We start from the raw sequence: 57,671 nt of genomic DNA on the forward strand, positions 1-57,671 counted from the left end.
GCCATTGGTTACATGGATGTGCGCTCGACCTTGGGCGGCATCACCGTGAACCAAACAGGCCGAGAGCTTGAGGGTATTTTGCTGGTTGGTATTTTCTACCTGCTGCTCAGCCTGATCATCTCGACCGGTATGAACTGGTTCAACAACCGCGTTAAGCTGAAGGAGCGCTAAGATGTCTGATACACATGCGCAAACCGTCCGCTACGTGCGTGACACAATGATTGATCCTTCGGCACCGCCTGTTTCTGAAACGGGTGTGGTCAAATGGATGCGTGAAAACCTGTTTTCGGGCTGGTTGAATACTTTGCTGACCTTGCTGGCATTGTATGTGATTTACATGGTTCTGGCTGGCGTTGTGCCATGGCTGTGGAATTCGGTTTGGAATACGGGGTCGCTAAACGAATGCCGTGAAACGCTGATGGTTACCATCGGTGGCGGCACACATGATGGCGCCTGTTTCTCTGTGATTTCTGACCGTTGGACGCAGTTGATGTTCGGTTTCTATCCGCCCGAACTGTACTGGCGCCCGATTCTGGCCTTTGTCCTGATGTTTGTTGCATTGGCACCGATCCTGTTCGCAGACAAAGTGCCGGCAAAGCTGATGATTTTCACGGCGGCTTATCCGTTCTTGGCAACGTGGTTGCTGTGGGGCGGATCGTTCTGGTTGCCGTTGTTGGTGATTGGCGGATTTGTTGTTGCCGTTGTTGCCTATCGCGTATTGGCATCGATCGGCGGAACACTTGCGGTTATCGCGGCTGTTCTGGCTGCTGTGCTGTGGTGGTTCTTTGCCATGCCAGCGATCAACGGCGGTCTGCACAAAATGGTTGCCTCGACCCGTATGGAATCGACACTGGCCGAACAGCAAGAAGTGTTGGTGGTAACGCCGGACTTGATCGCGGCTGCGGAAACAGCACAGGCTGCGCAATCCGATCTGATTGCTGAATTGGTCGCTACCAAAGATGCCTTTGTCGCGACGGCCGACGCCGCCCGCGAAGCAGGCCAAGAACCAGACGATGCAACCATCGCAGGGTTCGAAGCCGTGATGGACGAACTGTATGTCGAACGTGAAATCCATCAGGCCTATAGCCGCGAAATCTTTGCTTTGCAGCAACAGGTATCGACGGCGAATGGTTTGATCGCATCGATCGAAGGTCTGCCGACATGGAACGCTGAACTGCCAGCCGCAATGGCCGCCTTGAAAGAGATGCAGGATAACCTGCCTGCGGAACTCAAGGGGCTGATTTCGCCGAACCAAGCACCAGCAGGCACGCCGTCGGCTGATATTTCGGCACTGCAGGCCGCGCTGGATGCAGAATCATCTTTGGCGGCGCTGAAACGCAACATCGATGGCGCTTACGAACGTATCGGTCTGGTGGGGCTAGAGCCTGTAACCAGCCGTGAATTCGGTGGTTTCATGCTGGCGCTGATCATCGGTATCGCTGGTATCGTGATTTCGCTGCCGTTGGGCATTTTGCTGGCGCTGGGTCGTCAGGCAAATCTGCCGATCGTCAAAGGTTTCTCGGTTGTCTTTATCGAAGTGATCCGCGGCGTGCCGTTGATCGTCTGGCTGTTCACGGCATCTTTGCTGCTGAACTACTTCCTGCCTCCGGGCACCAACTTTGACCTTGTCCTACGCGTTGTGATCATGGTCACGCTGTTCTCTGCCGCATATATCGCTGAGGTGATCCGCGGTGGTCTGGCAGCGTTGCCAAAAGGCCAATACGAGGCCGCTGATGCATTGGGTCTGGATTATTGGAAATCCATGCGCCTTATCATCCTGCCTCAAGCGCTCAAGATTTCGATCCCGGGTATCGTGAACACCTTTATCGGTTTGTTCAAAGATACCACGCTGGTCGGCATCATTGGCCTGTTGGATCCGCTGAACCTGTCGAATTCGATCCGTGCATCGACCGATTGGAACGGCGTTTACTATGAACTCTTCGTCTTTATCGGTCTGCTGTTCTTCGTATCTTGCTACAGCATGGGCCGCTACTCGCTCTGGTTGGAGAAAAAACTCCAACGTGGACACCGCTAAGGAGACTGACATGTCTGAACTTGCAACTGAACGTACAATCGATCGCAGCGCCATGACCGTCTCTGACGAGGTGGCGATTCAGATCACGAATATGAACAAATGGTATGGCCAGTTTCACGTCCTTCGCGATGTGAACCTGACCGTCAACCGTGGCGAACGTATCGTTATCTGTGGCCCATCGGGTTCGGGTAAATCGACCCTGATCCGCTGTATCAACCGCCTAGAGGAACATCAGGCGGGCAGCATCATGGTGGACGGGACCGAACTGTCGTCGGACCTGAAAAACATCGATAAAATCCGGTCCGAGGTTGGCATGTGTTTCCAGCACTTCAACCTGTTCCCGCACCTGACCATTCTGGAAAACTGCACGTTGGCACCGATTTGGGTTCGTAAAGTTCCCAAAAAAGAAGCCGAAGAAACAGCGATGCATTTCCTGGAAAAGGTGAAGATCCCTGATCAGGCCCATAAATACCCGGGCCAGCTATCGGGTGGTCAGCAGCAGCGTGTGGCGATCGCGCGTTCGCTGTGTATGAAACCACGCATCATGCTATTCGACGAACCGACATCGGCTCTGGACCCAGAGATGATCAAAGAGGTTCTGGATACCATGATCGAACTGGCCGAAGAAGGCATGACCATGCTGTGCGTGACGCACGAAATGGGCTTTGCTCAGGCTGTGGCGAACCGCGTGATTTTCATGGACCAAGGCCAGATCATCGAACAGAACGAACCGACCGAGTTCTTTAACAACCCTCAGTCGGAACGCACCAAACTGTTCCTGAGCCAGATTTTGGGTCACTAACCACTGGGTTAGAAATTATATGGGCCGCCTGACGTCGTGTCGGGCGGCCCTTTTTTATTCGGTTGGTTCGCAGATGATAACGGCCGTGTTCCATTCATCACAGCGCTGCATCAGTTCATTGTTCAGCGGCCTGTCCGTGTAAATCGCATCGACCATTTCCAACGTACCGATGCGGGCAGGGGCGGATCGTTGAAATTTGGTATGGTCGGCGACCAGTATCACTTTGCGGGCACGATTGATGATGGTTTGGCTGACGCCAACTTCGTCCACATCGAAATCCATGATGTCACCATCGGCGTCGACGGCGGAACATCCGATCACTGCGATGTCGAATTTAAACTGTCTGATGGTTTCGGTGGTCAGCGTGCCGACCAATCCGCCATCCGTGCGCCGCAGCCGCCCACCGGCCACAATGACCTGACAAGTTTCATTCGCAACCAGCGTCGTGGCCACGTTCATATTGTTGGTCACGACCATTAGGTTGCGATGTGCTTTCAGCTCTGCCGCGACGGCTTCGGTTGTTGTTCCAATGTTCAGGAACAGCGAACAATCTTCGGGGATGTCATGCGCGCATTTGCGGGCGATATCGACTTTGCTGGCTTGGTTCAGGGTACGGCGGTCTTCGTATCCAATGTTGTTGATGCCCGACGGTAAAACCGCACCGCCATGCACACGATCCAGTTTGCCAGAATCGGCCAATTCGGTCAGGTCGCGCCGGATTGTTTGCAGCGTCACCCCAAAATGGGCCGCCAGTCCTTCGACGGTGACTTTGCCTTCGCGGCGGGCAATATCGATAATCTCGGATGCACGAAAAGACTGAGCCATGTTTTCCCCACGTAACGCGCGATTTTGATCGTTATTCGACGATTTTGTTCCTTTTGGCTAGGCTTAGTGGCGTTTGCTGCTGGATTTTTGTAAAATACATGATATTTGCAGTCTAACCGAACATTTATGGTGTTCGTTTTGGTTCGATTTTGAAAAGGCAGCGCTGTGACCAAAGAATTTGATCTATTTATCATCGGCGGGGGCATTAACGGATGCGGTATCGCACGGGATGCTGCTGGCCGTGGTTTGTCTGTCGGTTTGGCCGAAATGAACGATTTGGCTTCGGCGACGTCCAGCGCCTCGACAAAACTATTCCACGGGGGGCTGCGGTATCTAGAGTATTTCGAGGTCAGATTGGTGCGCGAAGCATTGATTGAACGCGAAACGTTGCTGCGGGCGATGCCTCATATTTCGTGGCCCATGCGGTTTGTTCTGCCCTACCACAAAGACATGCGGTTTGAATCGACGACGCCGACGTCAAAACTGTTGAACGTCGTCATGCCGTGGACCAAAGGGCGCCGCCCTGCGTGGCTGATCCGTCTGGGCCTGTTTTTGTACGACAATTTGGGGGGGCGTAAAATCCTGCCTGCGACCAAAACTTTGGATCTGACCGCCGTGCCCGAAGGCGAACCGCTGCAAGCAAAGTTCACAAAGGCCTATGAATATTCGGACTGCTGGATCGAAGATTCCCGTCTTGTCGCTTTAAATGCCCGCGATGCGCAGCAGCGCGGTGCCGACATCATGACCCGCACCAAGGTGATCGGCGCGACCCGCCATGCCGACCATTGGGACATTACCGTTCAGGGCGCCAGCGGCACCGACGTCATCCGTGCGAAAATGTTGGTGAACGCGGCGGGGCCGTGGGTGGGTGACCTGATCCATGGGCCGTTGGATTTGGATAGCCGCGATGATGTGCGTCTGGTGCGCGGCAGTCATATCGTGACCAAACGTTTATACGATCACGACAAATGCTATTTCTTTCAAGGCACCGATGGGCGGATCATTTTCGCGATCCCGTATGAACGTGATTTCACTTTGATCGGGACCACAGACGCCGATCATCCGGATCCGTCCGTGCCGCCGGTCTGCACGGATGAAGAACGCGATTATCTGATCAATTTTGCGAACCAGTATTTCGAACAGAACATCGCGGCCGAAGACGTTGTTTGGACCTATTCTGGTGTTCGTCCATTGCATGATGACGGCGCGGAAAATGCCTCGGCTGCGACCCGTGATTATACGCTAAAGGCTGACGCAACAGACGGTGCCTTTGTGTTGAATATCTTTGGCGGTAAAATCACGACCTACCGCAAACTGGCCGAAAGCGCGATGAAACACATTACGGATCATTTCGGTTCGGATCGCAAAGGTTGGACTGCCGGTGTGCCATTGCCCGGAGGTGACTTTGACGTCAGCTATTTTGATGCTTTGGTATCTAAAGTCGAAATTGAAAATGCCTATTTGACCCATGATCATGCGTATCGTCTGGTGCGCGCATATGGGACGGATGTTTTTGATATCCTTCGTGGCGTAAATTCGTTCGATGATTTGGGCATGGATTTCGGGGCAACACTGACCGAACGAGAGGTCAAATGGCTGATCAATAAAGAGTTTGCCAAAACAGCCGAAGACATCGTTTGGCGGCGCAGCAAATTGGGATTGCGGCTAACGGCGGATCAAATTGCCACGCTGGATGAATGGATGCGCGATCACATCACCGTTTGAATTGGGCCATCGAATAGGCCGATTGCGCTGCGGGGCGGTTGTCCGATCCAACGGGGCAGGCGCGTCGTACGGCGCAGCCATCCGAAAGGCAGCGTTGGCCGTCAGGGCTGTCTAGATAGGTTTGGCAACGATCTACGTTATAGCCCGCGGCATTCAGTGCCCCACAGGGGCACGCCGAAAGGCATGGTTTTGTATCGCACCTTGCGCAGGGTGGTGGCGGTATCGCAACGGTCGGTCGGCTGCGCAGTGCAATGGCGCCGCGAAAGGAAATGAACAATCCTGACGTGCCGTCGACCAGCAAAGTCACAGGCGATGCGATTGCGGCCCCTGACCTAATTGCCCAGCTGTAAAACGGGTGGAACGGCGGGCCGCCAAACGGGAAATAGGCTTTGGCACTGTGATCGCAGGCAATTCGGCCAATCGTCCGTCTAGACCAGCGATCCAGCGGATCCGCATTCCCATCGCGCCATTCAGCAGAGGCTGTGAAGATAGACCAGAAATCAGGCTCTGCTGGGGAAATAAGCGCTATGCTTTGGACCCAGTCAGGCACTGGGTCGGTGTCAGTTGGCGAAACCAGCCCCGAAATTCGGAGCCCATGTTCCGCCAACTGATCAATCAGATCAGGCACCGCGTGGTTTTACGGTTGGTTCGGTGCTGCGGATCATCGATCCTGCGCCGTGTTCGGTAAACAGTTCCAGCAAACAGGCGTTTGCAACGCGGCCATCCAGAATAACAACGCCGCGAACGCCTTCTTCGACGGCTTGTAGCGCGGTTTCGGTTTTCGGAATCATGCCGCCTGCGATGGTGCCATCTGCGATCATGTCGCGGACTTCGGCAGGGGTCATCTGGGTGATGACTTCGCCGTCTTTGTTTTTGACGCCGGTGATGTTCGTTAGCAGCAGCAAACGGTCCGCCTTTAGCGCGCCTGCGATTGCGCCCGCTGCGGTATCGCCATTCACGTTAAAGGTTTCGTTTTCGTTCATGCCCGTCGCGACAGGCGCGATGACAGGGATGATGCCAGCGGCGAACAGATCATGCAGAACCTGTACGTTCATTTCGACAGGTTTACCGACAAAGCCCAGTTCAGGATCGTCCGCGACACAGACCATCAGGTCGTCATCTTTGCCCGACAGACCAACGGCGCGACCGCCTTCGTCCATGATGGCCTGAACGATACGTTTGTTCACCAAACCGGTCAGAACCATTTCGACGACTTCGACGGTTTGTTTGTCGGTTACGCGTTTGCCGCGCACGAATTCGGATTCGATGCCCAGTTTGTCCAACATTTCGTTGATCATCGGGCCGCCGCCGTGGACGACAACAGGGTTTACGCCGACCTGACGCATCAGAACGATGTCGCGGGCGAAATCTGCCATCGCGTCGTCATCGCCCATTGCGTTGCCGCCGAATTTCACGACAACGATCGATCCGGCGTAGCGCTGCAAATAGGGCAGAGCTTCGGACAGGGTCCGGGCGGTTGCGATCCAGTCACGGTTCATTTCTTGTTTCCTCATGTCCGGTCCCGTTCAAAAAATGGGTCAGTCTAAATTTGCGATAATCGCGCGCAGGGTCGAAATCCCGTCACCTTTTTCCGAGCTGGTCATGATAATCTCGGGGAAGGCTGCTGGGTGTTTTTGCAGCACCTTGCGGGTGACTGCCAGCGATTCCTCTAGGTGGGATTTGCGCACTTTGTCAGTTTTGGTCATCACGACCTGAAACGTGACCGCTGCCTTATCCAGCAGGGTCATGATTTCTTCGTCTACCTTTTTGGCGCCGTGGCGGCTGTCGATCAAAACGAAAACGCGGCGCAGGGTCGGGCGACCCGATAGATAGTTTTTCAGCAGCTTTTGCCATTTTTCCACGACCGCGACGGGCGCGTTTGCAAAACCATAGCCCGGCACGTCGACGACATAGTGATCCGCGCCTACGGTGAAATAGTTGATTTCCTGCGTGCGGCCCGGGGTGTTGGATGTTCGCGCGATCCCTTTGCGGCCTGTCAACGCGTTGATCAGGCTGGATTTGCCCACGTTCGATCGACCTGCAAAACAGACCTCTAGGCGGTCGGCAGGGGGCAGGCCGTTCATGGCAACCACGCCTTTTACGAATTCGACCTCGCCTGCGAACATCAGGCGGCCGCGTTCGCGGGACATGTCATCGGGTTCTTCGACAATGTTGAAAGGGATTTCCATTTATAGAACCTCGACTTTGTCACCCACGGCGATGGTTCCGCTTTGGGTTACTTTGCAGAAAACACCCAAGTTGCGGGTGTCGTAATGTTCGCCCAAGGCGCGCAGCATATCAATATCGCGTTCGCCTGTGGCAATGTTGGTGTCCGTCGCGCGGCAGCGTTCGATCGGCATATGGGCCGACAGCGTGGCGTCGCCGATTTTAATAGTTTTGCCGATCATTTCGGTTTCGGCAAAGGGCGCCCATCCGTCGATCCACAGATTTCCGCGGAAACGGGCAGGGGACAAATCACGGCCTGTTTTCGCGCTGAGGTCCGCCAAGGATGCGGTGTTCAGAACCGAAACATATTGTTCGATTTCATCGGTGTACTGTGTTTCGCCAGCGCGCACAATTTCGGTCGGTACGTGGCCCGCGTCGGGCACCAAAGCGGTCAGCCAGTCGATCAATGCCGCGCCTTGGGTGTCAGGGGCAAAGGTGACCGAACCCGCGCGCGGGTGGTGCAGGGTGATGGTATCGCCATCGGTTTCGGCGGTCACGCACATCAATTCGGGATGGGACCGGCCGATAAAGAAATTTGTTTTTTTCGCCCAAGGGGCAACGCCGTTTTCGGGCGCAATTTTGGATGCGCTATGCAGGACAGCCCACATACGATCCAAAGGCATAGCGCGCCCCTGTAACAGGGACGCGCTTGCTAGGGTTTCAACGCCAATCGATTTGATCGGATGGCGATGAATGCTTTTCAGCGTTGCGATCATTTATCGGCCTTGGCCTCTTTGCGTTTGAACGCCGAGGTGATGTTGCCCAGAACGTCCGGTTTATGGCCGTGGCTGCGCATAATCGCGTACTGCTGGATAAAGGTGATCACGTTGTTGGTGATCCAGTACAGGACCAGACCCGACGCGAAGGATCCCAGCATGAACATGAAGACCCATGGCATCCACGCAAAGATCATTTTCTGCGATGGATCGGTGGGTGCTGGGTTCAGTTTCTGCTGCAGCCACATCGAAACACCCAAGAAGATCGGCAAAATGCCAAGCGACAGGATAAAGAAGATGCTGCCAGGTTCAGGTGTTGCGAATGGCAACAGGCCAAACAGGTTCAGGATCGACGATGGATCAGGTGCCGACAGGTCGCGGATCCAACCGATCCACGGTGCGTGGCGCAGTTCCAGCGTGACAAAGATCACTTTGTACAGAGAGAAGAAGATCGGGATCTGCAGCAACATAGGCATACAACCCGATGCTGGGTTTACCTTGTTGTCGCGATACAGCTTCATCATGCCTTGCTGAAGTTTGGCGCGGTCGTCGCCTGCGTCCTCTTTCAGCTGTTCCATTTGCGGCTGCAGTTCTTTCATCTTTGCCATCGAGACGTAGGATTTATACGCCAGTGGCAGAACCAAAGCTTTCAGAACAACGGTCAGTGCGACGATGGACCAACCCATGTTGCCGATGACAGCGTTGATGTTGTGCAGCAGCCAGAAGATTGGTTTGGTCAGGAAAAAGAACCAGCCCCAGTCGATGGCGTTGATGAAACCGGTGACGCCCTGATCGTTTTCGTATTCACGTAGGGTTTCCCATTCCTTTGCGCCAACAAAGAAACGGGTGGAAACGGTCGCGTCAGCACCATCAGCCAGTGTTTGCGACGGCAAGAAAGCGTCCGCCTCATAGACTTCGCCCGGTTGCAGGCGCGACACCGATGTGAACGGCTGGGATTGATCTGGAATGATCGTGGTCAGCCAGTAGTGGTCGGTGTAACCGATCCAACCGGATTCCAACACTTCGATACGGTCGGCGGCGTCGCTGTTGCGGATGTCTTTGTAGGACAATTCCTGTAGCGCGCTGTCGGACATACGAACCAGGCCTTCGTGCAGAACAAAGAAACCTTTGAGGTCGTCAGGTTCGGTAAAGCGACGCAGCACACCGTATGGCGTCATCGTTGCGGTGGTGCCCGATGCGTTGGTGACCGTCTGATCGATGGTCATCATGAATTTGTCGTCTACCGAATAGGTATTGCGGAATGTCAGGCCTGCGCCATTGTCCCAAACCAAAGTGATTGGGCTGTCCGGCGTCAGGGTTTCGCCCGACTCTAGCGACCACATGGTATCAGGACCAGGAACGCCCGCTGTGTCGACACCTGCATTAGGAGACCAACCGAAAGCCGCGTAATAGCCGTCACGGTCGCCGCCGACAGGGTTCAGCAGGTGAACGATTTCATCGCTGCCCATATCAACATTGTAGTTCAGCAGCGAAATGTCGTCGATGCGTCCGCCCAGCAGGCTGATCGAACCTGTCAATTCAGGCGTTTCGACAGGAACGCGCGGTGCATCCTGCACTTGTTCCGTTATCGCAGCTGTGGTTGCAGCTGCAGTGCCTGTTGCTGGCGCCGAAGGGTCGGCCAGTTGTTCGGTTGCTATTTCTTCGGCAACCGCAGGGGATTGTTCCTCTGGTGGGAAGAGGAAGAACCAGACAGTAATCACAACGAAGCTAAGCACCGTCGCCAGAATGAGGTTCTTGTTTTGATTGTCCATTTGAACCGCCGTGTCGCATGGTAAAAGGTCAGGCAGGTTCAACAGGGCATAGGCCCAAAGGTCAAGCGGTTTTCCCTGTTTTATAGGGTCGCAGCACCCCGTTTACCCTACCTTTTGATGGATCTTTGCCCCTCTGACGGATTGTGCCCTGTAATTGTGGATCCAGTTATCAACGTCCCAAGGTGCCATGGGGCGCGCAATTCCAAAGCCTTGCACGTGGCCGCATCCTAAACTGGCCAGCATGCGGCGTTCTTCGATGGTTTCGACGCCTTCTGCCAATGTGTCCAGCCCCAGTCGTTCGGCCATCGTCAGGATGGCGGCCACCATTTTCTGCTGTTCTTCATCGTTATCGATGTTGGTGACAAACGATCGGTCAATTTTGATGCGTTCAACCGTATAGCGGCGGATAGACGTGATCGACGCATGGCCCGTACCAAAATCGTCTAGATCCAATCGGCAGCCCAGACCGGCCAGACCAGCAAGGTTGCGGATAACCACATCATCAGCGTTATCAGCGACGACCGTTTCCAACACTTCGACGGCCAGACGGTCTGGGGATAGGCAGTAATTGATCAGGCTGGTTTCGATGTGGCTGACCAGTGTTGGATCGCGCAGTTCGTCTTTGGAAAAATTAACCCCAACGCGGGACACTTTGAACCCTTGGGCATCCCAGCGGTGTAGGGCGGACAGTGCATCGTCAATCATCTTGTGACCCAAACGATGCATTTGGCCAGCCTGCGCCAAAGCAGGCAAAAATTCCGAAGGCGGAACCAATCCGCGCGATGGGTGGTGCCATCTGGCCAGTGTTTCAAAACCAGTGAGCTGTCCGGTGCGCGTGTTGATTTGCGGTTGGTAAAATGCGGTGATTTCGCCTTTGTCCAATGCGTGGGTCACCATCTGGGCCAGTTTGTTGCAGCTGGCGATGCGGCTGCGCATAGCGGGCGAATAGCTGCGAATCGCAGCGGGGGCATGGCGCTGGGCTTCGATCAGAGCGTTGGTTGTGGCCTGTAGTAGTGTGCTGCCGAATACGCTATCGATCCGGTCAGACAGGGCAAAGCCGATGGACACGGTGAAATACGTATTCACGCCGTCGATTTCTACGGGATCGGTCATCGCATGCTGGATGCGCGACGACAGTTGGATAGCCGCCTCTAGGTCCAGTCGTTTCGATGGGGCCAAGGCGACGGCAAAGGTCGGGCCATCCAGTCGGCTAATCTGATCTTCGGTTCGAAGGACGGTCGTCAGGCGCTGGGAAATCGCGCGATAAATGGTTTCGACGCCAATCCGGTCATGACGTTCTTCGATCAGTTTGAAGCGGTCGATTTCCAACATGATGGCGCCGCATTGGGTGCCACTGGGCAGGTTGGACAGGTGGTTAGACATCACATTTTCAATGGCATCGCGGGTCAGTAGCCCCGTGATCGGGTCTGTTTCGCCCCGCGCCGATGTTTTGTCGGAAAAAGCAACCAGTATCAGCGCGGCAGTAAGCGCTGAAATGATTGCCGCAATCCCGCCAAAGAAAACGGTTGTCATCCCCACGGCCGTAAACAGCACGACATAGTGGCGTAGCCCCAGCGCGGCGAATGGCGATTTTAGTTGTTGCCACAGATGCATGTTCCAATCCTTTGCCCAAACGTAACATGGGCAATCTGGAACACATTGCTGTCTTAGGTGTTAACGCAGCTTTGGAATATCCGAACAATCTGAATCGTTTCGTTCAGAAATTGTAAGGCCTTTGAAATCGAACAGATCGGTATCCAATAGATGCGACGGGCGCGTGTTTGTCAGCGCCTTGAACATCTTTTGGCGACGCCCCGGAGCGTTCTTTTCCCACTGGTCCAAAATCATTTTGACCTGCTGGCGTTGCAGGCCGTCCTGCGATCCGCATAGGTCGCACGGAATGATCGGGTAATTCATTGATTTTGCGAACTTTTCGCAGTCAATTTCGGCCACATGCGCCATCGGGCGATAGACGAACAGATCGCCTTCTTCGTTGACCAGTTTGGGGGGCATCGTGGCCAGTCGCGACCCGTGGAACATGTTCATAAAAAACGTTTCCAGAATGTCGTCACGGTGGTGGCCTAGAACGACTGCCGAACAGCCTTCTTCGCGGGCGATGCGGTACAAATTACCACGGCGCAGGCGTGAACATAGGGCGCAATACGTGCGTCCGGCGGGCACCTTTTCTTTAACGATTGAATAGGTGTCTTGGTATTCGATGCGATGCGGGACGCCCATATCCTTTAGGAATTTGGGCAGAACGGTCGATGGGAACCCTGGTTGGCCTTGATCCAGATTGCAGGCCAGCAGGTCCACAGGCAGCAAACCGCGCCATTTCAGTTCGTATAGAATCGCCAGCATCGTGTAGCTGTCTTTGCCGCCCGACAGACAGACCAACCAGCGGGCGTCGCGTTCGATCATGCCGTATTGTTCGATCGCTTCGCGGACGTTTTGCACAATGCGTTTGCGCAGCTTTTTGAATTCGGTCGTTTTTGGCGCGCCTTGGAACAGGGCGTGGATATCGTCCAGATCATCATCAAGCATGGCTAAACCTTAGTGGCGGTGTTTGCAGTCAGGGACATTGTCGATGCCCGATCCACCCCAAGGGTGACAGCGCATCAGGCGGCGGATGATCAAATAGGTGCCTTTGATCCCGCCATGTTTCTGCAGGGCCTCCATCGCGTAGGCCGAACAGGTGGGTTGATAGCGGCACGCGTGGCCGACCCATGGGCTGAATACCAAACGGTAGAACCGAACGGGCAGGGATATGACCCACGCCAAAGGCGTCATTTGGAATGCACCTTTTTCAGCGCCCAAATCAGGTCTTTTTGCATGCGAGCGAAATCGTAGTCTGCGGTCACGTCTTTGCGGCCGATCAGGACGTAATCCCAACCGTCGCGACCGTGTTGGTTCATAACCAGACGCGCGATTTCACGCAAACGACGTTTGGCACGATTGCGGGCGACCGCATTGCCGACCTTTTTCGAACAGGTATAGCCCACGCGAAATGCGTCGGCGTCACCGCGATTGCGGGCCTGCAGATGGAATCCAGTCGTGCCCTGACGAAGGGCATTCGCTGCGCGCAAAAAATCCGCCCGTTTTTTGACGACAGGCGGGCGAACGAAAACCGCCACAGGCGCTGCCTTGGCGGTCGTCGTGTCACAATGCTGTTGCGGTGTCATATCTGACCCCGCTGCGCCAATTAGGCGCTCAGCTTTTTGCGGCCTTGAGCGCGGCGCGAGTTCAGGATTTTACGTCCTGCTTTGGTCGCCATGCGGGCGCGGAAGCCGTGACGGTTTTTGCGTACACGGTTCGATGGTTGGAACGTACGTTTCATCGCGTTCTCTCCGGTTCAATAGGGCCGAACCCTAGGGATTCGAGGCCGATAACATTCGAAGCCCTGCCAATAAGGCGGCTCTGGCTTTGTGTCAACGTGGTTGAGCCCCAGTTTTTTACAACTTCGACATAATTTTCCGCGCTCTGTTACAAAAACGCGGTGAATGCCGTGGTGCGATCAACCTGACGTGAGGTGTCTATTCTGCGCGACGTAAAAAGTCCAATAAAGCAGAGTAGTTATAAATAAAGGCACCAAATGGCCCTATCTCATCCGTTTTTGCGTCGATTGCCGCTGATTTTTATCGTTTTGGGGGCTGTTGCGGCAGCGTGGATGCTGCGGGGCGTCGTGTCTTTTGAAACATTGAAACAGAATCGGGACGCGTTGATTGCCTATCGCGATGCTGCGCCGATTCTATCGGTCGCTGTTTTCATCGCGATCTATGCAGGCGCGACCGCGTTTTCGATTCCCGGCGCGACGATCATCACGCTGACGGGCGGTTTTCTATTCAACACGTTTCCGGGGGCTCTGTTTAACATCACGGGCGCAACAATCGGGGCTGTCATTTTGTTTCTGGCCGCGCGCTGGGGGCTGGGTGATCGTCTGGCCGCTAAAATGGATGTCAGCCAAGGTCGCGTCAAAAAGATCAAAGAAGGCATCGACGCCAATCAGTGGTCGATGTTGTTTCTGATCAGGCTGGTGCCCGCTGTTCCGTTTTTTGTCGCGAATTTGATCCCTGCCTTTGTTGGCGTGCCTTTGCATCGGTTTGTGGTGTCGACCGCGCTGGGGATCGTGCCGGGCGCGGTTGTCTATACCTCGGTCGGGGCTGGGCTGGGCGCGGTGTTTGATCGGGGCGGGACGCCGGATTTGGGGATTATCTTTGAGCCTGCGGTGTTTTGGCCGTTAATTGGGCTAAGTTGTTTGGCTGTGTTGCCGGTAATAATCAAAATGATCCGTGGAAAGGACATCACGCAGTGACCGAATTGAACGTCGATGTATGTGTAATTGGTGCAGGCTCTGGCGGGTTGTCGGTGGCTGCGGGCGCGGTCCAGATGGGCGCTTCGGTCGTTTTGATCGAAGGCCACAAAATGGGCGGTGATTGTCTGAACTATGGATGTGTGCCGTCAAAGGCGTTGTTGCACGCATCGCGATCCGGCATGCCCTATGCAGATGCGATCGCCCATGTCCGTTCCACGATTGAGACGATTGAACCACACGACAGTCAAGATCGGTTCGAAGGTTTGGGCTGCACTGTTATTCGCGACTGGGCCCATTTCGTGTCACCGAACATCGTTCAGGCTGGCGATACGCGGGTACGTGCGCGACGGTTTGTGATTGCGACGGGGTCTGCGCCCGTGGTGCCGCCGATTGATGGCATTGACAGTGTGACTGCACACACCAACGAAACGATCTTTGATCTGCCTGAAAAGCCAAAGCATCTGATCATCATCGGTGGTGGCCCAATCGGAATGGAAATGGCGCAGGCGCACCGCGGATTGGGATGTGAGGTCACGGTGATAGAGGCTGCTCAGGCGTTGGGCCGCGAAGATGTCGACGCCCGCGCAGTGGTCGTGAAATCGCTGCGTGACCAGTGGATCACGATCCACGAAGGCACAGCCGTAGAGCGGATTAGCAATGAAAATGGCGTGACGGTTTATACGTCGAATGGCGCGATTACCGGCAGCCATCTGTTGGTCGCAGCGGGCCGCAAGGTCAATATTGACCGTTTAAACCTACGCAATGCCAACGTCGCGCATACCGCCAAAGGGATCACTGTCGGCGATGATCTGCGGTCGATGTCGAATAAAAAGGTATATGCGATAGGCGATGTCGCGGGCGGGCTGCAATTCACCCATCTGGCTGGATATCATGCAGGTGTCATTATTCGGTCGATGCTGCTGGCTTTGCCCGCAAAGGCGAAAACGGATCACATCCCCCGCGTGACCTATACGGCCCCTGAATTGGCCCAGATCGGTCCAACCGAAGACGAGGCACGCAAAGAATATGGGGCAAAAGTGGCAGTGGCCCGCGCAGAATATACAGGGTCCGATCGCGCGATTGCCACCGGCCAGACCACTGGGTTCATCAAGGTGATGGTGGTCAAAGGCCGTCCAGTTGGCGTGACAATCGTGGGTCCAGATGCAGGCGAAATGATTGCGATGTGGTCTATGGCGATCGCCAACAATCTGAAACTTTCTGCGATTTCCAACACTGTTTTGCCATATCCCACCATGGCCGAGATTAACAAACGCGCCGCAAGTGCCTATTTTACCCCCAAGCTATTTGAAAATCCGACTGTGAAACGGGTTGTGGGGTTGGTGCAGCGGTTCCTGCCCTGACCTAAAAACCGGAGGGGGCATGTTTAGAACTCTATCAGGGCGTTTCCTGATCCTCACCGTGATTTTTGTCATGCTGGCAGAGGTGTTTATCTTTCTGCCATCGGTGGCGCGTTTCCGTCAGGATTACCTGCTGCTGCGGCTGGAACGTGCGCAAATCGCGTCGTTGGCGCTATTGGCGGACGATATGATTTCGACCGATCTGGAATCAGAGCTGTTGGAAAATGCGGGTGTGTTCAACGTTGTTTTGCGCCGCGACGAAGTCCGCCAATTGGTCCTGTCATCGCCCATCCCTGCCCAGATCGAATCCACTTATGATATGCGCGACCCCGGCGCTGTGGCGCTGATCCGCGATGCGATTATGGTGCTGACCAACACGGCGAACCCGATCATCCGTATTATCGGCAACCCGGTGCAAGATGGCGGCCTATTGATCGAAGTCACAATGGAGCAGGGGCCCCTGCGCGACGCGATGATCGAATACGGTTTGAACATTCTGGTGCTGTCCGCCGTCATTTCGGTGATCACGGCCCTCTTGCTGTTCGTCGCCGTTCGGGCATTTCTGGTGAAACCCATTCGCGGCGTGGTGCGTCACATCACCCTATATGCTGACAGCCCCGAAGACGCGCGCCGCATTATCGAACCATCCGCAGGCATTAACGAACTGCGCGAGGCCGAAGAGGCGCTCAAATCCATGCAGACGCAGTTGACCAGCGCCTTGCGCCAAAAGGACCGTCTGGCGCAGCTAGGCGAAGGCGTGGCGAAGATTAGTCACGATCTGCGCAACATCCTGACGTCCGCGCAGTTGTTCACCGATAGGATCGAGGTCTCCAGCGATCCTGTCGTCCAACGCCTTGCGCCAAAACTGGTGAATTCGATTACCCGCGCGGTGCATCTGTGTGAAAACACCCTGGCCTTTGGACGCGCCGAAGAAGCCCCGCCCAAACTGGAACGGTTTTCCCTGTCCAGCATTGTCAGCGATGTGATCGACAGCGAACGCTTGTCGGCGGGGGATTATGACCTGTCATTTTCCGAAGACGTGCCATCCAGCCTGATGCTGCGCGCCGACAGCGAACAGATCTACCGAGTCATCTCGAATCTTGTCCGTAACGCGCGTCAGGCAATCATGGCGACGGGCAAATCAGGCGAAATCAATATCTGCGCAACCGATGCCGATGAAGCATGGCAGATTCGCGTGTCGGACACAGGCCCCGGTCTGCCAAAACGCGCGCAGGACCATCTTTTCCAAGCATTTCAAGGTGGTGCAACCAAAGGCGGGTCAGGTCTGGGGCTGGTCATCGCCTCTGAATTGGTGCGCGGACATGGCGGTAAGTTGGAATTGCGGTCCACGGATTCAACCGGAACCACCTTTGTCATCACCCTGCCAAAGGCCGAAATCAAACTTTCTGCGAAAGAAATGTAAAAACTTTCACTTTCGCTCTTGCGGCCCCCAAACACGGGGGCTATACGGCGCTCACTCACCGCGGACTGGTAGCTCAGTTGGATAGAGTACTTGACTACGAATCAAGGGGTCGGGGGTTCGAATCCTCCCCAGTCCGCCATTTACACCCTGTAAAATTCAATCAAAGTTGACTTTTCCGTCACGTTATTGACCCAAGTGATTTGGTCGGGATTGAAAACCTCTTCCTAAATATAAAATTCGCAATCTCTTCATTGGACACAGGTTTAATTGAAATCGTGTGTGAATCGCGGTCATTTCGATCCAGCGATTTGTTGCGAGTGGAAGGTTTCTGCCATTCTCGGTCGCCCGGTGCGGCAGGTGCGAAGGTGCAATCATGTGATTGCTCAATGATCGCTCAGCGAAGGGTGTAGCAGATTGGGCGGGAAGCGGGCTTTCGCTGTGTTTGAAAAGCTAATTCCAACGCCAACGAAGTGCGGACATTGAATTTTTTGGACAATTGACCTTTAGTGCGCACGTAGAGGTGTATTTTTGATGCTTTTTGGCTTCCTTTTTCTGGTCACTCAAACCGATCCGAAGGGTGCGCATGCTGAGATGAAGGTCTGAATAAATGCGGTTTCATGCGAATGGCCCTAACATCCCGGATGCGCTTTTACATCGCTGCGACCAAGGCCGTGTAGTATTTCTTTGCGGTGCCGGAGTTTCTTTCCCATCTGGCATGCCAGATTTTGTTGGGCTGACCCGGCATGTAATCAAATCATTCGATCCACCAGCGGGCTCATCTATCGTTACGGCATTCGGCCCTCGAATTAGAGATGACTACAGGCCGCGGGATGAGGATGGCCCCCTGGCTCCGCTTGATCAGGTATTTCATCTGCTGAACCAGGAGTACGGCAAGCAAGATGTAAGCACTCTAGTCGCCGAGCGGTTGGCAGCCGAAGACCTGACTAAAGTCAGCCGTGAGCACAGTCTCATTGCTCGAATTTCGTCAGACCCTGAGGGCCGCCCACAGATTGTTACAACCAACTTCGACCGACTTTTTGATCAATGCGCTGGTGTTTCCGAGGCCAGAATCTTTGAGCCCCCTGCGTTCCCCGATATCGAGCTTGGTATGCCGATCTATGGGGTTACTTATCTGCATGGACGCATACAATCCCCAGAGTATCCACACCACGACTACATACTTAGCAGTGCGGACTTTGGTCGTGCATATCTTGCCGAGGGATGGGCGACCAAATTTGTGAGGGCCCTACTGGACCAATACACGGTCGTATTGGTTGGCTATCAAGCCGAAGACCCACCGGTGAAATACCTACTGCAAGGGTTGAACCATGATGGGCTGCGTGACGCTGCCAACCTATATGCCTTTGACCGAGGCCAACTGGAAGACATTGAGGTCAAGTGGCGAGACCGTGGTGTTACTCCAATCCCCTACGCCGATCACAGTCATCTTTGGGAGACACTGGAAGCTTGGGCCGACCGTGCGGATGACCCACGGGGTTGGCGCAATAATGTGGTCGATATGGCGAGGAAGGGACCAAGGGCTCTATCCCCTTACGAACGCGGGCAGGTCGCGCATTTGGTGCGAAGTACTCCGGGCGCAAGGTTATTTGCCAAGTCTGAAAACCCTCCTCCTGCCGAATGGCTAAACGTCTTTGACGCGTCCTGCCGAGCAGCCAAGAAATCCAAAGACTACGGCGAAGGCGCCGCCACGTTTGACCCCTTGGATGTATATGGCCTTGATGACGATCCCGACAGACCTCCGGAGTCAGGACGTAGGACTGCCCGCGTTCATGATCATCTATTGGAATGGCGACGTGGTGATTCCAATCCTTCTGGGGGCCATAGCTTGGCTGGAAGGCAGCCGGAAGGATGGGAAGCGATCCCATCACGCTTGTCACATCTCTTGGACTGGTCCGCAAAGCACTTGAATGATCCCGTCTTTGCGTGGTGGGCTGTTCGGCAACACCGACTGCATCCACGGCAAGTGAAAGAAATCGAGCGTCGGCTGAGAGGTAACGACGATCTTCATCCCGAAGCGCGAAACACCTGGAACCTGATCCTTGAGTCCCTGGCTGACAAACGTGGGGCCGCCTGGGACGATGGATGGTTTGACCTAAGGGCCAAGATCAAGAAGGAGGGCTGGACCAGCGGCGTGCTTCGGGACGTGGACAAAGCCATGGCACCGATTTTGGCGAGCAAACTCCCCTACGGCTTGAGTGAATCCAAGCCGCCGGAAAACTCTTGGGACGACGTGACATCGGGAGAAGTTGTAAGGTGGGAGATTAAGTTTCCGAAGCGGCATGGTGAAGAATTCGATGTACCGGATAAAGTTCTGCCTGAGGTGTTTGCGATTGCAGAACGGCATCTAAAACTCGCCGCCGATCTCCATCGCGACATTGGGACCAGCTACTTCACCACACCGACCTGCTATCCAGAGCGCGAAGTGGATGGCGATGACCGCGACGATGATGAAGCCGCCTATTTCCGTTGGTTTTCTACCCTGATGAAAAGGATGTCCGAACAGCATCCTGTTTTGATGAAAGCACGCGTGCTGGCGTGGGATCATCAAGACTCGTTCTTCTTTAGGAAGCTGAAGCTCTTTGCTCTGAACGATGGTCGGCTTTTCGATGCCGATACGTCCATGTCCATCGTGCTGGAATTCTCGCGGGGTGATTTCTGGGATGATGATGTTAGACGGGAACTGCTATTCCTGATCGCCGACCGATGGGAACACATGTCAGGCGAACACCAGGTTGCCATCGCCAATAGACTGCTGGCCGGTCCCGAAAAAATGGACCACTGGACGGAAGAGGATTACCCTGGAATTCGTGATGAGTTTGCTGCCCGATATACGCGCTGGATAGAACTACAAGGCTGTGAACTTATCGATTATCAATCTGCCTGGCTGGCCAAGATGATCGGCAAGATCGATAGCTGGTCAGACAGCTGGGCGACTGGGTTGGTGTCCACACATGGGGTTTCTGTGAGGAGTATCAAAACTGACGACAACCCCGGAACTTTAGTCAGCACTCCGGTCAACGAGGTGCTTGATCGTGCAGGTGCGATGGGCTCGAGAAACTATCGTGCCTCGACTGACTTCCGGCCGTTTTATGGCCTTGTCAAAACTCATCCACGGAAGGCCCTTGCGGCCCTGTCAAACGCATCACGACAGGGCAACTTCCCTAAGGAATATTGGCGACCACTGATACAACAATGGCCGAGCGAAGTTTCGCCACGCCTGAGTTTGGTGTTTCTACATCGCGTTGCTCGCCTTCCGCATGCGGCTATGCGGGAACTTAGCCACCCTCTTGGCGATTGGGTTAGAGAGAACTTCGAAGCGATCTATCTGGCAGATAATGAAACGGCTTGGCGCGTGTTCGATGCCATTATCTCCGGACTGGTGTCTGACGGTGGCTCAGCAATCAAAAGTGGTCGGGGTGAGACGCGTATCGGTGGCGAGGTTGTCGATAGCTCACGGCGGACATACGGCCACGCAATCAACGGGCCCATCGGTCGCGCCACTGAAGGACTGATCAATGCGCTGAACGGTCTGAAGCTCGGTGAAAACGCGAGTATCCCCGTAGCCTTCAAGACGCGTATTGAACGTTTGCTGGCCGCACCGGGCGAAGGTAGTGATCATGCTGTGGCGATCTTGGCGCGTCAGTTGCGATGGCTATATCGCATCGACCGTGATTGGGTCCTTGAGCGAATTATGCCATGGTTCGCGTATGACCACCCTGCCTCCGAGCCAGCGTGGAACGCCTTTCTTTCGGCAGCGGCTTTCCCTCAAGTCGAGATCGGGCAACGGTTGAAACCGCTGCTATTGGATATTTTCCCCCGGATTTATGGTTGGAACTGGGATCGTGATCTCGCGAAAATTGCTGCCCAAATGATCGTCGAGCTGGCAGTCTACAGATCCGATGAACCGGACGGCGTTTCGATCAATGAAGCTCGCAACTGCATTCGGGAAATGTCCGACACAACCCGAAAAAATGTGATCTTCGGCTTGGGCCGGATTGGCCAGCGAGACGATGGCGGTTGGGCCAGCCACGTGGTGCCATTCATCGAGAGCACTTGGCCCCGAGAGCGAAGGTTTCGAACGTCCGAGATGGTGTCGTCGTGGGTGCAGATGCTCGACGATACCGGCGATGAGTTCCCCTTGGTGCTTAGCAGTGTTTTGAGGTTTTTGGTTCCAGTCGAAAACGAGAGTCACTGGCTTTACAGATTCACCAGAGAAGTTGGTGGTGAAAAACCACTGACTGTCCAACATCCCTCAGCGGTACTGGACATGCTCGATGCGATAGTTCCCAACGAGCCATCCGCCGCACCCTTCGAGCTTGCCGAAATTCTCGATCTCATAGAGGCAACAGATCCAAGCTTGGCCCGGGATCGCCGGTATTTCAGGCTTATCGACCTCGTTGAGAGGCGTTAGTCACATTGTAAATGGCTGCGGACAATGAAGTGAACTAGGGTGAACTGCCATGTATGGTCCTCTCTGATCCCCCAATACTGAAGTGACCCACTAACTGTGGATACAATTATACCGCGACCCCGTCATCCAATCGGCGTGTACATGCTGCGCCTGCGACCAATGGCTGTTCTGGGGAAGCTGCACAGCAGCGCGAGCCGATCCGGTGAATGTCTCCTTTGGGCCGTGAGCAGTAGTCGGTGCGCGAGCTATCAAGCTAAATGCTGCAAGGCGGAGAATGGCCGCAACGAGCCCAGCTTGACCAATGCTGCAGGGAGCTCGAATGTCCTCTATTATGAGAGCGACATAAAACTTAACAACTATTTGGGTTTTGAGCGGTGCATATGGCAGCGTCAATCAAGGCATATCGAGGCTGAGCCAAAGAGGAGCGTTTCTGGAAGGCTACCGAATGGCAGCCCTGGGGATTTTGCAGACCATCAGATTGAGCGTCCAAACGCGTGACAGCGATCAATCGAAGAAACGCTTGACCGAACACCGTTGTACGGTCATTGGTCTATTTTTATCTCTAAAGTTGTATCGTGAGGGAATACTTGTGCTGAAACGGTTTGTAGTTTGTGGTTTTGTAATTGTGGCAGGTAGTGCGCAAGCAGATGATTGGGATGCAGCTTCCGCTGAATACAATGAGTCTTATCTCCAAGTCGAAACTTGTTTTGGATCCGAGGCTACCGATCAGGAGGCTTGCGTCATAGCGGGTATTCAAGATTGCGAGGAAGGATTGGTAACAGTTCTTGAGAGCAAAGGGCTTCCTATCCCAGCAGGAGCCGGATTGTCACCTCGCGAGTATTGTAACTACATCGGCTTGGAGCGCGCGGACGAACATTTGAATGCAGTCTATCAACGCATACTGGAGCAGGGCCCGTTGTTACCTCACAACCAAGAGGAGATTTCTAAACTACGCGCTGCTCAGCGGCTCTGGCTTCAGTTCGCGAATGAAATGTGTTCGGTAGATAATATTGTTGGCTGGCACGCGGGCGGTTCGGGCTGGGGAGCTGTAACCGCTGAATGCACAACGCGACTTTCAATCCAGCAAGCCCAGAACTTGGAACGCTACTTTACCATCAGCGACTGAGGCTGCCGCCTTATAAACATTTTCGCACCATCGGCGGCAGGTCACTCGCCATTCAGCCCGTTCCATAAACGACCGTTTTTGGCCCAGGTGGATTTCTGGTAGCGGGCTTCGGCGCAGCGGCAGTGAACGGCAAGAAGGTCCCGCCCAGCCGACCTTCACCCACGAAAAATGCTGCGCGATGCACGAATAGCCGGTCTGGTGAAGCTGCGACGCAGCGCTTGACCATCAATCGAAGGTCCGGATTGGGCCGTCCAAATCGTCGGGATCTAGGCCTGCCAAGATGATGCTGCGGTTGCTCCGACGGCGGCAGTGTGCACCGATGCACCGATGCTGCGGGACGCACGAATGGCAGCTATCAAAGGGGAGTTAAAACCTTCAACTACTGATTTGGTTTTGTATGGGGTTCTTGGCACGACCCCAAGGGTCCAATGTTCTAATAGAACTCACCGTTCAAAACATCTGCTAACATCTCATCATGTCTCTCACCGCTCTCCAACGCTCAGTTGGTATCGAACATGCACCATAGCCCTAACTTCATTCCGCTGTGTGTCGTGATACTCAGCCTTAAGAACCAGTTCATGGTCACCCGCCGGAAGGGGATCGAGTAAGACCCAATACCCGTCTGTCGCGCTTGGGTAATATGAGGGTGGATTGCGAGATGCAGGTACTCTCGCAAGCAGGTCGAAACACGACGAAGAACGAATGATGCTACCTTCATCGAGTTGCACAGAAGTTCCATTCAGGGAGACCGTGACCACATAGTTAGGATTTCTTTCAAAAGCGACGCTTTCCAAGGCTTCCGCGCATGTGAAATCGACTGATGGTGGAGAAAAATGTAAGTTACTAATAATCGGAAAGAATAATTGAGAGCCGAGAGGAATTGCGCACGACCGATCAACGACTTCGGGGGTATCTGAGTTAGCAAGGAACCATATCCCCTCCGATTGAAGGAACGCACACATCGCCCCCGTGCTGTCTGATGTTGGCCTTATCAGCCTTGGAAAGGCTGAAGCCCACTGCCACCATTCATTGGCCAAGTTTGCGATCTGACCGTCATTATTTTCCGCGATATAGCGTTGGATTGACACGGGGCTTTCGGCTTTTCCAATCGAGCCGGAAGCTATGCAAACTGCTATCAAACAACAACTCAACCAATTTCGGAAAGTATAACTGCAGCGCATTGTCTTAATGTTCCATTGGTATGTTTTTGGATGGATATCCTTCCATCCGATTGAATACAATCTGCTCGAAGCAACCATTGGCGCAGCCGATATAGACCGTTCAAAACAAGACCGATTTTTGAACGGCTCGCTAAAGCCGACCTTGGCGCACTTTGAACCAAGGTCCGCATCGTCCCGCTCAGCAGACCTTAGGGCTATAGCTATTCTGGGCGGTGCCTTGGAGGTCCAGTTTGGGCTACGAGTACCGGAATTAATTCAGTTTGAATTTCCGGCGGCCTGCAGCGATTTTAATTTTTCTTGCGTCTAAGAGGTCGCCTTTCTGCATGCGGTATCGGGCTTTTAACTCTTCGAAGCGTTCACCGAACGGAAGCTTGCAGATCATATACGGCGTTAAGATCAAGATAATCGCGAGGCTTAGGGCAAAAGCGATATCCGTTGTTCCTTCGGGAGCGCCAAACGGGAGCCCTAAGTGTAAGCTGGCAAGCTTCATCGCGCCATATGCCGCGGCCAGATAATAGGCGTACTCGAGCCCCTCTTGAAGATAAAACCGGAAGTTCCGTTTGTATGTCTTTCGGCTGTACATGTTGATTTCGCGCCTATCGGCGAGCTGGTTCAATAATGAGGCCGTTGCGGGTTTGAAACGAGTGTCGACCCTGTGGCGAAACCTGAAGAGGCTCGGGTTATGGTTCGGGTCGACCGAAAATATCGTTTCTGCGAACCGAGAATTTATCTTCTTCATAAAGTGGCCGCTGGGTGACGCTTTGCCCGTCAGCATATTGTTGATGGTCGCAGTCGGCATGTTCAGGTCTTTTGCCAATGCTCGCTGCGAAATCCGTTTCTGTCTCAAAAGCCAACGCAAGTTTTTGAGCTGTGCTTCGAACGATTTTGATTCGTCTTGCTTTGCTTCGCCGTTTCCCACGTGCATCTCCCAATAACTATTAGGATTAATGAGAGGCGAAGTGCGGACTAATTTGCAAGTTTTTTTATGTGCTTGGAACCATTGTGTTATTCGCGATTTGTTCGGGATTTGGGACACGTTTTTCAGCTATTTCAATGGCTTGTTTGGTGTGTGTTCCGTGGTTTCTGTTGACGTTTTGCGGACCTGTTCCTAATCGATAGAGGTCCGAAAAGCGGCCAATTTGCCCCCATTGATAGGGGGCGTAATCGACTGATGTTTTCAGAGGTCAGGAGTGTGGGTCGGCGATGAACGTCACTTTTCGGTCAGCGAAAATGTTCGTCTTGTGACGAGCAAAAAGGCTGATGCGGCCCCATAGGAGCCGTGTTTGCAGCGACTGTCGTGGAAGGAGGTCCCTGGCGATTTGACCAGAAATTGAACCCGTAAAAATGAAGAGGGGTCCCGAATGCGTTGCACCGCATTCATGTGGGACCCTATGCGAATTGAAGTTTGTCACCTTAATTCGCGCTCTTCCTAACATGCCTTACAGGGCCAATCAAGCGCGCAGAGCAGTCTGCGCGGTGGCCCTGCGTTTGCTCAAATTATGGAGAGGATCAGGCGCCGCCAAATTTGGTGAGCGCTAGGCCAAAACTAATGAAATATTTCGATGATGAAGGGTATCGCCCTACACCGGAGAGCACAGCCAGCCTGCGTCCAGCTGCCCGTTCCCAAGCGAGTGTTCGTGGATTTTTGATCATTCGATGGCCAGGCCCCAAAAGGGTCCAGAAGGTCTATTACCACAGCTTGATGGAGAAAAAGGCTCTGCTGTTGATCCGGTCTAGGGCTGATGTCGTGAAGGTGGAAGACCAGCCCGAGCGCGTTTTGTACATAAATAGCGACGGACGCCAAGCCTACACCATTTTTGATTGGCGTTTCACCTTGCGCAACGGAGAGGTCATCGCTGTTGCCGTAAAGCCGGAACGTGAAGTTCAAAGGCAGCGTTTCCGCGAAACCTTGGCGCTGGTGGGACGGCAAATGTCAAACCGCTTCGCCGATCGGATCGAGCTTTTCACCGAGCAGCACATTCACCCCATTGAGTTGCATAATGCAGAGCTGCTGCATTTTTTTCGAAACCGTTTGGATGCTGCCGCAGATACCCAACTGGCGAAGAGCCTGACGGCGCTATCAGGACCGGTGCAGATACAATCTATTATTGATGCGAGCGGGCTGGGAAGTCGTGGGTTCGGTGCCTGCGTACGGGCCATCTATGCAGGTGGATTAGAGGCGGACCGTAATCAAAGGATCACACCACAAACGCTGGTGCGTGTTGTTGAGGGGGTGTGCTGATGCAGAAAAGCAATCGTCCGATTAAATTCAAGATCAGGTTGTCGACCTGTGATGCCGTGATTTTGTCCGGTCAAACCTTTGCAGTCTTGAGTGTGTCAGATGACATCATCGAGCTTCAGCCGCTTTACCGCGACGGAAATATCATATTCTTAAACCATGGAGAATTGGCTGATCTAATAGATCAACAGGCAGCAACCATTAACCATGGTTACTTTGGGGTCCGTGAAACCCGGCGCCGAGCACATGCAGGGCATTTGTTGTTGTCCAAATTGTCCAAGTCCCACCAAGAGGATGTGAATTGGAAGCGACTGTGGTGTGAGGTTTTTCTGGAGGCGGAGCAGAACAACGAAGTGTCTCGCTCAGATGCTTCATTCAACAGATTTAAAATGGTCCTTTTAAAACGCGTTCTTGAGCGTGCTTCGCCAGATGGACGATCTGCGAAAAGCTTGGTTGAAATCGCGAGTGAGAAGGTGGCGCGTATCCCTTGCCGTGGGTCGGTGATGCATTGGGTGCGGAAATGGGAAACCACCAAGGATCCCATGGTTCTTTTAAAACGGTCGATATTCAACAAACAAAATGGACGGTGTCTATGTGCCGTTCGGGAAAGCTTGGTCGCTGCAAATCTGCCAAAATATTTGTCGCTCAATAAGCATTCGATAAAAATGATCAGTGACGAAATCAATAGCAACATCGCAATGGTGAATGAGAAGCGCCAACTTGCGGGACAACCGCGCTTGCCAGACGTGTCCGAAAGCACGGTGCGGCGGCGCCTTTCCGAGTTTGAAGCTTTTGACGTTATCGCCTCTCGCGAAGGGGTTTCGACCGCCAAGAATAAACTCGGGCCGGTTGGTAAGGGTTTGAGTAATCTTATGCCGATGCAGCGCATTGAGATTGATGAATGGCAAATCGATTTGCTGGCCATCATGCATAAAAACAACGTTGATATCAGTGATCTTGGCCTGCGTGATTTGATGACCGGTCGCTATTACCTGTGTGTTGCGATTGATGTGGCAACGCGATGCATCGTTGGCATGAAACTTTCCCCAAACCAATCACCTGACACCGCGAAGGCTGTCGTTTGGATGGCGATGAAGAACAAAACACCGATGGCGCAGGCCCAAGGATGCGAAACGCCCTGGGAAGCGCATGGACACATTTCTGAGGTCTGGGTCGACAACGGGCCCGCATTTGTCGACAGCGGCTTCAAGGCGGCGCTTTCGGACCTTGGTATCGGATACAATGTGTTGCCCGCCGCTAGGCCGCAACTTCGGCCTGTAGTCGAGCGCATGTTTGGAACGTGCGTAAGGCAGCTGATGCCGAACCTTACAGGGAGAACCTTTTCAAACCCGAAAGAGCGGGGCGATTATCCCTCTGAAAAGTTAGCAGTGCATACGGCAGAGAGCCTTGTCGAGGTTTTTATGCGTTACATCGTGGATATCTATCATAATCAACCACACAGCGGTCTGAACGACGCATCGCCGAATGACAGGTGGGACAAACTCACAGAAGTTTATGGCAAAACCTATCCACGAGATGACGATGTTTTGCGGCATATCTTGGGTGTCCCACTGACCCGTAAATCAAGCCGTGAGGGGATCCTGTTTTGCGGGGTCTATTATCATTCCGAACGCTTGGCTGACCATTTTATGAAACACAACAGTCAGGAACTGGAGATCCGCACCGATCCTGAAAACATGGGGAAGATATCAGTCTGGATCGAGGATGCCTGGTATTCGTTGAGGGCTAAAATCGACGGGCTGAGTGGGGTTTCTTTCGATGCGTGGAAGCGTTTGGTCCGGAAATTACGGCAAGGCAATCGGAACGCAGCCGCACTCAAATTGGGGGTGATTGATCGTGCTCTAACCAGCATTCGTGAAAAGGATGCGGAACAGCGCGGATGGCGCATGGTGGGGCCTGCGTTGGTGACGCCAAACGACCTTAAGAGAGCCGAGGCAGAAGTTTTCTATGGTCTGAATATCACTGACACGCCTGATATGCGGGCGGGACGAGACGTTGGGGATGGCAGTCCGCCTGAACAAGGTCTGATAGGCGAGGTCGTGCGCTACAGCACCGAACCTGAACCACCGGCGCTTAAGGTTCCCAAAACACCTTCGAAAAGGAAGTCGATTATCGAACTGCGGAGGCCTCTAAAAGATGACTGATCAAGAAAACTTAAAGACCGTCATCCAAAATGTGAGGTCAGAGTACGTGCCATGCCAAGCCTATCGAGAAGTGATGACCCTTATCAAGGAACAGCTGGAACAGCGACGAGATGACATTGAATTTGGGGACATCTCGGAACCCGAGGGGATAGCGATCATCGGGGAATCCCGAAGTGGCAAAACGAGGTTAATGCGGCAAGTCATGGAAGATTTGTCAGATGAGATGGCTGTCGATCGAGACAAAGAAGTATGCGAGTTAATTTCGCTTAAATTGGCGTCCCCAGCGACATTGAAATCGGTCGGCAATACGACGCTTCGCGCCCTTGGGTATCCATTGATATCGGACAATTCAGCGGCTCAGGCGTGGGATTTGGTTCGCAAGCATCTAATGCAGCGCCAGACTCTGTTCTTGCACTATGACGAAGCGCAGGATTTTGGAGGTAAAAACGCCAAAAACGAACTGGAGGATGTCACGAATACGTTCAAATCTTTGATGGAAAACGATCAATGGCAAGTGAACCTGATCCTAAGTGGAACGCCTGCCTTGGGGCCAATCCTCAATTCTGACGTTCAACTGTCGAGTCGGTTTAGCCCCGTGACCTTTGGAGCGCTTGTCCCCGAGGCAGAGGAGGGGGAGGTTCTGTTTGTTTTGGAGCACTACGCCAATATCGCGCGATTGCCATTGGCTGATGATGTCAAAACAGAGGATTTTGCGCGCCGATTAATGCATTCATCGGCCTATGCGTTCGGAAGATTGGCACAGACAGTTGTGCGAACCACGGTGGGTCTTTTGCGCCGAAAAGGCTTTGATGGTGTAATTACCCGTGCCGATTTTGCCGATTATTTTCGCAAAAAGTGGGGGGCGATCGACGGCCTAAACCCATTCATCACGGAAGATTTTCACCGGATCAATGTTAACGAATTAAATTTCGGGGACGATGACTGATGGGCGTGTCTCTTGTGCTAGCGCTTCCCTTGATCGAAGGAGAGACCGCCTCTGGATTTGCAGCGCGAAATGCCTATCGGTGTGGTGTGCCAGTTCGCGATTTTTGCTCTGATATGGGCATGAGGTGGCCGATGCTGTGTGCGGGGCACCTGGAGCATCTTCATCGGCTCAGCACGCTGACCAAAGCTGATGAAGGGGCATTGCGGTTTTGGTCGCCCCAAAAGATGAGCCGTAACCGCTATCGGGTGGGGCATGCTGTGGCAACTACGGGGGTCATGCGGCGAACGCGGCTTCGCTTGTGTCCTGTTTGTGCGATCGAAGCTTTTGAGGCGACCGGCCCGTCTGGCGTATATCAGCTGTTAGAATGGTCGATCAGTTGCTTGTATAGTTGTGCCAAACACGCGGCTCCGTTGATCGAACTTCCGCGGGCGCGATATGCGACACAGATTTACGATGTCGTGACCGTTGCGCGCGGAAACCTGGATCGCCTAAGGGCCGCAGCGGATCATGCGCGGGAATACAGGCCGACTGGTTTCGAAACTTACGTTAGGCACCGGATCCGTTCTGATCGTCATACAGGCTGGTTGGCCCCCTTGGACTTGCAGCAATTGCACCGTGCCTGCCTGACGTTAGGCGGCACTCTGAGGGGTGAGAACGCGTATGGCCTATCCGGCCTTGCCGCGCGTGATGCTTGTGAACATGGCTATCACGTTCTGTCTGGTGGCAAATCCACGCTGACCGAGGCCCTAGAAGCAATGCATCACCGCCAGCCCAGCAACCGGCCCTACAGGTCTAGCGACCTTGGTGATTTCTACACATGGATCCGTAGCGTCGAAAATGTCGAAAGCCCGGCGCCTATTGTCGATCATGTTCACCAGTTTGTAGCGCGCAAATATCCCTTGAAAACAGGGCATGTCGTCTTTGGCAGAAAGGTAGCTGAACAGCGCCTGAAAACCTTGGACGATGCACGCGGAGACCTGGGGCGTGGCGTGGTGTTTCTCAAACGCGTTCTGGGCTTTCTCAATGGAGAGGATGAGGCCGGCGCGCTGGCGCGAACCGATATCTCGATAGAGGATGTAGAGCGGCTCGAGCAGTTCTTTGATAGCGTCTGCACCTACAAAGAAGCCGAACGCCTATTGGGTCTGCGGGCGTCCCAGCTCAAGGCGCTCGTAGCTTGCGGCGGCGTGCTGTCTGATATCCAAATCAAATCCGCGAAAACCTACCTCAAGCGGGCGGAGGTGATGGCTTTGCACGCGGCCATTCAATCGCTGCCTAAAGTCCCGAACGGTCACGAGGCGAAACAGATTGTTGACTATTGCCGAGATGCCAAACAAACGATCGTCGGGTTGGTCGCCCAATGGCACAAAGGTGATTTTGAAGGCGCGGTGTATCGAAGCGAAAAGGGTGGCATCAAAGGTCTGTACATTGAGGCGAGCCATCAACCCGAGCGACAGGCAATGCCCTTAATGGGGGATCTGACGCTTCTCGAGGCTGCCCGATATCTTCAAATCAATATCCGCGGCGTTCGGGCGCTTCGGGATGCCAAGCTGGTTGCGGTGGAGCAGCGCGTAAATCCGAAAACAAATCAGAAATGTAGCTATGTGACCGAACCGTCGATCAGGATGCTAGAACAGAAATACGTCACCTTGGGCAAGCTGTCATCACGCTTGCTAACCGCGCCGATCCACCTTGCGCGACGACTCGATCGCGAAGGTGTTTCGCCGGTGTCCATAAAGGGTGCGCAAATTCGGCTGTATGAGATTGGGCAGCTTGAGCGGTCCGGGATTGTCTGACCAAAGGGGCGGCTGTGCGGGAAAAACCCGTCTAGGGGAGGGGGAGACGTTTTCACGTTATTGGTGTTTACATAACACCCATTAGTGGGCGGCGCTCCAAAAATACCAACCAAGGCGTCTACAAATCTAGGGGCACCTCAGGTTTTCCATTCCAGAAAAGAGAGCCAGGCCGATGGCCGGGCTCTCCGTGAGTGCGAAAGTTCAAGCGGGCTATGTATTGGTCGTATTGCGCTTGTATGGCGACCTATAATACTCAAACAAGGCTTGGGTTCCAAACTCAGCAAATTGGCTGCTTTCTTCGACAAGGACGGAGAGGCGCTTGGCTACCTCGGAAGCAAACTCTGGCTGTTCTTCATTCGGAAGATTTTCTCCCAAGAGCCTTAGATCTTTGATCAAATGGGAGATTTTGAAGCCAGGATCGTAATCACCATCTGCAGCCCGCAGAAACAGATTTGCCAGCTGCCAACTACCAGCTGCGCCGCCGGCGCACGCTTCAACTACAGTAGTTGGCGCTATGCCGAAGTTCTTGGCAGCAGACAAAGCTTCACAAACACTAGCGAGATTTACTGCAACCATGAGTTGATTTACGAGCTTGGTTGCTTGGCCAGCCCCCGCACGACCGCAGGCGACTACCCTTGTTGATACGGCCTCTAAGACATCCATAACCTCTTCTAATTCAGCCTCAGATGCTCCCGCCATGATAGTGAGCGCCGCGTTCCTAGCAGCTATATCACCCCCGGTCATGGGGGCATCTATGAACTTTCTGCCTGTAGCGGCCACTCTCTCAGCAATATCAATCGCTGCTACCTCCCCGATAGTTGTAAAGTCGATCAGGGTACTTTCGGCGCTCATGTTCGCGATCGCTCCATTTGGGCCGAACAACAGCGCTCTGACAGAGTTTTCGTCGCCTAAGCAACAACAAACAACGTCGGCGCCGTTTACTGCCTCTTTAACCGTTGACGCCTTTGCGCATCCTGCTTCCAATGCGAGAAGTTCGCCGGGCTTGCCTGGTGATCTATTAAACACAGTTACATGGTGACCAGCTCTTTGGATGTGGGCGGCCATTGGGCCGCCCATAATTCCAAGACCGAGAAATGCTACGCTTTTCATCTTGGTATCCTCTACTCAATAGATCCACGTGCGCAAGGCCAAGCGCGGTGAGTTCTCTGAGGACAGCGAGCTCCGACCATGCAAATAGTGACGTTGGCGGATAAGAATGGTATCCCCGCTCTTGGCTTGGTACGAGATCGGTTCGACTTCATCCAAGTATTTGCGTACCCATTCGATGAACTCAAAGATCGGTTTCCCTTTGGCATCGACTACTTCAGGCTGGACTTGCTCGTCAAAGCGCCAACGGAAGATGATGCGTCCGCTTGAATCTTTTTCGATCATTTGTCCGATGACTTCGTCGATTACACTGGCATCGTGACGTTTGCGCGCGTAGCGGACGTCCGCGTTGAACCCGGCATCAAGCAGCGGCCAAGGGCATGCTGCAAACATGTCGGGAAGGGACCAAAAAAGAGACTTGCCGCCCCCCTCAGGGTCCGAAATAGCGAAATGCAGGACGAAAGACGTCGGGGGACATTTCGTAAAAGTTCCGTCCAGATGCGGGGGGTGAGCATCCTTCGAAAGGGCGATCGATCCCGAGTTAGATGGGTCGAAACGAATTTCGCGGACATCCGGAAAGGCGCCGTGCAGGAACGGATCACCAAGCATAGCGGCGACTTTCATCACGTCATCCTTTTCCATCTGGGTGTGGCGCATGAGGATGTTTTTCTCGGGTTGGGCCTCATATGCGCGGATCAAATCCGGCAAATTGTCGACAAACTCGAAGTGTTTCGACAAATCCTCATCTGATTGGGCCTTCGTCTGGCAGCTCATGCCACATTTAAACGGGCGTGCGGAGTCTACCATCGGCGCTCCGTGGAGACTACCGTTGGAGCAGTGTTCAGTCATTGCATTGTCTTCAACGACGGGTTTTTGGGTTTGACGGGTCATGATGTTTCCTTTTTGGAAGCAGTCATCGAGGGCACTCTTGAGGTCATCTCAAAGAGCTGTTACGACGGTCAAGCTGGACCGCAATTGATGACTGGATTTGCAGTGTCATTGGTTCGTTCTCAGAGAGGCCACCTTTTGCTTAGCTGGCAGGGTGGCCTTGCTGGTTCAGATCATTTAGCGCTCCTTTCTCGGCTTATTATCTGCCGATGAGGTCACCCTTACAAATTGGTAAACTTCTGCAAGAAGTCTTTGCTGAAGAGTTTCGGCCGCTATCCGAAGCGAAACTAGGGGTTTACCGAAGTATTTCACGATGTCTAAATGCGGTTTGAGCGTCGACAAAACGAGTTTTCGAAACGTGACGCTGTTATTTGTTCCCTTTTTCGGGAGGCGGAAACTGTAGAGGCAACAAAGTTAAGAATGCTACCTGTAGAAATTTTAGCGTATATATTTTCGCTCCATAAAGCGCTGTGGAAGAGTGGTGGGCTGACTCATAATAGGCTCATTGAAATTTTAGGACTCAAGTGCAGCCCTGCGCGTATCTCAGAGGCATTGAAAAATCCCGCCCGCGCATCAATTGAGATCTGCGTAGCTTTGGGTGAGCCAGATGTTCAGCGTGAAATCTCTGAACTTCTCCGCGCACCTGGTTTGTTCTGCGTTGCGAACGTGAACGAATTGGACGCTCTTCTCGCGAAGCATTGTGCGGTCTCTGAAGAAAAAGAAACTCCTCAGATCCAAATTTTTCATTCTGATCAGTTATTTGAAGGCTGGGACGAGTTGGCTTTGTCTCAATCGGAGACCAATGTTCTGAATGCCTTAAGAGATGCGATCAACACTGCAGATGAGAGGCTTATTGAGTGGGGGTCAAACCGATTTACCGGCGCAAATTTCATTTCTTCTTTGATCAGGCCTCAAGAACTCCAGCGCGGGTACGATGCGGTTGCGTTTCTCAGCCCTTCGTCTACTGGATCGGACGCGTTCAAACCGGAAATAAAAGCTTTGGGAAAAGTCCTTGGGCTTAGCTTTCATCAAATCATTGATGGAAGAAGCCTCTCACTGCACTTGAGGAAAAAAAACATCTTGCTCGTCGTGAAGCATGCCGAATATTTGCCTCCAGTGCATTACAAGCAAGGCGAACATCCACTGGTCAATCTGGTTCGCGAGTGCGGAACGCGGTCTGAGCAGTCTCCTGTTCCTCAGGTTCTGCTCGTCGGAAAACTCAAGCAAACTGGAACTCAGCTAAACGCCGATCAGTTTGCAGAAAACTGCCCGAATGTCGCATTGTCTCGCGCGGCTGCCTACAAGCTCTTTAAGAGTCAACTTCAACGGTTCTACCAAATGCGAGGTTATCCAAGGACTTATGACGAAGGCGGTTTTCGGCCTAAGAGAGCAAGATGGCTCTTTGAAGGGGAAAAGCCAAGATCCGGCGCATTTAACCCAATGGATATTAGGGTACGTGCGTTTTTTGCTTCTGACCCTCAAAACTACGGCTACTATGATTGCACACAGGGCTTTAAACGCCTGGCAGGAGAGTTTTATGACAAACTTCCAGTAGACGTCGCCGAATACTTGCATGCTGGCCAATTGTATATCGACTCAATCTCAGGAAGAAAAAGACGGTCCCCATTGCAAGTTCTAAGGTGGGTGAGCACGGGCATTTATTGGGTTTCTGATCCTGCTATGAACTTGCTTCGCAAAAATTCTTTGGGCATCAAGCGTACGACGACTGTCACAGACGAGGGGTTTTGGTCGGCAGTATCAACCCTTTCAGATGTTGTCCGGAAAGTCAGATTGGTCGCAGACATTGACGGCGAACAGTTTACTGCGCCGAATTCAGATGAGGGTGGTGACCCAAACCTATTGTTTGTGTCCCCATTTGCCCTAAAGGCCATTGTGCAAGACCATTGGAAGGAAAACGACAGCTACGAACGATCTGCCGCACACTTTAAAGTAGCTGAACGTCTTCATGCCAATCAGCACAACAAAAGTGCATTGCACTATGAGCTGCCGTACGAGCCCCATTGGGGAAGGACCAGACATTATTTTTTGGCGGAAACAATACGGCATTTGGTAAGAGCATCGGAAGGGGTTAGAGCTTCCAAGCCGTCTGTCGACTATGACCCAAAGGAGTTTCCTGCGCGGCCAGTACAAGAAGGGAGAAACGGGACTACAAATCCAATACACACCTTACACTATTGCTACTCAGTATTATACAGTGCGCAGCTCAATAGCAATTCTGGGGCTCATCGTGCGCGAAAGCTGTCCACGCGTCATGGTGCGTACCACATGACAGCAGAGATTTTGCAACACTTCTCCCAATCCAACAGCTTAGATCAACCGAATGAATTCCTGCCGGAAAAGTTCAGGAGATCTTTCTACGACGACGTAGGCTTTGCTCAACTTGATTTAGGAGAAATTGCAGAAGCGAAAACTTCTTTCGAAAAATCACTCAACTGCGCGGTTCAAGAAATTGATCGGGCCGGACAGTTTAAGGCTCTCATGGATCTCGCCCTTGCTTGTACGATCATGGGGAGAGAGCAAGACTTGCAGGACGCGATGTCCTACATTGATCGAGCTCGAATGCACCCAGAAACTCAGCTCAAACCGCTGGGTGAAGCAGAGGCGAATATTCGTAAAAACCAGGATCGGGTTTCAGCACGTGAGGCGCACGTGAATTACCTGCAGGGGAACATCCATCTTGCAAAACAGTTGTACATGAAACTGGAAGCAGGTTCTTTGAAGAAGGACACTGCACATGCATTCATTGCCGTTTTAATGCGCGAAGCCGATCACTTACAGAAAAAACTAGAAAGCGATAACGATCTGCTCGAGATGGACAAGAAGAAGATTGAGCAAGAAATTGCTAGAAATCACGAGCAGTCGATGAAGATTTGCACGCAAAACATTTTCACAAATACTTCAAGCGCACGTCACCATGAAGCGCTTGGCTTTCGTGTCGCACTCAGCCACATTTTGAGAAAGCTGGGGATGATAGATGCATCACAGGCGTCGCTAGAATTGATAAGAACCGATATCCTCAATTTTGGTTGTTCCGAGCGAGTCTATCAGTCTTTTTTACTTGAATCCGGTCGTAATCTGCTTGAACAGAATTTGCGTGAAGTGCGAGCTTATGCTGTTTACCTCCGCCCGTGCTTCCAACGGGCCATTGAGAAGCGATCTTATCGAGTTGCCAAGCAAAGCAAAAAATTCTGTATTGATGCCTTGGACCGTATTGAAACTGCGCTGCGTGCCGAGAAAACGATTAAACTAGAGACTCACGTAGATGGGTCATCCAAAACTAGCGGAAAGTTCAATAACCCCTCGGTTCCTCAGCGGGGACAATACTTCCTTGATCCGCTGGCGTCCTATCAAGATACGGAGGTATCCGAAGAACTGTCAACACGGCTAAGTTCATTGGTCGGTGTTCGGGAAGAACGCGAGTGGTTGAATGGCTTTGAACTAGGCTAACTTAAGTGAGAGGTATTCGCTTTCCCACGGTAGAAGTCTTAGTTATTCTTTAACTTAGAGGCGTTACAGGTATACGTGTCATGGTCCTCGCTTAAGCCACTATATGAGATCCACGTTAGCATTTCCATAATGCGCACCATACATGGCACCGTAAACTTGATGCACTTTCTTCAGCAATCTGCAATCAAGCGGCATGACAAAATCCAACCTGTATCGCCGCCACCGTTTCCCGCCCGATGTTATCGCCCACGCCGTTTGGCTGTATTTCCGCTTTCTCCTCAGTCTGCGCATGGTTGAAGATCTTCTGGCTGAGCGCGGGATCGTTGTGAGCCATCAAACCGTACGCGCCTGGACCGAAAAGTTCGGGCGTCAGTTTGCAGGCAAGATTCGCCGACACTCGGCTGGTCAATTTGATGGAAAGTGGCACCTCGATGAAGTCGTTATCACGATTGTCCGACGTCAGCGCTTATGGGACCAAGTAGGGTCAGTTGCTAAGAGAGTGTTTGTTGCTCATCGTAGCCTCCAACAAGTTGAAGATGAGAAATTCGACTTTGCTATCATGGGTCAGAAATGCCTGACGTTTGGGTCAGAATTGCATGACGGTGCTAACTGAAATGACTCACTTTTCTGGCCCGATTGGGCCAACTCCATGTGACCTTCCACACTCCCTGTAAAATTCAATCAAAGTTGACTTTTCCGTCAGTTATTGACCCAAGTGATTTGGTCGGAATTGAAAACCTCTTCCTAAATATAAAATTCGCAATCTCTTCATTGGACACAGGTTTAATTGAAATCGTGTGTGAATCGCGGTCATTTCGATCCGGCGATTTGTTGCGAGTGGGAGGTCTCTGCCATTCTCGGTCGCCCGGTGCGGCAGGTGCGTAGGTGCAATCATGCGATTGATCGATGATCGCTCAGCGAAGGGTGTAGGAGATTGGGCGGATTCCGGTCATTCGCCGCGGGTGCAAACGCCCCCTTGCCTCGACGTGAAAGCGGACATTCTGCCACCTCCCCGGCCAATGCGCCGCCTCGGCCCGCGTCGACAAACTCTCAGGCAAGTGGAAGTTAGCTGTTGTGGCATATTTTCGTTGTCTCGGGTGCGGAAGAGGAGATAGGAGCAGACAGTTAGAGAGCTGTGTTTTCTCGCAGGTATGTGCCTAAAGCAACAATTCTTAAAAACTGGATCGATGGCGTCACGTCGCATTCGCAATTTTTGAAGGCCTGGCTAAGATGGTAGGCAACAGGGAGATGAAATCGGTGGCCAACGCGAAGCAACTCATTGGGCTCTTGAAGAGTCACGTTGAGGGGAACGAAGAACGCTTCTTCGATCTCGCGCTTCAGCTTGCGTCCGCAGAGGAACAGAAGGGCCATACTCGTCTGGCCGAGCAGCTTCGTCAATGGGTTGAAGCGGGGCAGACGCCAAAGTCGCAGACGCCAACCCCAACATTGATCGCCAAGCCACGGGGCGAGTTAGCATCGATCATTGGGACTGCGTATCCAGAGACTAGGCTGAATGATCTCATCCTTCCAGAAACTGTGTCGTCGGAGCTTGAGCAACTCGTTGTCGAGTTCCGCAAACGCGACATCCTGGAGAAACATGGGCTGACACCCAGGCAACGTGTCCTTCTGGCAGGTCCCCCAGGTACCGGAAAGACGATGAGCGCATCGGCATTGGCTGGTGAGCTAAAGCTTCCCCTTTATTCTGTACTGTTGCACGGCTTGATATCGAAGTTCATGGGGGAGACGGCCTCCAAACTGAACATGATATTCGAGGCAGTAAGGAATCAACGAGGGGTCTATCTGTTCGATGAGATCGATGCACTTGCCGCCTCCAGAGAAGGTGACAATGACGTTGGCGAAGCTCGGCGAACCCTGAATTCGTTTCTCCAATTCATGGAGGAGGATACGGGGCCTTCGTTGATCATCGCAACAACCAACCTGCCACGGATTTTGGATAAGGCGATCCTTCGCCGCTTCGATCTTGTATTGATGTATGATCTACCCACCGCCGAGGCCATGCAAAGAGCAATGTCGCGCCGCTTGACTGGATTTGATTTATCTGAGGTTATCTGGGACGATGTGGTTGAGCAGGCCCGCGGCCTTTCTTCTTCTGATGTAGTGCAGGCCGCAATGGACTCCGCACGTCGGGCAGTGTTGAATTCGAAAAATATGATAACGTCGGCTGATTTATTGCATTCGATTGGGCGCCGACGAGACTTGCAGGCATTAGGTATAAACAGTGGCAGAACGGAATCTTCCTCACATAGTTCTTAACGGGTTTTCGAAGTCTGAAGATTTCAAGGGAAGGCGGGCCGTTAACGATAGGCCGACAGACGTACCAAATAGGCAAGCACATGCCGCCCGACTGATCGCAGCATTGGACACCATAGAGACACTACCCGAAGCAAACGCCACTTATATCGAAGTCGTAGGCCGCCCGGGTGAAGCGTTTCTTCCAGGCAAATTTGATGTAAGCGGCTTAGCACTTCTCAATGTGCGGGATGCGGAGCCAGATAGTCAGGTTCCAGGTCGCGCTATTGTAAAAGCGAGTAAGTCGGCTGGTGGGTTGACCAAGCTACGCGAGAAACTTGATCAATTCGCAACAGAAGACGGCAGACCGAACAATCAAGGGCAAACACGCCCAAGGAATGCTGATCTTGCGAACAGTATCGACACGATAGCCCAAGCAGGGCTTCGGGACCTATGGCGGCATCCAAACAAACCTTTCCCGCATGCGGCCGGCCCGATCCCTTGGGAGGTCTGGTTGGAACCAGCAGAAGTGGACCAATTCGTTGCCAAGGCAGTGCGGGAAGGGCTAACGGTCTACCCTGATCGCTTGGAGTTCCCAGAGGATACCGTCGTTCTCGTTGAAGGTGACATTGATCAGATGGCGAGGACGGCCATTGGCACAGGTTCGGTCCGCTCGGTTTCTCCGCCGGGTGTACCGATCGACTTCGTGGATGCGCTCGAAGCAGAGGAGCAGGTCGATTGGTTGCAAGATGTGGTTGGCCGAACACAGTATGGCCCTCAAGCTCAGCAGGTGGCGTCCTATGTCACACTTTTGGATACGGGCATTACTTTGGCGCACCCGCTAATCCAGCCCGCTTTTGATGCAGCAGATCGCCATTCGGCTGTGCCAGGATGGGATCTCGCAGACCTCCATGGGCATGGATCGAGGATGGCAGGGGCGGCACTCTTTGGCGATCTGCGAGCGCACTTGAGCAGCACCGCGGCAATCTACGTCCCTCATAGACTGGAATCTGCAAAAGTGATCCCAGATGCTGGCCATAACCCCTATCATCTGTTAGGGGACAGGACGCAGAAAGCCATCAACGAGGTAGAAGTGGAGCCTGATAGGTTGCGGACCTTCGCTTTGGCCACGACCACAGACCTCGACACCCCTCACAGCGGCGCACCTACGTCCTGGTCCACTGAACTCGACCAGCTTGCCGCTGGTCGTTCCGGCAAAGTGAAGCAACGGCGACTGATCGTGACTTCGATTGGTAATATTGATGCCCAACATGATGGAAATACAGACTACCTAAGCAAATGCGATGATCTTGATGAGGCGGAGGTTCAGTCTCCGTCTCAAGCATGGAATTCAATCGCGGTGGGTGCGATGACCAAAATGAACGGTGTTGGCGGGCCAACACATGGTGCAACGTTGGCTGAAGTTGGGGACCTCGCTCCGATGTCCCGTACGGCGAGTTGGACCAAGACCTGGCCAATCAAACCTGATGTCGTACTCGAAGGCGGCAACTGGTACGATGACGGGTTTTCAACGACACCAAACCAGCATTCTGATTTGATGCTGATTACGACCAGTCGAAATTACCCTGCACGGTCCTTCACACACATTTCTGACACCAGTGCCGCGACGGCTCTGGCCGCTCGTGAAATCGCAATCCTTCGCGCCTCATACCCCGACCTTTGGCCAGAGACCATCCGCGCTCTCTACGTGGGCTCGGCAAGATGGACTGACCAGATGTGGTCTCATGTTGCGCCAGCGGATCGAAAGAAGAAGGGTGCATACGATGTCATGTTTACCCGATACGGATACGGTCAGCCGAATTTGGAACGTGCAATGAGCAGCGCCAGTAGCGCGATTACACTGATCGTTGAGGACTCGATCAGACCCTATGAGAATAAAGGATCGGGACGGAAGTTGAACGAGATGCGGTTGTTTGAACTACCATGGCCAACGAACGTTCTCCGTAGCCTTGTCGGACAGAACGTGTCCTTGCGCGTCGCCCTCAGCACCTTCATCGAACCTAACCCATCGGAGGTCGCACGTGGCCGAAAGAACAGATATGCATCTCATGGTCTTCGCTTTGCCCTGAAGGGTGCGGATGAAAAGGTCGATGCCTTCACGCAACGTGTCGGCCGCACGGCGGTTGAAGACCAACCAGACGATAACGGCCCCGACAGTGGCGAATGGGATTTCGGCTACAATCGCCGGAGTGTCGGCTCCCTGCACATCGATACACTCACTGTCGCAGCCAGCGATCTTGCCCGTCGCGGTGTACTTGCGGTCTATCCGGTGGGTGGGTGGTGGAAAGAAAATCGCGATGTGGATCCTGAGCGATGCGAGGCGCGTTTCTCATTGGTCGTCGAAATTGATGCTACCGAGGCAGAAGTGGATCTTTATGCGGAAGTCCAACAGAAAGTAGCACCTCAAGCGGAAATTCAGGTCTGAACAAATCTCTAGGTCTTTACCGCTCCGTCTACCATCGCGGCTGTCGTCTGGCCTTCCGGTTTGACGCACAGCGCAGCGTATGACTGCAAAGCGGACTGCTACCGCAGCATCTTGTGGACAGGTCGAAGGTCCGGATTGGGCCGGAAGCGAAAACGCGCCAGCGTTGGCGAAGGGCTTGTCCATGCCACGCTGCCATATGTAGGCTCGGAGCCCACTCTGACCCCAGCACTGCAATTGGGATGAACGGCCACTTCCCGGATCGTCCGGCCACGGCTGCCGGGCCTTATATTTCGGTTCAGGAGACGCCTGCTTTGATAAGAGCGCCCCGGTGTTCCGACACGACCTCGCGCAGGAAGGTCGCGACGGCCTGCACTCGGCGGGAGGACGCCAGATCGGTTTGCGTCACGAGCCAGATTGGCTGGTCGATGCCCAGATCGCAGTCGAGACAAACCAGGTCCCGCGGCCGCGCCAGCAAATGCGGTAACACGGCGAGGCCCAAGCCCGAGGCACAGCCCGCCACTTGGGTTGCAAGTGATGTGGTCACGACCGCAGGCGCCCGACCGCGAAGGGCACGCTCGATCCATTGGGCGGCGGGAAGGTGGCCATATCCCTCGGCCCAAGCGATGAATTCGTCACGCTCGAGGTCGACTTTAGGACCTCCGGCGCGGCCTTCCAAGTACGACTGCGCGACATAGAGGCCGTATCCAAGCGTTCCGATACGCTGCACCGAGACATGCCCGCGGTCGGGCTTGGTCATGCGCAGCGCGATGTCCGCGTCACGGCGGTGCAGGTTCACGGTGGCGATGTCGGTCGCGATTTCCAGCGTCAGCCGTGGATGGGCGCGGCGCAGGCGCGGCAGCGCAGGCAATATCAGCGCGGTCGCGAGGTTCTCGGCCGTGGCAAGGCGAACGGTTCCCGATACTTCTGGTTCTTCCGGCAGGCCTGAGCTGAAGGCCCGTGCTGCGGCTTCCATCTCCTCGGCGCGTTCGACCAAAGCCGCGCCTTCTTCGGTCAGCCGGTACCCCGTATGGTGCCGCAGAAAAAGCGGGCGCCCAAGACAGGCTTCCAGGCGCTCGATCCGCCGTGAAACAGTCGCCAGCCCGATGCAAATTGCCGAGGCCGCGCCGCTGAGCGAGCCCGACCGGGCGACGGCGAGGAACACGGGCACGTCGTCCCAAACGATGTCTTGCCGTTCAGTGTTTTGTCTTTCCATTATCGGAATTCCGCTTCCCATTTCCGGCTATTCACCAACACATTCGGAAATGCCACCTTCTTGTCAATCATACAAGACAGGAGAAAGACATGAAACATCGGACACTCGGCACAGACCTCACGGTTTCGCCGCTCGGCCTTGGCTGCATGGGGATGAGCGAGTTCTACGGACCGCGCGACGACGACAGATCCATGCGCGTCCTTCACGCGGCGGCCGAGCTCGGGGTCGATTTTCTCGACACCGCGGACATGTACGGCCCGCATCACAACGAGGAGCTAATCGGCCGTTTCCTGACCGAGACATCGGCATCCATGAAGGTCGCAACAAAGTTCGGAATCGTCCGCGCGCCGGGCGAATATCGGCGCAGTCTGGACAACGGGCCGGACTATGCCCGGCAGGCGTGCGAGGGCTCGCTACGACGCCTCGGCGTCGAGCGGATCGACCTCTACTACGTTCACCGGGTCGAACAGGATCGACCAATCGAAGAGACCATGGAGGGGCTCGCGCGCTTGGTCGACGAGGGCAAGATCGCGCGGATTGGTCTGTGCGAGGTCAGCGCCGAGACGCTCCGACGCGCGCATGCCGTGCATCCGGTGACAGCGGTTCAGACGGAATACTCCCTTTGGTCCCGCGGACCGGAAACCGAGGTCTTGCCCACGTGCCGCGAACTGGGCATCGGGTTCGTGCCCTATTCTCCGCTCGGTCGTGGCTTCCTGACAGGGCGTTTTCAGGACGGACAATTTGAGGAGGGGGACTTCCGTGCCTCGCTGCCTCGGTTCCAGGACGACGCGGCGCAGGCAAACCGCCGGATCGCCGATCTGGTCGCAGGGATGGCGGAGCGGAAGGGCTGCACACCTGCGCAATTGGCGCTCGCCTGGCTTCTTGCGCAGGGCAAGGACATTGTCCCGATCCCCGGTACGAAGCAGTCGAAATACCTGCGCGATAACGTCGGAGCCGCGGAGATTGCGCTCTCGGAAGCCGATCTGGCAGAAATCAATGCTGGCCTCGCAGAGCGGCCGGTCTCGGGTTCGCGCTACACCGCGGAAGGCATGAAAGGGGTGGACGCATGAGACGCACAACCGATCGTCTGACCCGCGCGCTTTCCCTTCTCGACACTCTTGAGCCTGGAGCGCCGGAAAAGGTGCAAGGCAATCTCGACGCGTTCCACCCAGACACGGCAGAACTCGTCCTTGGATACGCCTTCGCGGACATCGTCGGCCGTGACGGGCTCGACCTCAAGACGCGCGAGATGCTGACGGTCGCGATGCTCGCAGCCATGGGCACCGCGCAGGGGCAGCTCGAGTTCCACATGCGCGCGGCAATGAATGCCGGTGTAAGCCGGGAGGAAATCGCCGAGGTCGTCCTGCAGGTCTCCGTCTATGCCGGCGTACCTGCTTGCATGAACGCAATCACGGCTGCCAAGAAGGCGTTTGAAGACGCTGGGACAGGCTGACCGGAAATCCGCATCGCGGTCATTAGTGGATCATGTAGCGAACGGCAGCTTCGCCGCAGACTATTCTTGAAAAAACTGAGCGCAAAGGCGTTCCAGACTGGCGTGCAGGTCCTCTTAGGCATCGCCGCTATCGCGCTATTGGTCTAGGGACTGCTTAAAGAGGCTGTTCGTGCATACTGCAGCATTGTGTACTGTGGGCTCTCTCCTGCCGTTAGCCGCTTCGCAACATCGTTGGGGTTTGGGCCTGGTCCCACTGACAAGAATGGCTCAGAGCCGCCGTTTGAAGCGTACTTCAATGCTGCAACGCACCGTCGTCGAAGCCGCCATTCGTGCATCGCGCGGCATTTTCGCGGGCGAAGGTCGGCTGGGCGGGACAAACCTGCCAACCGTAGTTTTGGACCCAATGGCTGCTGTACGCGCTATGCTTGTACGGCGTCGAATAGCATGGTTGGGATTACAGGCATTCGCTACGAAGGCGAAATGTCCAAGTCTTTTCGCGGAAGCGGCCATTGAATTTGGGCCGTTGACCTATGGACTGCCCGATTGGTCTTTTATCAATCAGCTCCGCAGTAGCTGCACGAGCTTGGGTGCACATCTGCGATCGTGGTCTCGGCTAGCCGTGCCACGAGACTGGTTTCGATTTCATCTAATACTTCACTCACACGGGCTTGCAGGCCCGTTTCGACAATGCAGTGTGACGGTTCGGCGTCTTTGCTGCCTCCTGAGACGAGGCGCTCGTCGAGCGCCAGATAAATGTCTGCTAGTGTTATGCTGCTTGCGGGTTTCGCCAGTTGCCAGCCCCCTGCGTGGCCCTTTTCTGATGTCAGCAAACCTGCTTCTCGCAACTTGCCAAGCACGCGGCGCACCACGACGGGGTTTGTGCCCGCATGTTCAGCAATGTCTGATGACGTGCGCATGCGGCCCGGTTCACCGGCCATATGGCTGAGGGTGTGGAGCGCTAGGGACAACCGGCTGTTTCGCTTCATTTGCTCGTTCTTTCTTGGGCTGGACCATACGTAACAATTGCTGTTGCATATTTCCAGTAACTTCGTAAGTTGCGTGACTATTCACCCCTATTTTGGAGAATCCCTATGTCAGACAATCGCTTGCCCGTCACGGTTCTTTCCGGCTTTTTGGGCGCGGGCAAAACGACGCTCCTTAACCGTGTGCTGAACAATCGCGAGGGGCGGCGGGTCGCTGTCATCGTCAATGATATGTCAGAGGTGAACATCGACGCAGACCTTGTGCGTGCGGATACCGAGTTGAGCCGGACGGATGAGACCCTTGTTGAAATGTCCAATGGCTGCATCTGCTGCACCTTGCGTGATGACCTTCTGGACGAAGTCCGCCGCCTCGCTGCTGAGGGGCGTTTTGATTATCTGCTGATTGAGAGCACCGGGATTTCTGAACCTCTTCCAGTTGCCGCTACGTTCGATTTCCGTGACGAATTTGGCAACAGCCTGTCTGACGTGTCCCGCTTGGATACAATGGTGACAGTTGTTGATGCGGTGAACCTGCTAAAGGACTTCTCCAGCCATGACTTCCTTGCGGACCGGGGTGAGTCGCTCGGTGAAGAAGATGAACGCACGCTGGTTCATTTGTTGACGGATCAGATGGAATTTGCCGATGTTGTCATCCTGAACAAGGTCGATGATGCAACCCCGGGTCAAGTTGATGCGGCCCGCAAGATCATTCGCAGCTTGAACGCAGATGCTGAGATCATCGAAACGAACCATTCCGAGGTCGCCGCCGAAAAGATCCTCGACACAGGGCTTTTTGATTTCGACAAAGCGCATGAGCATCCGATGTGGGCCAAGGAGCTGTATGGCTTCGCCGATCATGTGCCCGAGACCGAAGAATACGGCGTGACCTCGCATGTGTACCGCGCACGTCAGCCCTTTATCCCCGAGAAAATCCTCGCCGTTCTGAACGGTGACATGCCCGGTGTGATCCGTTCCAAGGGTCACTTCTGGATCGCCACGCGGCCTGAGTGGGTCGCCGAGTTTTCGCTGGCAGGGTCGTTGTCCAGTGTGAAACCGATCGGCACGTGGTGGGCCTCCGTCCCGAAGGAGCGCTGGCCGGATCACGCATCTGCGCAAGCGTACATGCAACAGCATTGGGTGGAACCTTGGGGCGATCGGCGGCAAGAACTGGTGTTCATCGGCGCTGGTATCGACTGGCCTGCGTTGAAAGCAAAGCTGGATGCCTGCCTTGTTCCTGCGGTTTTGGCCGCTGGCCCAGACGCCCTGCCGCTGGATATGCCGGACCCATTCCCCGGCTGGCGCCGCGCACCGGACGCAGCATGAGCGGAAACCTTGGCCAGACAAGCCTGCGCAGCAAACGCCGCAGCGGTGATCCTATGGAGGCATTCGACGGTCTGCCCGCGCCGGCTCGCCAATGGGTGGCTCAGGCTGCGCTGCCGTGGTCACCCGCCTCCGTCCGCAAGATATGGTCCAAATCTCGGGCCAAGGGCCTGTCAGAAGACGAAACGCTTTTGGCGCTCAACCAAGCCGAGATGCGCACCCTTGCGCGGGATCGGAAATCTATTGCTTTCAAACTCAGTTCACTCTCTTGAAGGATAAATTCATGTCATACATCAGTCGCATGGCTTGTGCCGCAGCGCTTGTACTCAGCACAGCCATTCCCGCGACCGCTCAAGAGGGCAGCCTGACGATCTCCATCGGGTTTGGCCCCACCGCCGAGGTGCCAGACCCGCGCGCCAGCTATAACGGCTGGATGTCGAACCAAACCGGCGTGACCGAGACGCTGATGGGCATCGACTATGACATGAACCTTTATCCGCGTCTGGCTGAGGGGATAGAGCAATCCTCGCCAACGACGTGGCGCGTCACATTGCGCGACGGTGTGACGTTCCATGATGGATCGCCTGTGACCGCGCAGACGGTTATCGACGCTATCGCGCCGATTTCCGAGGAAGGGCATCCGGGTCACAATGCTCGGGTCGCCAAACTGCTTGATCTGGCAGGCATGCAGGCGGATGGGGACACCGTTGTGGTGTTCGAGACCAACAGCCCGAACGCAGCCTTCCCCTGGACACTGTCCGAGCCCGCGATTGCCGTTCTAGGCGCACCTTCTGAAGCCTTCCCGATCAATGCGACAGGGCCATTTGTGTTCAAGGAAGCGGTGCCAGAGCAGCTTTATCGCGTTGAGGCGAATGCAGACTATCGCCTTGGCACCCCGGGTCTGGAAGAGGTTCGCGTGGTTGTTGCAAACAACCCTGCCACCGCCGCCCTGGCCTTTGAAGCCGGCGAAGTCGATTTGGTAATCAACTACCCCGAAACCGACTTTGACCGTATCCAGGAAACCGGCGCTCAGGGTTTTTCGGCCCCGACTGCGCGGCTCTATTTCTACACAGTCAACGCCCAAAGCGGGCCGATGGCCGACCCTCTGATCCGTCAGGCCGTGTCCTACGCCATTGACCGCGACGGCATCGTTCAGGCGGCATTGTCCGGCGTCGGCGGAGTTCCTGCGGGCACGGTGTACCCAGAGGGCAAAAGCTGGGCCGCAGATATCCCTGCGACCTATGATCCGACAAAAGCCGAAGAGCTGCTGGCGGAGGCCGGAGCGGTCAAAGTGGGCAATACATGGATGCTGGACGGCGAGCCCTTGGAAATCGACATTGTGACCTATTCCTCGCGCGCGGCATTGCCACCCACGGCCGAGCTGACGCAGGCCTTTCTATCCGCTATCGGCGTGAAGACCAACATCACCGTTGGTGAATGGGGTGCCAGCAACGATGCGATTGCAGCAGGAGAAGCGGACCTGTTCCTGCAGGCATGGGTGACCACGCCGCAGGGCGACCCTGGTGCGGTTCTTGAAACACTGCTGAAGTCCGACGGCGGTTCGAACTCCGGCGGTTACGCAAATGCGCGGATGGACGAATTGCTTACGCAAGGTCGCCTAACGTTCGAGCATGATGCACGCAAAGCAATCTACGACGAGGTCCAACAGATCATCGCTGCAGAGGCGGCGATGATCCCCGTCTTCCATGTCAGCCAGACCAATGTTGGTGTTGCGGGTCTCAGCGGCTATCAGGTTCATCCAGCCGAGACCTACTGGGTCACACATGAGACGAAGTTGGCCGAATGACGTTGAGCGTTACTGGCCTAAGCGCTGTGCGCTCGGGCCGGACCATCCTTCACCCCACATCGCTTGAGATCGATCGGCGAGGTCGCATTGGCCTCGTTGGCAGTTCTGGATCCGGAAAATCGACGCTGGGTCACGCGCTGATCGACGACTTGCGCGGTCAAGGCCATAGCGTCGCACATGTGCCGCAGAGCCCGGAAGAGGCGCTCGACCCGCTGCGGTCCATGGCGTTTCACTGGCGGGAGGCGGAGGTCGCCTTGGGGCTTACCCCCGGCTCTGCAGATCAGGCGGGATTGTTCTACGCGCTCAGCATCAAAGGCGGCGACTTGCGCAAGCGCCCTTGGGGCTGGAGCCGTGGTATGCAGCAGCGGTTTGTCATCGCGATGGCGCTGATCGGGAACCCGGATTTGATTGTCTTGGATGAACCAACCTCCGCGCTGGACCCGGTTGTGGCAGCCGCGACGATGGAGCTTTTGAGTACCTTTCTGGCAGGGAAAGAAACAGCGATGATCCTGATAACCCATGACCTTGGGCTGGCGGCCCGCCGGGTGGATAGACTGATGGTGATGGAGGCGGGGCACCTTGTGGAACAAGGCTCGACCGAAGAAATATTGGAGCGACCACAGACGAAAGCGGCAATATCCCTATCAGCTCATCGCAACTGGATGGCGCTGCCATGTTGACGGCTCGCAACGTCTTTGTTCAACGCGGCAGGTGCGTCATTTTGCACGACATTTCCCTTAGTGTGCAGCCCGGCGAAACCCTTGCCGTGGTTGGCGAAAGCGGCGCGGGCAAGTCTACCTTAATTGCTGCGATCCTTGGACTCTTGAAGCCAACGGAAGGGCAGATTTTGTGGAACGGCGCACCAATGCGCTCCATCCGCCCCGCGCTAGTGATGCAAGAACCGCGTGCGGCTTTTAACCCAGTCCTCAGCCTGCGCCGTTCGATCATGGAGCCCGTGGTCGCGCGGGGAAGCACGCTGGCAGAGGGGCGGTTGGACCGGCTTTGCGCAGGTCTGGAACTGCCACTGGATCTGTTGGATCGCCGCCCGAACGAAGTGTCCATCGGGCAGGCGCAGCGTGCCGGTATCCTACGCGCGTTGATCGCATCGCCACCGCTGATCCTGTTTGATGAACCTCTGTCGGCGTTGGATGCGGTCACGCAAAAGCATACGGCCCGTCTCATCTCTGATCTTCAGAAAGAGGAAGGTTTTGCCGCGTTGATTGTGACCCATGATCTTGGCTATGCGGTCGCACATGGCGATCAGATTGCGGTTCTCAAGGCAGGGCGCGTTGAAGAAATCGCAGATGCCGAAACCTTCGCGATGAACCCGCGATCCGACTACTGCCGTGCTTTGCGAGATGCCGCGATCGCGCTCGGCGGGCTAGAGGCAGCAGCATGATCAAGATCATTGGTGGGTTGTTGCTGCGGGCGGTCGTGGTGCTATCGGGCACGGCCTTGTTGACCTTTGCACTGCTATGGAACGCACCGGGCGATCCGGCGCAAGCTATTGCGATGGCGCGGTTTGATGCTTTGCTGACCGAAGACGTGATTGACCAGGTCCGAGCGGAGGTCGGCCTGAACCAGTCCTTTTGGCCGGCGTTTGGGGCATGGCTTGGCCCGCTGCTGACGCTTGACCTTGGCCATTCCGCCGTTACCGGCCGCCCCGTTGGCCCTGACCTCTGGGCTGCGATCAGCTATACCTTTCCGCTGGCCTTTGCGGCGCTTGGGCTGGGGCTGGCAATCTCTATCACGCTCGCCATTGTCGCTACGAAACGTCCCGGAGGCTGGCTGGACCGCCTCGCTGTTGGCATTGGATCGCTGGGCAATGCGATCCCGTCCTATTGGCTTGGCCTGATCCTGATCCTGATCTTCGCTGTAAAGCTAGCGTGGCTTCCCGCCCTCGGTGCAGCCACGCCTGCCCACGCGATTCTGCCAGCCCTGACCTTGGGTCTCGGAGTCGCAGCATCGCTGACCCGCATCATCCGCTCAGGAATACTGGAAGCACGTGGCCAACCGTTCCTGCCGGCATTCCGACGGCGGGGTGTACCAGATCGTTCGGTGGGACGTGACCACATTGCACCACACGCGGCCATTCCCGTTATCACGGTGTTTGGTCTGGAACTGGCGTTCTTGCTCGAAGGGCTTGTGCTGGTCGAAGTGATCTTCGGCAGACCCGGCCTTGGTACCTTTCTGGTCGAGGCGATCATGGCGCGGGATTTCGCCCGTGTCCAGGCGATGGTCGTGCTGACGGCGCTGGTCTTCGTGACGGTGAATCTGATCATCGACCTGATTTACCGGGTCATCGACCCAAGGATCGGAGAGAGCGATGCGTAGCGTTCTGATCCTTGTCACCGTGTTTGTTTTGCTTGCCGGTCTGGGCCCGATGCTTGCACCCTATGATCCCACGGCCATCAACATCCCCAAGCGGCTCTCGGACCCAAGCGCGGAGTTTCTGCTGGGCACCGATGCACTTGGCCGCGATATCCTGTCCCGCCTTTTGCACGGGGCGCGCTGGTCACTCGGACTGGCCTTTCTGATCTCGGTCATCAGCCTTGTGATTGGCACCACGATAGGGCTTGTCGCGGCCCTTGGCGGGAAACTTGCCGATTGGATCATGATGCGGACAACGGACACGTTCCTAGCCTTTCCTGAACTGGTCGCGGCTATCGTCATCGCCGGGCTGATGGGCGCTGGAACATGGAGCCTGATCTTTGCCCTCAGCGTCACAGGCTGGATGCGCTTCGCTCGCGTGGCGCGGGGCATCGGCCTGTCGGTGCAAAGCCGCGGCTATGTGGTGCAAGCAAAACTGGCCGGAATGCCCGGCTGGGCCATCGCGCGTTGGCACTATCTGCCCTCATTGGTCCCATCGTTGACTGTTGTCTGGACCGGCATGTTTGCCCGCGCCATCCTTGGCATCTCCGCCCTTGGGTTTCTTGGCTTCGGTGTGCAGCCGCCCAATCCGGAGTGGGGATCCATGCTGCTTGATGCACGGGTTCATCTGCGCTCCACCCCGCTGCAAATGATCTGGCCGGGACTGGCCGTTGTCATCTGCGTGCTTGCCATCAACCTAACCGGCGATGCTTTGCGCGATGCACTAGCGCAAGAAGAGACTAGAGAATGACCGCCGTAGACCGCCCCGGTTTCGGGATCAGCTTGCGTCTTCTATCGGGCGTCCTGTTTGCAGGTATGTTCGTTAGCGTGAAGGCCGTCAGCGAAGAAGTCCCGCTGGGCCAGATCGTCTTCTTCCGCTCGCTCTTTGCCATCATCCCGCTGGTGATTTTCCTCTGGGTGCGGGGGGAGTTTCCAGGCGGCATGGCGACGAGAAAGCCGGGGGCGCATTTTCTACGAGCGAGTTTCGGGACGCTTGCCCTGTTTGGCTCTTTCGCCGCTGTCGCGCGGCTCAATTTGGCCGAGGCCATCTTGATCTCGCAGCTTTCACCGATGCTGATGGCGCTTGGCGCCGCTGCAATGTTGTCAGAACGCCTCACGAAATGGCGGGTCTGGGGCCTCATTCTTGGCTTTGCGGGCGTTCTTGTCCTTGTCTGGCCCGAATTGACGGCCCCCGGACAAGAAGGCCTCCGTCTCTCCGGTTACCTCATCGGGCTGGGCGCAGCCGCTCTAGCGGCGCTCGCCCTTATCATGGTCCGTAGCCTCAACAAGACCGAAAGCCCGGGCGCGATTGCGCTCTACTTCGTGCTGGCCTCAATGATCGGCGGTATCGCGACACTGCCATGGGGGTGGATCACGCCAGATGGGCAAACGCTATGGTTTCTGATTCTTTCGGGCCTCTTTGGAGGTTTTGCACATATCGCAATGACCTTGGCATTCCGCTATGCCGAAGCGTCCCGGCTCGCCCCGTTTGAGTATGTGGCCTTGCTGTGGCCCCTCATGGCCGATCTGTTCATTTTCCGCCTGGGCTTATCCGCGAGCCTCATTCTGGCAGCCCCGCTTATCCTGGCGGGCGCAGCGGTTGCAGCAGCGGAGAAGCGGAAGTGATTAGTTGCCGGAATTCACGCTTGTCTAAAACCAAGCGCCTTCCGACGAGATGTTAGTCATATCACTCCAATGTCCAGTTCTGTGTTGCTACCCCGCACCGATCATTCCATTCTGGATGCCAACTGCTTTATGACGATCAATTCACGAAACCAAGTAGGCCCATACTTAGTAAGAAGATCAATGCGCCAGCAAAAATTTGCAGGGCTGGCATAACGTCGTTCAGGCCACCATTAGCTTGCAAAGTCGCCACTGAAGTCAGTCGCCGACCGAATGTGCTCGATATTGCGACGAGACCGGTAAGGCCTGCGGTTCCAAATCCCATGACGACCACGGCTGCGATACCGGCAATCTTTATATCCATCTGCCAAGCGATCACTAAGAGAAAGATCGCGCCGGTGCAGGGTCTGATTGCGATACTTAGGATTAGCGCCACAGCCTCTCGAACGGAGCTTATGGACGCCGCTTCTTCCGGAGTGGGGCCATGACTATGGCAGCCGCAGTCGCCATGCGAATGGTCATGGTTTGCTTTCGCCTTCCTTAAAGACCGGATTCCACGCCAAGCAATCGCGACACCGATGCAAGCGATGGCAAGATAGCTGAACGGCGCCAGCACGTCTTGAGCAAGATCGGTAAGCTGAGACGCGCTCACCTCTAAGAGGAAGAAACCACCATAGACCAAAATGATCGCCCAAATGGCTTGCGCTAGGCTTGATGCCACGGCCAACCCCAAAAGGCGGAGTGTTGAAACGGATGTCCCTAGTCCCACGCCCCCGACAAGGTACTTGCCATGACCGGGGCCCAAAGCATGGACAAATCCATAGGCTCCCGTTGCGCCGAGTAAGGCAACATATGCGCCTGTTTCGCCAGCTTGGAGCGCACGCACGGCTGCGGCCATTTGATTTTGAAACCCGCGTTGCGTTTCAGCGGCCCAAAGGGTGACCCCGCTGAAGTCCAAGACAAAATAGAGGGCAAGGGCGAAGGCCACGGCAAGCCCGACGACAATAGCTAGCCGCATGTTACCTCAATTCTGTCAGCGAAGAGTGCGCCGACCTGAGCGATGTTTGACGTTTCTTCTCGGCTTAGTTTTGCGAGAGTCGCTTGGAGAGCCGAGTCTTGCGGGTCCGGTACAAAGGAGTTGGTTTTCGCGGCACAAGCCTCAGTTCCAACTATTTTAGAAGGCTGCGTGATCGAAAACGAAAAGAAGTAAGTGGATTCATAGAACGCTACTTCGGCGACCCCTTGATTGAGATCAATTGGCGACAACAGGTCTCGGGTAAACGTGAATTGCAGCCGACCGTCGATAAGTTGGGCATCCAAGCCCTTAGGCCACTTAAGCGGGATATGAGAGCCGCCCATGGACAAATGCGCGGATCCGTCGAAATCGTCGGGCCAATCATTTCTTTGGCGGATGAGCTCTTGCCGGTCCGCTTCGTCCAATGTGCCGTTCGCATTCATCGACATGCCATGGGAAGACAAGATGTAGAGCGTTTCAAATTCATCGTAGAGCCATGTGACTTCTAAAGCCGAGAGCATTGTCTCTTCGCTAAACACAAAGTCGACGCCGCCATCTACAAAGACATGCGGATGCGCGCCCGCAGTGGGTGCGAGAGCGGCCAAACAAATCTTCAGCGCTAACGGGAGTGCTTTGAGTTTCAAGCTTCGCATGCTCCTGGGCTTCTCACTTATCCAATGGTTTAGTGGATGCTGTGATCGTAGACAACGCGTTCCGCTTCCGGATCGGAGATCGGGTCAAGGACAAGCAATAGACGTGTTTCGCCAGACCTGGACCTGTCACGGAATTGTTCCGCTTCTTTGACTTGGTATTTTGCCACAAAAGAGAAACGTCATGGCACAACAACTAACCCCAGAATTTCGCGCGTAAGCAGGTCGCAGCGGATTTTGGCGTCGGCTTCTCGACGCTGAGCCGTTGGATCCAGCAGGATCAGCGCAATCCTGAGAAGCCTTCGGCCCAATCTGATCTGGAACGTGAGGTCGCGGCGCTGCGCAAAGAGAACCGCATGCTTCGAGAGGAGAGGGAGGTGTTAAAAAAGGCCACCCAGTTCTTTGCGGAGCGAAGTAAATGAGGTTTGCTTTCATCGCTAAGAACACAGACATGCTGCCTGTCGAACGGCTGTGCCAGAGTTTGAGCGTCGACGCATGACAGAGGAACTCAAGGAACTGGGCCTTGAAGTTGGGCACCGCCGTGTCGGCAGGCTGATGAGTGAAAATGGCATTGAGGTGAAGCGGAACAAGAAGTTCAAGGCAAAGACAGATAGCAATCATGCCTTCAATGTCGCGCCCAATCTATTGAAACGCGACTTTCATGCGGATGCGCCCAATCAGAAATGGGCAGGCGATATCAGCCATGTCTGGACCCGCGAAGGATGGCTCTACCTTGCTGTCATCCTCGATTTGCATTCAAGGCGCGTGATCGGTTGGGCCGTGTCGAACCGAATGAAGCGGGATCTGGCGATCCGGGCCTTGAACATGGCTACTGCCTTGCGGCGACCGCCAAAGGGCTGCATCCATCACACCGACCGTGGCAGCCAATACTGTTCGCACGACGACCAGAAAATCCTGCGCCAGCATGGGCTCCAGGCGTCGCTGAGTGGGACTGGGAACTGCTACGACAACGCAGCGGTCGAAACCTTCTTCAAAACCATCAAGGCTGAGTTGCTGTGGCAACGCTCCTGGCGCACACGCCGCGACGCAGAGATCGCCATCTTTGAATACATCAATAGCTTCTACAATCCGCGTCGAAGGCATTCAGCCATAGGCTGGAAAAGTCCCTTGGCCTTCGAAGCAAAGGCTGCATAAATGAGTAACAGGAGCGGCACCAAAGCGTGACAGGTCCATTTATGCCAATGAACGCTTCTTACTTCTCTTTGCATCAACGCGAACTTTTATGTGAAGCCCAAATTTGTAAACTATTTGCCACGTGTCGGTCAGGTGTGTCGGTATCGAGTTCTAGTGAGCCGAGTTCAGTCGATCCAGATACTCACTCAGCAATGCGGCTCGGCGTGGCCGAAAGCTCGCCGTCCCTGTACTGACGGTAATAATGCGGTCCCCCCGAAACATGCGGAAGTCTTCTCGCAGACAGCACCAAGCAAGAACAGTCAGAGTGCGTTCCGTGTACATTATCGAGAGGGGATAGATCGTGCGCTTGGTGGCCGCATTGGATTGATCCTCGTATGATACTTCCAAAGCGTGCTCTTTCCAGCAAGCTTCTCGGATCACATCCATATCGACCTTGACGGACATACGCACGTTCGGGCGATAGACTTTCGACGCAGCATGAAACAACTGTCTTTCGCGGTCGTCTGGCAATGTGGCCGCAACCTTGGCAAGGACCGAGGTTGCGGCCTCGGCCAGGGTTGGATCTCCCATGTGTTTGACCTCAGCCATGCCAAGAACCAGCGCTTCGATCTCATCCCGATTCAGGGTCTGTGGCGGCAAGGCGTAGTCTTCGACGAGCCGATATCCATAGCCGCGCTCACCGTCGATCTGGGCCCCTGCTGCGCGCAGACTTTCGATGTCGCGATAGAGGGTACGGAGCGAAACCTCAGTTTCTTCTGCCAGAGCGCGTGCAGTGGTGGGCGGGGGCATAACCCGCATGGCGTGAAGAAGGCGAAAGAGGCGATCGGATTTCGGCATGACAATTCTGATGATGGCACAAGGTAACTGTCGGGAACTGACAGTTGTACATCCTTATGAAGATTTTCAGCAACTATTCAAAGGAAAGACCAATGAGCATCGCAACGACAACGCACCTTAACTTTCGTGGCCAGGCCCGCGACGCGCTGACATTTTATCAATCCGTCTTTGGCGGACATATGGCAGCCGTCAGCTATGCTGATGCCCATGCCGTGCAAAACGAGGCTGAAGCCGACCAGATCATGTGGGGTCAGGTCGCAGGCGAAAACGGGTTTCACGTTATGGCTTATGACGTCCCATCTGCAATGGACTGGAATGCTGGCACAATCCCGGTGTTCGTATCCGTGCGCGGCGATGACGAAGCCGAGCTGAACGGGTTTTGGGAAAAGCTTAGCGATGGCGCAACCGTGATGCAGCCTCTAGGTGAGGCGGCTTGGTCCCCACTTTACGGGATGCTCAAAGACAAGTTCGGCGTGACTTGGGTTCTGGACATCGAAGTGCCTTACGAAGGCTGATCGGAAATTATTATAATTAAGGGATATTTAGAATGCTCACACACATCACCGAAATCTCATGGCTGGGTGTCGCAGTTGCGGCCTTCGCGTCCTTCATGCTGGGAGGCCTATGGTTTACCGCGTTGTTCGGCAAAGCCTATTCCGCCGCTCTTGGGCGCGAACATGACCCATCGGCCAAACCTGGTATGATCTTCATTCTTGGCCCGCTGATCTGGAGCGTCGTCACCGCGTTGACGAGTGCAATACTGATGGCAGCGCTAGGTATCGAAACCGTTGGGCAGGCCATTGGTTTTGGCCTCTTCGTTGGAATCGGCTATCTGGCGGCAACGACGGTCGATACTGGCATCAACCCCAACATTCCCAACCATGGTGCGTATGGCGTGATTAGAGGCGCATATCACGTGCTCGCAGCGCTGATTATCTCCATCGTGCTTGTCTTACTCTAGGAGGCCATTGACATGCGCTACAATACGCTTGGCCTCACCGGTTTGATGGTCTCTGAACTTTGTCTTGGCACAATGACCTTTGGTGTCAATGAAGGGCGGGAAGCGGTCGTTCGCCGCTACGCGGCGAATGGACTGTTGCTATGGTCTGCTGGCCGAGGTTGACGGTACCGACACCTCAGTGACGCGCTGATGGAGACGAAGATACAAGTTAGGCCGCGGCGGTTTCGTCGCCCAGACTTGCCGCCTAAGGTTGCCCGAGCCCTGCAGTTCACACATAGAGGCAGCCGCAGTTGCTCTGCTGGCCGCCTCCGTCGTCTTTCATCATCACGCGGCCGCATTTGAGGCAGCGCCGCGTTTTTGGTAAGCAACCAGCAGGACGGCAAGGCCCAGGCCGATGGCGTCTGTCATCCACCCACCCGCGATCATGAACAGCCCTGCGGCCATCACTAGGACCCGGACCGTGGCATTGGCGTGCCCCACCAGCCATCCCTGCACGGCACATGAGAGCAGATAAACACCAATCACTGCCGAAATCGCGATGTGGATGATTTCGATCCAGCTGCCCTGCAGCAGCATCGCCGGAGAATAGAAGAACATGTAGGGCACCACGAAGGCCGCGAGACCGATCTTGAAGCTCTCGACGCTTGTCTTGACAGGGTCTGACCCAGCCAGCGCGGATCCTGCATAAGCCGCCAAAGCTACAGGCGGTGTGATGGCTGACATGACCGCAAAGTAGAAGATGAAAAGGTGCGCGATCAGCGGTTCAACGCCAAGGTTTACCACACCCGGTGCGATGACACTGGCCGCAACAGCGTAAGCGGCTGTCGTTGGCATCCCCATCCCCAATACGATGGAGACTACCATCGCAAAGAATAGCGCTAGAATCTGGCTTTGATCCGCGAGCGTCAACAGGACAGTCGAAAAACGTGACCCAATCCCTGTCAGTGCGATGACCCCTACGATAATGCCGGCAGTTGCACAAACCGCGACCAGTTGCAGTACCATCCGCGCGCCATTGTCCAGCGCGTGGAATAGCTGCTTTGGCCCCA

At 54.8% G+C, this 57,671-nt stretch carries 47 protein-coding genes, 1 tRNA gene and 3 pseudogenes (2 of these 51 cut by a window edge); 31 read left to right on the top strand and 20 right to left on the bottom strand.

Annotated elements, in window-relative coordinates:
• The 3 genes and pseudogenes from ACXAGA_RS06935 to ACXAGA_RS06945 form a co-directional block, all read left to right on the top strand.
• A protein-coding gene (locus tag ACXAGA_RS06935; RefSeq protein WP_475116746.1) for an amino acid ABC transporter permease crosses the window boundary here: on the top strand, window positions 1–171 show its 3' portion. Its footprint begins 1,107 nt before the window's first position; only the last 171 of its 1,278 coding nucleotides appear in the window; its start codon lies beyond the left edge, outside the window; it ends in the stop codon at window positions 169–171.
• 1,201 nt (window positions 172–1,372) lie between these two features.
• A pseudogene (locus ACXAGA_RS06940) lies at window positions 1,373–2,035 on the top strand (amino acid ABC transporter permease); the annotation flags it as partial.
• Window positions 2,036–2,045: 10 nt separating this feature from the next.
• Window positions 2,046–2,837, top strand: coding sequence for an amino acid ABC transporter ATP-binding protein (locus ACXAGA_RS06945; protein WP_475116747.1), 792 nt, complete (start codon window positions 2,046–2,048; stop codon window positions 2,835–2,837).
• A 54-nt stretch (window positions 2,838–2,891) separates the two neighbouring features.
• Here the strand turns inward: ACXAGA_RS06945 and ACXAGA_RS06950 are convergent, their stop codons facing one another.
• Window positions 2,892–3,662, bottom strand: coding sequence for a DeoR/GlpR family DNA-binding transcription regulator (locus tag ACXAGA_RS06950; protein WP_475116748.1), 771 nt, complete (start codon window positions 3,660–3,662; stop codon window positions 2,892–2,894).
• A gap of 165 nt (window positions 3,663–3,827) precedes the next feature.
• Here ACXAGA_RS06950 and glpD point away from each other — a divergent pair, with 165 nt between their 5' ends.
• Window positions 3,828–5,387: a glycerol-3-phosphate dehydrogenase gene (gene glpD, locus ACXAGA_RS06955; protein WP_475116749.1), complete on the top strand. Its 1,560-nt coding sequence runs from the start codon at window positions 3,828–3,830 to the stop codon at window positions 5,385–5,387.
• Here glpD and ACXAGA_RS06960 read toward each other — a convergent pair.
• The 10 genes from ACXAGA_RS06960 to rpmH all read right to left on the bottom strand — a co-directional run bounded on the left by ACXAGA_RS06960 (window position 5,377) and on the right by rpmH (window position 13,438).
• Complete coding sequence (locus ACXAGA_RS06960; protein WP_475116750.1) at window positions 5,377–6,015, bottom strand: ferredoxin; 639 nt, start codon at window positions 6,013–6,015, stop codon at window positions 5,377–5,379. The genes glpD and ACXAGA_RS06960 overlap by 11 nt on opposite strands.
• Window positions 6,008–6,901 (bottom strand): acetylglutamate kinase, encoded by an 894-nt coding sequence (gene argB, locus ACXAGA_RS06965; protein ID WP_475116751.1) that lies wholly within the window; start codon window positions 6,899–6,901, stop codon window positions 6,008–6,010. The genes ACXAGA_RS06960 and argB overlap by 8 nt, the downstream gene beginning before the upstream one ends.
• A 24-nt stretch (window positions 6,902–6,925) precedes the next feature.
• Window positions 6,926–7,576, bottom strand: a complete 651-nt coding sequence (gene yihA / locus ACXAGA_RS06970; protein ID WP_475116752.1) for a ribosome biogenesis GTP-binding protein YihA/YsxC — start codon at window positions 7,574–7,576, stop codon at window positions 6,926–6,928.
• A complete protein-coding gene (locus ACXAGA_RS06975; protein WP_475116753.1) occupies window positions 7,577–8,329 on the bottom strand; it encodes an MOSC domain-containing protein in 753 nt (250 codons plus the stop codon).
• The gene (gene yidC / locus ACXAGA_RS06980; protein WP_475116754.1) at window positions 8,326–10,101 is read right to left on the bottom strand and encodes a membrane protein insertase YidC; all 1,776 of its coding nucleotides are present in this window, start codon (window positions 10,099–10,101) and stop codon (window positions 8,326–8,328) included. Before yidC ends, ACXAGA_RS06975 begins: the two co-directional genes overlap by 4 nt.
• A 102-nt stretch (window positions 10,102–10,203) precedes the next feature.
• A complete protein-coding gene (locus tag ACXAGA_RS06985; protein WP_475116755.1) occupies window positions 10,204–11,715 on the bottom strand; it encodes a putative bifunctional diguanylate cyclase/phosphodiesterase in 1,512 nt (503 codons plus the stop codon).
• Window positions 11,716–11,775: 60 nt separating this feature from the next.
• Entirely contained in the window at window positions 11,776–12,645 is an 870-nt protein-coding gene (gene ttcA, locus ACXAGA_RS06990) for a tRNA 2-thiocytidine(32) synthetase TtcA (protein WP_475116756.1), read from the bottom strand.
• A gap of 9 nt (window positions 12,646–12,654) precedes the next feature.
• A complete protein-coding gene (yidD, locus tag ACXAGA_RS06995) occupies window positions 12,655–12,891 on the bottom strand; it encodes a membrane protein insertion efficiency factor YidD (RefSeq protein WP_475116757.1) in 237 nt (78 codons plus the stop codon).
• Window positions 12,888–13,283, bottom strand: a complete 396-nt coding sequence (rnpA, locus tag ACXAGA_RS07000) for a ribonuclease P protein component (protein WP_475116758.1) — start codon at window positions 13,281–13,283, stop codon at window positions 12,888–12,890. Before rnpA ends, yidD begins: the two co-directional genes overlap by 4 nt.
• 20 nt (window positions 13,284–13,303) lie before the next feature.
• Window positions 13,304–13,438: a 50S ribosomal protein L34 gene (rpmH, locus tag ACXAGA_RS07005; RefSeq protein ID WP_086450726.1), complete on the bottom strand. Its 135-nt coding sequence runs from the start codon at window positions 13,436–13,438 to the stop codon at window positions 13,304–13,306.
• Between the two features lie 255 nt (window positions 13,439–13,693).
• Here rpmH and ACXAGA_RS07010 point away from each other — a divergent pair, with 255 nt between their 5' ends.
• The 6 genes from ACXAGA_RS07010 (at window position 13,694) to ACXAGA_RS07035 (ending at window position 22,752) form a co-directional block, all read left to right on the top strand.
• On the top strand, window positions 13,694–14,413 hold the full coding sequence (locus ACXAGA_RS07010; RefSeq protein WP_475116759.1) for a TVP38/TMEM64 family protein: 720 nt from the start codon (window positions 13,694–13,696) through the stop codon (window positions 14,411–14,413).
• Window positions 14,410–15,774 carry a dihydrolipoyl dehydrogenase family protein gene (locus ACXAGA_RS07015; protein WP_475116760.1) on the top strand — a complete coding sequence of 455 codons (1,365 nt, stop codon included), beginning with the start codon at window positions 14,410–14,412 and terminating at the stop codon, window positions 15,772–15,774. Before ACXAGA_RS07010 ends, ACXAGA_RS07015 begins: the two co-directional genes overlap by 4 nt.
• Window positions 15,775–15,793: 19 nt before the next feature.
• The gene (locus ACXAGA_RS07020; protein ID WP_475116761.1) at window positions 15,794–17,194 is read left to right on the top strand and encodes a sensor histidine kinase; all 1,401 of its coding nucleotides are present in this window, start codon (window positions 15,794–15,796) and stop codon (window positions 17,192–17,194) included.
• A 62-nt stretch (window positions 17,195–17,256) separates the two neighbouring features.
• A tRNA-Arg gene (locus ACXAGA_RS07025) sits at window positions 17,257–17,333 on the top strand.
• Between the two features lie 468 nt (window positions 17,334–17,801).
• The gene (locus ACXAGA_RS07030) at window positions 17,802–21,626 is read left to right on the top strand and encodes an SIR2 family protein (RefSeq protein WP_475116762.1); all 3,825 of its coding nucleotides are present in this window, start codon (window positions 17,802–17,804) and stop codon (window positions 21,624–21,626) included.
• A 445-nt stretch (window positions 21,627–22,071) separates the two neighbouring features.
• The gene (locus tag ACXAGA_RS07035) at window positions 22,072–22,752 is read left to right on the top strand and encodes a lysozyme inhibitor LprI family protein (RefSeq protein ID WP_475116763.1); all 681 of its coding nucleotides are present in this window, start codon (window positions 22,072–22,074) and stop codon (window positions 22,750–22,752) included.
• A gap of 1,431 nt (window positions 22,753–24,183) precedes the next feature.
• Here ACXAGA_RS07035 and ACXAGA_RS07040 read toward each other — a convergent pair.
• Complete coding sequence (locus tag ACXAGA_RS07040; RefSeq protein ID WP_475116764.1) at window positions 24,184–24,852, bottom strand: helix-turn-helix domain-containing protein; 669 nt, start codon at window positions 24,850–24,852, stop codon at window positions 24,184–24,186.
• A gap of 630 nt (window positions 24,853–25,482) precedes the next feature.
• Between ACXAGA_RS07040 and ACXAGA_RS07045 the strand changes: the two genes are divergently transcribed.
• Genes ACXAGA_RS07045 through ACXAGA_RS07060 form a run of 4 tightly spaced genes read left to right on the top strand, consistent with a single transcriptional unit; the run spans window position 25,483 to window position 31,076 of the window.
• Complete coding sequence (locus ACXAGA_RS07045) at window positions 25,483–26,175, top strand: PDDEXK family nuclease (protein ID WP_475116765.1); 693 nt, start codon at window positions 25,483–25,485, stop codon at window positions 26,173–26,175.
• Window positions 26,175–28,337 (top strand): Mu transposase C-terminal domain-containing protein, encoded by a 2,163-nt coding sequence (locus ACXAGA_RS07050; RefSeq protein WP_475116766.1) that lies wholly within the window; start codon window positions 26,175–26,177, stop codon window positions 28,335–28,337. Before ACXAGA_RS07045 ends, ACXAGA_RS07050 begins: the two co-directional genes overlap by 1 nt.
• Window positions 28,330–29,283 carry an ATP-binding protein gene (locus tag ACXAGA_RS07055; RefSeq protein ID WP_475116767.1) on the top strand — a complete coding sequence of 318 codons (954 nt, stop codon included), beginning with the start codon at window positions 28,330–28,332 and terminating at the stop codon, window positions 29,281–29,283. Before ACXAGA_RS07050 ends, ACXAGA_RS07055 begins: the two co-directional genes overlap by 8 nt.
• The gene (locus ACXAGA_RS07060; protein ID WP_475116768.1) at window positions 29,283–31,076 is read left to right on the top strand and encodes a TniQ family protein; all 1,794 of its coding nucleotides are present in this window, start codon (window positions 29,283–29,285) and stop codon (window positions 31,074–31,076) included. The genes ACXAGA_RS07055 and ACXAGA_RS07060 overlap by 1 nt, the downstream gene beginning before the upstream one ends.
• Window positions 31,077–31,286: 210 nt before the next feature.
• Here ACXAGA_RS07060 and ACXAGA_RS07065 read toward each other — a convergent pair whose 3' ends face one another.
• Both ACXAGA_RS07065 and ACXAGA_RS07070 read right to left on the bottom strand, forming a co-directional pair.
• Window positions 31,287–32,186 carry an NAD(P)-dependent oxidoreductase gene (locus ACXAGA_RS07065; RefSeq protein WP_475116769.1) on the bottom strand — a complete coding sequence of 300 codons (900 nt, stop codon included), beginning with the start codon at window positions 32,184–32,186 and terminating at the stop codon, window positions 31,287–31,289.
• A gap of 15 nt (window positions 32,187–32,201) precedes the next feature.
• On the bottom strand, window positions 32,202–33,074 hold the full coding sequence (locus ACXAGA_RS07070; protein WP_475116770.1) for a Fe(II)-2OG oxygenase family protein: 873 nt from the start codon (window positions 33,072–33,074) through the stop codon (window positions 32,202–32,204).
• Between the two features lie 318 nt (window positions 33,075–33,392).
• Here ACXAGA_RS07070 and ACXAGA_RS07075 point away from each other — a divergent pair, with 318 nt between their 5' ends.
• The 4 genes and pseudogenes from ACXAGA_RS07075 (at window position 33,393) to ACXAGA_RS07090 (ending at window position 41,235) form a co-directional block, all read left to right on the top strand.
• The gene (locus ACXAGA_RS07075; RefSeq protein ID WP_475116771.1) at window positions 33,393–36,539 is read left to right on the top strand and encodes a hypothetical protein; all 3,147 of its coding nucleotides are present in this window, start codon (window positions 33,393–33,395) and stop codon (window positions 36,537–36,539) included.
• Between the two features lie 193 nt (window positions 36,540–36,732).
• Window positions 36,733–37,020, top strand: a pseudogene (locus ACXAGA_RS07080) (IS6 family transposase); the annotation flags it as partial.
• A 767-nt stretch (window positions 37,021–37,787) separates the two neighbouring features.
• Window positions 37,788–38,813 carry an AAA family ATPase gene (locus tag ACXAGA_RS07085; RefSeq protein WP_475116772.1) on the top strand — a complete coding sequence of 342 codons (1,026 nt, stop codon included), beginning with the start codon at window positions 37,788–37,790 and terminating at the stop codon, window positions 38,811–38,813.
• Window positions 38,814–38,916: 103 nt separating this feature from the next.
• Entirely contained in the window at window positions 38,917–41,235 is a 2,319-nt protein-coding gene (locus ACXAGA_RS07090; protein WP_475116773.1) for a S8 family peptidase, read from the top strand.
• Between the two features lie 295 nt (window positions 41,236–41,530).
• On the opposite strand, the gene ACXAGA_RS07095 is transcribed toward ACXAGA_RS07090, so the two are convergent.
• Complete coding sequence (locus tag ACXAGA_RS07095; RefSeq protein ID WP_475116774.1) at window positions 41,531–42,448, bottom strand: LysR family transcriptional regulator; 918 nt, start codon at window positions 42,446–42,448, stop codon at window positions 41,531–41,533.
• 89 nt (window positions 42,449–42,537) lie between these two features.
• Here ACXAGA_RS07095 and ACXAGA_RS07100 point away from each other — a divergent pair, with 89 nt between their 5' ends.
• Window positions 42,538–43,518: an aldo/keto reductase gene (locus ACXAGA_RS07100; RefSeq protein WP_475116776.1), complete on the top strand. Its 981-nt coding sequence runs from the start codon at window positions 42,538–42,540 to the stop codon at window positions 43,516–43,518.
• Window positions 43,515–43,901: a carboxymuconolactone decarboxylase family protein gene (locus tag ACXAGA_RS07105; protein ID WP_475116777.1), complete on the top strand. Its 387-nt coding sequence runs from the start codon at window positions 43,515–43,517 to the stop codon at window positions 43,899–43,901. Before ACXAGA_RS07100 ends, ACXAGA_RS07105 begins: the two co-directional genes overlap by 4 nt.
• Before the next feature lie 554 nt (window positions 43,902–44,455).
• Here ACXAGA_RS07105 and ACXAGA_RS07110 read toward each other — a convergent pair.
• On the bottom strand, window positions 44,456–44,887 hold the full coding sequence (locus ACXAGA_RS07110) for an Rrf2 family transcriptional regulator (protein WP_475116778.1): 432 nt from the start codon (window positions 44,885–44,887) through the stop codon (window positions 44,456–44,458).
• A gap of 105 nt (window positions 44,888–44,992) precedes the next feature.
• Here ACXAGA_RS07110 and ACXAGA_RS07115 point away from each other — a divergent pair, with 105 nt between their 5' ends.
• Genes ACXAGA_RS07115 through ACXAGA_RS07150 form a run of 8 tightly spaced genes read left to right on the top strand, consistent with a single transcriptional unit; the run spans window position 44,993 to window position 52,007 of the window.
• A complete protein-coding gene (locus tag ACXAGA_RS07115; protein ID WP_475116780.1) occupies window positions 44,993–46,207 on the top strand; it encodes a GTP-binding protein in 1,215 nt (404 codons plus the stop codon).
• On the top strand, window positions 46,204–46,476 hold the full coding sequence (locus ACXAGA_RS07120; RefSeq protein WP_475116781.1) for a DUF6525 family protein: 273 nt from the start codon (window positions 46,204–46,206) through the stop codon (window positions 46,474–46,476). Before ACXAGA_RS07115 ends, ACXAGA_RS07120 begins: the two co-directional genes overlap by 4 nt.
• Window positions 46,477–46,487: 11 nt before the next feature.
• Window positions 46,488–48,011, top strand: a complete 1,524-nt coding sequence (locus ACXAGA_RS07125) for an ABC transporter substrate-binding protein (protein ID WP_475116782.1) — start codon at window positions 46,488–46,490, stop codon at window positions 48,009–48,011.
• The gene (locus ACXAGA_RS07130) at window positions 48,008–48,691 is read left to right on the top strand and encodes an ATP-binding cassette domain-containing protein (protein ID WP_475116783.1); all 684 of its coding nucleotides are present in this window, start codon (window positions 48,008–48,010) and stop codon (window positions 48,689–48,691) included. Before ACXAGA_RS07125 ends, ACXAGA_RS07130 begins: the two co-directional genes overlap by 4 nt.
• Window positions 48,685–49,410, top strand: coding sequence for an ABC transporter ATP-binding protein (locus ACXAGA_RS07135; RefSeq protein ID WP_475116784.1), 726 nt, complete (start codon window positions 48,685–48,687; stop codon window positions 49,408–49,410). The genes ACXAGA_RS07130 and ACXAGA_RS07135 overlap by 7 nt, the downstream gene beginning before the upstream one ends.
• Window positions 49,407–50,345, top strand: coding sequence for an ABC transporter permease (locus ACXAGA_RS07140; protein ID WP_475116785.1), 939 nt, complete (start codon window positions 49,407–49,409; stop codon window positions 50,343–50,345). Before ACXAGA_RS07135 ends, ACXAGA_RS07140 begins: the two co-directional genes overlap by 4 nt.
• Window positions 50,338–51,132, top strand: a complete 795-nt coding sequence (locus ACXAGA_RS07145; protein WP_475116786.1) for an ABC transporter permease — start codon at window positions 50,338–50,340, stop codon at window positions 51,130–51,132. The genes ACXAGA_RS07140 and ACXAGA_RS07145 overlap by 8 nt, the downstream gene beginning before the upstream one ends.
• A complete protein-coding gene (locus ACXAGA_RS07150) occupies window positions 51,129–52,007 on the top strand; it encodes a DMT family transporter (RefSeq protein WP_475116787.1) in 879 nt (292 codons plus the stop codon). Before ACXAGA_RS07145 ends, ACXAGA_RS07150 begins: the two co-directional genes overlap by 4 nt.
• Before the next feature lie 136 nt (window positions 52,008–52,143).
• On the opposite strand, the gene ACXAGA_RS07155 is transcribed toward ACXAGA_RS07150, so the two are convergent.
• Window positions 52,144–53,022, bottom strand: coding sequence for a nickel/cobalt transporter (locus ACXAGA_RS07155; protein WP_475116788.1), 879 nt, complete (start codon window positions 53,020–53,022; stop codon window positions 52,144–52,146).
• Window positions 53,013–53,663: a DUF1007 family protein gene (locus tag ACXAGA_RS07160; RefSeq protein ID WP_475116789.1), complete on the bottom strand. Its 651-nt coding sequence runs from the start codon at window positions 53,661–53,663 to the stop codon at window positions 53,013–53,015. The genes ACXAGA_RS07155 and ACXAGA_RS07160 overlap by 10 nt, the downstream gene beginning before the upstream one ends.
• Window positions 53,664–54,155: 492 nt before the next feature.
• Between ACXAGA_RS07160 and ACXAGA_RS07165 the strand changes: the two are divergent.
• Window positions 54,156–54,824: pseudogene (locus ACXAGA_RS07165) on the top strand (IS3 family transposase); the annotation flags it as partial.
• Between the two features lie 150 nt (window positions 54,825–54,974).
• On the opposite strand, the gene ACXAGA_RS07170 reads toward ACXAGA_RS07165, so the two are convergent.
• Window positions 54,975–55,661 carry a helix-turn-helix transcriptional regulator gene (locus tag ACXAGA_RS07170; protein ID WP_475116790.1) on the bottom strand — a complete coding sequence of 229 codons (687 nt, stop codon included), beginning with the start codon at window positions 55,659–55,661 and terminating at the stop codon, window positions 54,975–54,977.
• Between the two features lie 92 nt (window positions 55,662–55,753).
• On the opposite strand from ACXAGA_RS07170, the gene ACXAGA_RS07175 reads away from it, so the two are divergent.
• Window positions 55,754–56,176 carry a VOC family protein gene (locus ACXAGA_RS07175; RefSeq protein WP_475116791.1) on the top strand — a complete coding sequence of 141 codons (423 nt, stop codon included), beginning with the start codon at window positions 55,754–55,756 and terminating at the stop codon, window positions 56,174–56,176.
• A gap of 32 nt (window positions 56,177–56,208) precedes the next feature.
• A complete protein-coding gene (locus ACXAGA_RS07180) occupies window positions 56,209–56,622 on the top strand; it encodes a DUF1761 domain-containing protein (RefSeq protein WP_475116792.1) in 414 nt (137 codons plus the stop codon).
• Between the two features lie 324 nt (window positions 56,623–56,946).
• Here the strand turns inward: ACXAGA_RS07180 and ACXAGA_RS07185 are convergent, their stop codons facing one another.
• Window positions 56,947–57,671 carry the end of a TRAP transporter permease gene (locus tag ACXAGA_RS07185; protein ID WP_475116793.1) on the bottom strand. It continues 1,465 nt past the right edge of the window, so 725 of the gene's 2,190 nt are visible here — the last part of the coding sequence; the start codon falls outside the window, past its right edge; its stop codon occupies window positions 56,947–56,949.

The organism is Marivivens sp. ABH4_498, from assembly GCF_056160585.1.

Coding starts and splice junctions, on each gene's coding strand:
- ACXAGA_RS06945 (WP_475116747.1), top strand. CDS start 2,046: ATGTCTGAACTTGCAACTGAACGTACAATCGATCGCAGCGCCATGACC.
- ACXAGA_RS06950 (WP_475116748.1), bottom strand. CDS start 3,662: ATGGCTCAGTCTTTTCGTGCATCCGAGATTATCGATATTGCCCGCCGC.
- argB (WP_475116751.1), bottom strand. CDS start 6,901: ATGAGGAAACAAGAAATGAACCGTGACTGGATCGCAACCGCCCGGACC.
- yihA (WP_475116752.1), bottom strand. CDS start 7,576: ATGGAAATCCCTTTCAACATTGTCGAAGAACCCGATGACATGTCCCGC.
- ACXAGA_RS06975 (WP_475116753.1), bottom strand. CDS start 8,329: ATGATCGCAACGCTGAAAAGCATTCATCGCCATCCGATCAAATCGATT.
- yidC (WP_475116754.1), bottom strand. CDS start 10,101: ATGGACAATCAAAACAAGAACCTCATTCTGGCGACGGTGCTTAGCTTC.
- ACXAGA_RS06985 (WP_475116755.1), bottom strand. CDS start 11,715: ATGCATCTGTGGCAACAACTAAAATCGCCATTCGCCGCGCTGGGGCTA.
- ttcA (WP_475116756.1), bottom strand. CDS start 12,645: ATGCTTGATGATGATCTGGACGATATCCACGCCCTGTTCCAAGGCGCG.
- yidD (WP_475116757.1), bottom strand. CDS start 12,891: ATGACGCCTTTGGCGTGGGTCATATCCCTGCCCGTTCGGTTCTACCGT.
- rnpA (WP_475116758.1), bottom strand. CDS start 13,283: ATGACACCGCAACAGCATTGTGACACGACGACCGCCAAGGCAGCGCCT.
- rpmH (WP_086450726.1), bottom strand. CDS start 13,438: ATGAAACGTACGTTCCAACCATCGAACCGTGTACGCAAAAACCGTCAC.
- ACXAGA_RS07010 (WP_475116759.1), top strand. CDS start 13,694: ATGGCCCTATCTCATCCGTTTTTGCGTCGATTGCCGCTGATTTTTATC.
- ACXAGA_RS07020 (WP_475116761.1), top strand. CDS start 15,794: ATGTTTAGAACTCTATCAGGGCGTTTCCTGATCCTCACCGTGATTTTT.
- ACXAGA_RS07030 (WP_475116762.1), top strand. CDS start 17,802: ATGCGGTTTCATGCGAATGGCCCTAACATCCCGGATGCGCTTTTACAT.
- ACXAGA_RS07035 (WP_475116763.1), top strand. CDS start 22,072: ATGGCAGCCCTGGGGATTTTGCAGACCATCAGATTGAGCGTCCAAACG.
- ACXAGA_RS07045 (WP_475116765.1), top strand. CDS start 25,483: ATGAAATATTTCGATGATGAAGGGTATCGCCCTACACCGGAGAGCACA.
- ACXAGA_RS07050 (WP_475116766.1), top strand. CDS start 26,175: ATGCAGAAAAGCAATCGTCCGATTAAATTCAAGATCAGGTTGTCGACC.
- ACXAGA_RS07055 (WP_475116767.1), top strand. CDS start 28,330: ATGACTGATCAAGAAAACTTAAAGACCGTCATCCAAAATGTGAGGTCA.
- ACXAGA_RS07060 (WP_475116768.1), top strand. CDS start 29,283: ATGGGCGTGTCTCTTGTGCTAGCGCTTCCCTTGATCGAAGGAGAGACC.
- ACXAGA_RS07065 (WP_475116769.1), bottom strand. CDS start 32,186: ATGAAAAGCGTAGCATTTCTCGGTCTTGGAATTATGGGCGGCCCAATG.
- ACXAGA_RS07070 (WP_475116770.1), bottom strand. CDS start 33,074: ATGACCCGTCAAACCCAAAAACCCGTCGTTGAAGACAATGCAATGACT.
- ACXAGA_RS07075 (WP_475116771.1), top strand. CDS start 33,393: ATGCGGTTTGAGCGTCGACAAAACGAGTTTTCGAAACGTGACGCTGTT.
- ACXAGA_RS07085 (WP_475116772.1), top strand. CDS start 37,788: ATGAAATCGGTGGCCAACGCGAAGCAACTCATTGGGCTCTTGAAGAGT.
- ACXAGA_RS07095 (WP_475116774.1), bottom strand. CDS start 42,448: ATGGAAAGACAAAACACTGAACGGCAAGACATCGTTTGGGACGACGTG.
- ACXAGA_RS07100 (WP_475116776.1), top strand. CDS start 42,538: ATGAAACATCGGACACTCGGCACAGACCTCACGGTTTCGCCGCTCGGC.
- ACXAGA_RS07105 (WP_475116777.1), top strand. CDS start 43,515: ATGAGACGCACAACCGATCGTCTGACCCGCGCGCTTTCCCTTCTCGAC.
- ACXAGA_RS07110 (WP_475116778.1), bottom strand. CDS start 44,887: ATGAAGCGAAACAGCCGGTTGTCCCTAGCGCTCCACACCCTCAGCCAT.
- ACXAGA_RS07115 (WP_475116780.1), top strand. CDS start 44,993: ATGTCAGACAATCGCTTGCCCGTCACGGTTCTTTCCGGCTTTTTGGGC.
- ACXAGA_RS07120 (WP_475116781.1), top strand. CDS start 46,204: ATGAGCGGAAACCTTGGCCAGACAAGCCTGCGCAGCAAACGCCGCAGC.
- ACXAGA_RS07125 (WP_475116782.1), top strand. CDS start 46,488: ATGTCATACATCAGTCGCATGGCTTGTGCCGCAGCGCTTGTACTCAGC.
- ACXAGA_RS07130 (WP_475116783.1), top strand. CDS start 48,008: ATGACGTTGAGCGTTACTGGCCTAAGCGCTGTGCGCTCGGGCCGGACC.
- ACXAGA_RS07135 (WP_475116784.1), top strand. CDS start 48,685: ATGTTGACGGCTCGCAACGTCTTTGTTCAACGCGGCAGGTGCGTCATT.
- ACXAGA_RS07140 (WP_475116785.1), top strand. CDS start 49,407: ATGATCAAGATCATTGGTGGGTTGTTGCTGCGGGCGGTCGTGGTGCTA.
- ACXAGA_RS07145 (WP_475116786.1), top strand. CDS start 50,338: ATGCGTAGCGTTCTGATCCTTGTCACCGTGTTTGTTTTGCTTGCCGGT.
- ACXAGA_RS07150 (WP_475116787.1), top strand. CDS start 51,129: ATGACCGCCGTAGACCGCCCCGGTTTCGGGATCAGCTTGCGTCTTCTA.
- ACXAGA_RS07155 (WP_475116788.1), bottom strand. CDS start 53,022: ATGCGGCTAGCTATTGTCGTCGGGCTTGCCGTGGCCTTCGCCCTTGCC.
- ACXAGA_RS07170 (WP_475116790.1), bottom strand. CDS start 55,661: ATGCCGAAATCCGATCGCCTCTTTCGCCTTCTTCACGCCATGCGGGTT.
- ACXAGA_RS07175 (WP_475116791.1), top strand. CDS start 55,754: ATGAGCATCGCAACGACAACGCACCTTAACTTTCGTGGCCAGGCCCGC.
- ACXAGA_RS07180 (WP_475116792.1), top strand. CDS start 56,209: ATGCTCACACACATCACCGAAATCTCATGGCTGGGTGTCGCAGTTGCG.